The sequence below is a fragment of the Blastococcus sp. SYSU DS0510 genome (assembly GCF_054050835.1).
The window spans coordinates 1-57671 of record NZ_JBJHAC010000010.1 but is presented as its reverse complement, the minus strand read 5'-3'; the positions used below and the strand labels follow the sequence as shown (position 1 = coordinate 57671).

The following is a 57671-nucleotide window of genomic DNA, read 5'->3' as shown; positions in this document are numbered from 1 at the left end:
CGCTCCACCGGCGCGGAGGAGACCTTCGCCACCGACGTCGACGACCCGCGCGTGGTCCACCGGGAGCTGCTGCGCCTGGCGGAGCGGACGGCCGGCCGGCTGCGCTCGATCGGCTGCCTGGCCCGCACGGTGAGCATCAAGGTCCGCTTCGCCGACTTCACCACGATCACCCGCAGCCGCACCCTCGGAGCGCCCACCGACGTGGGGCAGGAGCTCTACGACACGGCCCGCGCGCTCTACGACGCCCTGGGGCTGGACCGGACCCGCATCCGGCTGGTCGGCGTCCGGGCCGAACGCCTCGTCGAGGCCGGTTCGGCCCCCCGGCAGCTCGAACTGGGGGCCCGCGAGCACGGTCGCCGGGAGGCGGAGCTGGCCGCCGACCGCGCCGCCCGGCGTTTCGGTGCCGGCGCGGTGCGCCCGGCCACGCTCCTGGGTTCCTCGGGCAGGGTCGGGCGGCCGGGTCGTTGACCTGCCCGGACGCGCCGGGGGACGCACCCGGAGGAGTGATCGGCCGACGCGCTCGGCGGCTCGCCGTGGCGTCGCCTTTCGCCGCGTGCAATCGGCTCGTATCCTCGAAGACACCGTCGGCGGGAGCCTCCGACGGAACTGGCTCCGCCCATTTGGAGGTCGACGTGCCGCTCTCCGAGCACGAGCAGCGTCTGCTGGAGCAGATCGAGCGCGCCCTCGTCGATGACGATCCGAAGTTCGCATCCTCGGTCCGCACCGGCGATCGCCGTCAGAAGGCTCGCCGCAGACTGCAACTCGGCGGGTTGCTGGTCCTGGTCGGCCTCGCCGTCCTGGTGGCCGGCGCCGTCGCCGAATCCGTTCCGCTGGGGGTCCTCGGGTTCCTGGTGGCCTTCGGTGGTGCCGCCCTCGGGGTGCTGCACTACCGCGCGGCCACCGGTGCCGTCGAGGCCACCGGTCCCGCCGGGTCGCGCGGCTCGACCGCGGCCGGCCGCGGCGGCCGGAAGGGCAAGCAGCCGATGAAGAACCGGCTCGAGGAACGTTTCCGCCGCCGCTACGACCAGTAGCCCCACGCACCCGCCCGGCCGCCGTCCCGCCCGGACGGCGGCCGGGCGCGTCCCGGGCGGCCAGGGCAGAGGCCCTGGGTCCCGGCGCCGCTAGGACCAGGAGCCCTCGCGCACCGACCCGCCGGCCGCCCTCCGCCCGGCACGGTCGAACCTGTCCCGGGTCCACCGTGCGACCCGCGCCCGCGTGCCGGCGACGAGCGAGGCCGGCCACAGGAGCGCGCGCAGCCGCGCCGTCCGGGGGCGGGACGCGAGGAGCCCCCGGCGGGCCGTCCGCAGCGCCGTCCGCAGCTCCGCGGGCGGCGGTGCGCTGCCCGGACGCCCGTAGCTGGCCGCCTCCTCCGCCTGCGCCAGCCGGCGCACCGCCGCCATCGACGACTCCGCCGCCGGGCCACCCGGCCCACGGCTGACCGCCCGCACGAGGGCCTCGGCCACCCGGCGCGGTGTCCACGACGGCTGCAGGTGCACGCCGAGGTCCGTGGCGGTGGCGCACAACTCCGCCCAGGAGCCGGTGGCGGCGTCCCCCGCCAGCCGGCGGCGGCGCTGCAGCGTGCGCACCACGGCCGGCGCGGCCACCGCGGCCCCGCCGAGCGCCAGCAGCCCGGCGCCGACCAGCAGCGGGCCCCGGTCGGTCGCGGTCCCCGCCGCCGGGGTGGCCTGGGGCACCGCCCCCGGCAGCCGGTCCGTCCGGGGGAGCGCCGGCGGCGGGGTCGTCGGCGCCGCGGGGACGGCGGGTGCGGCGTCGACCCGTTCCTCGGCCGTGGTCCGCGGCGACCAGGGGAGCTCGACCTGGCGGTCGGCGGCCAGCGGCGTGGGGTCGAAGGGCACCCAGCCCACCCCCTGGAAGTACACCTCCACCCAGGCGTGCGCGTCGTCGCTGGTGACCAGCCGGGTCCCGTCGGGCTGGACCTCGCCCGGCGTGTACCCCAGCGCGACCCGGGCGGGGAGACCGGTCTGCCGGACCAGCACGGCCATGGCGCCGGCGTACTGCTCGCAGTAGCCGCGCTTGAGCCGCAGGAAGTCCACCAGGTCGTCGCCGCTCGTGCCGGGAGCGGTGGAGAGGCTGTAGACGAACCCGTTGGCTCGGTCGGTGAGGTAGCGCTGGATGCGCAGCACCTGCTCGTAGGGCGTCGACGCGCCGGCGGTCAGCCCGGCGGTGAGCTCGGCGATGGCGGGGTCGAGCTGGGGCAGCACGCCGAAGCGCTCCTGCACCGGGTCGTCCGCCGGCAGGGGGAGGGCGCCGGAGAGGAGCTCCTCGGAGGGGCGCGGCTCCACCGCGGTCACCCGGTAGGCCAGCCCGGCGCTGGTGACGTCGCGGCCGAACACCGTTCCGGTCGCGTCGTCGAAGCGCCAGGCGGCCTCCTCGCCGGCCACGCGGATCGACAGCGGGGAGGTCGGCACCGGGAGGAACCGGTCGTCGTGCTCCAGGACCTGGACCTCGGCGGACACCTGCCGCGTCGGCTGGCCGTCGGGCAGCGGCGCCAGGAAGCCGTCGTCGGCCACCGAGGTCTCGCCGTCGAGGTTGCTCAGCGACCACCCCGTCGCCGGCTCGTACTCGTCGAGCGCGACGGCGCGCAGGTAGCCGGGGTCCTCGACCGAGCTGCCCAGGCGGAGCAGCGGGACGGGCTCGGGCAGGGTCAGCTGCCCGCGCAGCTCCGCCGCCGGGTCGAGCGAGGTGCCCGTGGCCGACCCCGTCCCACCGCCCAGCCCGGTGGCGAACGAGCCCTCGGGCAGGGTGGGCACCGCGGTGCCGACGACGGCCCCGGCCGCCACCGCGACCACGCCGATGCGCACGGCCGTCCCCGCGCCGCCCGCGGAGCCCTGCAGCATCCGGCGCTGGTCGGCCCACAGCAGGACGGCGAACCCGGCCGCCGGCCCGACCAGCGCGACCAGCCCGATGCCGCCGGTCACCGTGGCCACGGGCACGCACACGAGGGGGAGCAGGGCCGCACCCGCGACCGCCGCCTGCCGGCCGGTGACCGCCAGCAGGTCGACGACGACGGCGACGAGCCCCACGAAGAGGGTGGTGAGCGCGAGCAGGCCGGTCAGCGGCAGGGCGGGGGTGGCCTGCTCGCGGATCTCGGCCGTGCCGGCGGTGAAGACCTCCCCGAGCCGGGTCAGCGTCGCCGGCGTGGGGACCAGGCCGGCCAGCGCGGTGTCGGGCACGAAGACCGCCGCCAGCACGCAGGTGACGAGGGCCAGCTGACCGACCGGCACCGCCAGCGCGCCCAGCAGCCCGAGCGGCCGGTCGCCGGTGAGCCGGGCCACCGCGGCGCGCAGGGCCAGGCCACCGGCGAGGACGGCGACGACGACGGTCACCACCGGGGGAACCCACGCCCGGCTGGTGAACACGGGGGAGAGCGCCAGGGCGCCGAGCAGGGTGGCCGCGGCGGCGGCCACCGGGGTCCGGACGTCGGCGCCGTTCATGCCGGCGCCCCCGCGGGCGTCCCGGTGAGCGCGGCCCACACCTCGCCGACGTCCTGACCGGCCGACGCGGTGGCGACCCGCCAGCCCGCCGCGGCGAGGACGGTGGCGGCCTGCTCGCGCTGCGCCGAGAGGGTGGCCGGCGCGGTACCGGTCGTGCCCCGACGGCCGCGGCCGGGGTCGCCCCACGTCGCGACGTCGAGCAGCACGGCGAGCCCGGGCACCGGCCCCTGGCGCAGCCGGGACAGGTCGGCGACGTCGTCGGGCCCGACCGCACCGAGCAGGCAGACCAGGGGCCCGTCGCCGGCGGCGCGGCACGCCGCCGAGACGGGGTCGGCCAGGCTGCTCGCGCGCGAGGGCCCCAGCACGGCCAGCCGGTCCAGGAGGTCCTCGGCGCCGAGGACGGCGCCGCCGGGCTCGGGCGCCAGCTCCCCGGCGCCGGTCAGCACCCGCAGCCGCGCCCCCCGCTGGGCGAGGGCCACCCCGATGCTGGCCGCGGCCTCGACCAGCCACTCGAAGCTGTCGGCGGGCGGCGAGTCGTCACCCGGGGGCCCGGCGATCCGTCGGGTGGCGTCCCAGCTGGGCGCCACCAGGTGCGCGCGGGCCCGGGTGTCCAGCAGCAGCGTGCCCTGCGCGCGCCAGGGGTGCTCCTCCAGCCGGACCATCAGCTCGCCGGTGCGCGCGCTGGCCCGCCAGTGCACCTTGCGCATGTCGTCGCCGCGCCGGTACTCGCGGACGCTGACGTCGTCCTCCCCGTGGACGGCGAACGCGCGGTGGGCGCCGTCGCCCCCGCCGCTGCCGCCGCCGGGACCACCGCGTCCCAGGGGGCGCACGCGGGGCACCACGACCAGCGGGGCGGTGTCCGAACCCACCGCGGTGCGCTCGACCAGGCCGAAGGGATCGAGGACCCGCAGCCGCAGCGGCCCGAGCTGGTAGCGGCCGCGGTGCCGGCCGACGAGCCCGTACCGCACGGTGGTCGCGGCGCCGGGGGCCAGGCCCGACACGGTGAACCGGTGCGGGCGGCCCAGCGTCGGGGGCAGCTGCTCGGACAGCAGCCACAGCCCGCCGCGGCGGGCGTCGACGTTCTCCAGCCGCAGCTCGACGTGGGCCCGCGCGCCGCGCGGCACCCGCTGCGGCGTGACGCTGCGCCGGGTGGTCACCCGGAACCGCCCCCGCGCCACGGTGCCGCCGGCGAGCAGGGGGAGGGCCAGGACGAAGGCGGCCAGCTGGACGAGCGCCCGCTCGCCGAGGAGGGCACCCACCAGGCCCAGGCCGACGCCGCCGGCGAGCAGCGATCGGCCGCGGGACGTGAGGGCGCCCAGCGCCCGGAAGGGACCGCCGGGCACGCTCAGCGCCCGCGGGGGACCGGTACGGAGGCCACCAGGGAGGCCACCACCTGCTCGGCGCTGCGCCGGGCGACCACCGCCTCGCCCCCGAGCAGCAGCCGGTGGGCGAGCACGGGCACGGCGAGCGCCTGCACGTCGTCGGGCAGCACGTGCTCGCGGCCGTCGAGGGCGGCGGAGGCGCGGGCGGCCCGCAGCAGCTGCAGGCCCGCGCGCGGCGAGGCGCCCAGCCGCAGCTCCGGTGAGCGGCGGGTGGCCTCGACCAGCGCCACCACGTAGCGGCGGACGGCCTCGGCGACGTGGACCCGGCCCACGGCGGTGACGAGGGACCGGACGAGCGCGGCGTCGGCCACCGGGCGCAGGGCGGTCAGCGGATCGGCGGTGGAGCGGTCGTCCAGCATCGCGAGCTCCGCGGCCGGGTCGGGGTACCCCATCGAGACCCGGGCGGTGAAGCGGTCGCGCTGGGCCTCGGGCAGCGGGTAGGTGCCCTCCATCTCCAGCGGGTTCTGCGTGGCCATGACCAGGAAGGGCCGCGCCAGCTCGTAGCTGACGCCGTCGACGGTGACCTGCCGCTCCTCCATGCACTCCAGCAACGCCGACTGGGTCTTGGGGGAGGCCCGGTTGATCTCGTCGGCGACGACGACGTTGGCGAAGATCGCGCCGGGCTTGAACTCGAAGGCCCGGGTCTCCTGGTCGTAGACCGCCACGCCGGTCACGTCGCTGGGGAGCAGGTCGGGCGTGAACTGGATGCGCCGCACGCTCGCGTCGATCGAGCCGGCGAGCGCCTTGGCCAGCGTCGTCTTGCCGACCCCGGGCACGTCCTCGATCAGCAGGTGCCCCTCGGCCAGCAGCACCACCAGCGCCAGCCGGACGGCGTGGTCCTTGCCCTGCACGACCCGGCCCATCGCGGCCGCGATGCGTGCGCACTCCGCGGCGACGTCGACCGACGCGTCGGCCGTCCCGTCGGCGGACCGTGTCGCCTCCGTCACCGCTCCACCGTACGTGCCGGGCGACGCCCCGTCCCGGTCGCTGATCACGCTGCCCGCGCACCCACCGGCGGGAGGCCGGGCCGCCGGTGGGGGCGGCGGGTCACGACACGGCCTCAGGTGGTGTCCAGTGGGGGCTGGTGGGTTACTGTGTCGGCCGGTGGAGAGGCAGGGTTTCGCCAGGGGACCTGCAGAGCCATGGGAGGACCGATGCGGGAGGTGATCCGGTGTTCGTCGGCAGCTACCAGTTGCGGCTCGACGAGAAGGGCCGGCTCGCGCTCCCCGTCCGCTTCCGCGACCAGGTGGCCGACGGCATGGTGATCAAGAAGGGCCAGGACCGCTGCATCTACGGGCTGACCATGGCCCGGGTCGCCGAGCAGAGCGCCGCGATGGCCGCCATGGCGCCCTCCGACACGGCCGCCGCCCGCATGCGGGCCCGCATGAGCTTCGGCTCGATGGTCGAGCTCGAGCCGGACAAGACCGGCCGCATCACCATCCCCGCGAGCCTGCGGGAGTACGCCCACCTGGACCGCGACGTGGTCGTGGTGGGCGTCGACACCCGTTTCGAGATCTGGGACTCCGCGACCTGGGACGCCTACGTGGCCGAGCAGGAAGCCGCCTTCGCCGACATGGAGAGCGAGGGGATGCCGACGCTGTCGTGATCCCGGGAACGCCCCACCCGCCCCCACCGGCCTCCGTGCCACGCCGAACGAGCCGCCTTCCCCGCGGCTCGACCGGCCCGGGCCCCAGCCGCCTTCCCCGCGGCTCGGTCCCACGACGGAGGACCGCACGGATCAGCGGAGGGGCCTCCCGCCGGCGGGGGTGACCCACCGGCCCCGCGGGAACCCACCTGACGCTCTTCCCCGACGCCAGGCGGAGCCGCGGGGCCGGACGCCCCCGGGATCCCACGTCCCGCCGCCCCACCGGCCCCACCGCGCCCCACCCCGGGCACCGCGTCCCACCCACCCCCCGCGCCCCACCCGCCCGAGCCCGCACGCCCCCGCTGCCGCCTCCCCCCGCGGCCCGGCACGGCGCGGCACCATCGCGGGAGCCGCCAGGACCAGTCGAGAGGCAGCAGACGATGAGCAGCACCGGACCTGCCGCGGCCCCCGGGCCGTCGCAGCCCCCGGTGCACGTCCCGGTGCTGCTGGACCGGGTCGTCGAGCTGATCGGGCCGGCCTGCGCCGCAGAGGGCGCGGTCATGGTCGACGCCACGCTGGGCCTCGCCGGCCACACCCTGGCCATGCTGGAGGCGCACCCCGGCCTGCGCGTCGTGGGGCTGGACCGCGACCCCGACGCGCGCGCCGAGGCGACCCGCCGGATCGAGGCCGCCGGTCACGCCGGGCGGGTGACGGTCGTGCCCGCGGTGTTCGACGAGCTCCCCGAGGTGCTCGACCGGCTGGGCATCGACGAGGTCCAGGGCGTGCTGTTCGACCTGGGTGTCTCCTCGCTGCAGCTCGACCGTCCCGACCGGGGGTTCAGCTACTCGGTCGACGCCCCGCTGGACATGCGGATGGACCCGGGCGCGCCCCGGACCGCCGCCGACGTCGTCAACACCTACCCGCCCCGCGAGCTGGCGAGGGTGCTGCGCGTCTACGGCGAGGAGCGGTTCGCCTCCCGCATCGCCGCCGCCATCGACCGGGAGCGGGCCCGGGAGCCGTTCTCCGGCACCGCGCGGCTGGCCGAGCTCGTCCGCGAGTCCATCCCCGCCGCCACCCGGAGGACCGGTGGCCACCCCGCGAAGCGGACCTTCCAGGCGCTGCGCATCGAGGTCAACGACGAGCTCGGCGCGCTGGAGCGCGCCCTCCCCGCGGCGATCGAGGCCCTCGCCGTCGGCGGGCGCGTCGCCATCATCACCTTCCACTCCTTGGAGGACCGGATCGTGAAGCAGACCTTGGCCGCGGGAGCGGCGGACCGCACCCCGCCGGACCTGCCGGTGCCCCTGCCCGAGCACGGTCCGGTGCTGCGGCTGCTCACCCGCGGCGGCGAGGCCCCTGGCGCCGCGGAGACGGCCGGCAACCCCCGCGCGGCGTCGGCCCGTGTCCGGGCCGCCGAGCGCATCCGGCGGGCGGCGTGACGCGCGCCGCGGCCGTGCGCCCGGCCCCCCCGCGCGCCACGCCCTCCCGCCACACGACCACCCGGGCCACCGGCCCGGCGCCCCGCACCTCCCCGTCCGGCGCGCGCGGCACCGGCCGGGCGACGCCGCGGCCCGAGCTGCGCCTGGTCCCCACCGGTGCCGCCGCGCGGCCGCGCCGGCAGGCCCGTGGCGCCGAGCGCTCCCGCAAGGCGCCGTTCGTCGTCCTGGTCGTGGCGCTCCTGGCGCTGACCACGCTCGGGCTCCTGGTGCTGAACACCGCCATCGCGGTGGACTCCCTCAAGGCATCCCAGCTGCGCGCCGACAACGCCGCGCGGGCCCAGGAGGTGCAGCGCCTCGAGCAGCTCGTCGTCGCCGGTGACACCCCGGCCGACGTCGCGCGGGCCGCCGAGGCCGCGGGGCTCGTCCCGGCCGGCGTCGCCGGCTACCTGGTGCTCGGCGGCGACGGGTCGACGACGATGCGCGGCACCCCCGAGCCCGCACCCGCGCCGGAGCCCGCGCCCGCACCCGCGCCTGCACCTGCACCTGCACCTGCACCGGAGCCCGCGCCCGCAGCCGCGCCCGAGCCGGGCCCCGCCGCCGAGCCTGCCGCCGAGCCCGCCCCCGCGGGCGGGAACTGACCCGTGCCGAGCAGCGTCCGCGGTCCCGGCGCCCGCACCCCGCGCCCGACGGCGACCGGACGGGGGGACAGCGGGCCGTTCGTCTCCCGCCGTGCCCCCGGGACCCGCCGCAGCAGCGGGGCCGGGCTGTCGGTCGAGCAGCGCGGCCGCCGCAACCGGTGGGGGCTGATCGTCCTCGTCAGCCTGCTCGTGCTCGTCGTCGGGCGGCTCGTGGTGCTGCAGGGCATCGACGGCGCCGCGTACGCCAGCGCGGCGGAGCAGGACCGGCTGCGCACCATCCCGCTGGCGGCGATCCGCGGGCAGATCCTCGACCGCGACGGCAACCCGCTGGCCTACACGGTCGACGCGTCGCGGGTGGTCGCCGACCCGACGATGGTCCGCGACCCGGCCCGCACGGCGCTCGCCCTCACCACCCTCCTCGACGTCCCCGTGCCCGAGCTCACCCAGAAGCTCTCCCAGGACAGCCGCTACGAGGTGCTGGCCACCCAGGTGGTGCCGGAGACGGCCGACGCGGTCGACGGGCTCGAGCTCGCGGGCGTCTACCTCCGGGACGACCCGGTGCGGCTCTACCCGGTCGGCGCGGTGGGCGGCCAGGTCGTCGGCTTCGTGGGCAGGGAGGGCACCGGGCTGGCCGGCATCGAGCAGACCTTCGAGGAGGAGCTGTCGGGCACGGCGGGCCAGCGGACCGTCGAGGTCGGCAGCGGCGGCCACCCGATCCCCTCGGGCATCGACGAGGTCACCGAGGCCGTCGCCGGCCGCGACGTCACCCTCACCCTCGACGAGGACCTGCAGTTCGTCACCGAGGAGCGGCTGGCGGAGGCGTGCGCCGACGGCGCCACCACCCGGGCCTCGGCGGTGGTCCTCGAGGTGGCCACCGGGCGCGTCGCCGCCATGGGGTCGTGCCCGGGCTACGACCCCGGCAGCTACTCCACGACCGACCCCGAGCGGCTGGGCAACCCCGTGGTGTCCGACGTCTTCGAGCCGGGCTCGGTCATGAAGGCGGTGACCCTGGCCGCCGCCGTCGAGGAGGGGTACGCGACCCCGGACCGGGTGATGACGGTCGACGGGCACATCCAGGCCGGCGACCGGGTGGTCACCGACGCGCACGACCACGAGCCGGTCGACTGGACGGTCACCGGCATCCTCGCCAAGTCCAGCAACGTGGGGACGATCATGCTGGCCCGGGAGGTCGGCGACGAGAAGCTCGAGGAGTACCTGCGGGCCTTCGGCATCGGCGAGAAGACCGGCATCGAGCTGCCGGGCGAGAGCCGCGGCATCCTCCAGGACTCGGCGGAGTGGAGCGAGGTGCGCGCGGCCAACGTCGCCATCGGCCAGGGCGTCTCGGTCACCACCCTGCAGATGGCGTCGGTCTACCAGGCGATCGCCAACGGGGGAGTGCGGGTGGAGCCCCGCATCGTGTCGTCGGTGACCGGCGCCGACGGCCGCCCCGAGGAGACCCCCGAGCCCGCCCGTACCCGGGTGGTCAGCGAGTCCACCGCCGAGCAGATGGCCTACATGCTCGAGGCCGTGGTCGGCAAGGGCGGCACCGCGCCCCTGGCCCAGGTCGAGGGCTTCCGCGTCGCCGGCAAGACCGGCACCGCGCAGCGCGCCAACCCGGAGTGCAACTGCTACGCCGGCGGCGGCTACGTGACCACCTTCGTCGGCTTCGCTCCGGCGGACGACCCGCAGTATGTCGTCGCCGTCGACCTGGAGCGGCCCACCAGCTCCGCCGAGGGCGGGCAGGTCGCCGCACCGGTGTTCGCCGACGTCATGCGGGCGGCGCTCATGGCCGACGGCGTCGTGCCCTCCGGCACCGGGCGCCCCGAGTTCGTCCTCACCGGCGCCCCCTGAGCGAGGACCCCCCTGCCCCGCCGCTCGCGTGTGCGGCGGGGCCCCGCCGCGGCGCCTGGGCGCGGTGACGTCGTGCGGACATCCACCGCCGGTAGATTGGAGCCCCGTGACCCCGACCGACCCCGGGACGGCCCCGCGGCCGACGGGGAACCGCCCGCTGCCCCTCGCCGCGCTGGCCGACCTCATCGGCCCGGCCGAGGGCCCCGGCACCGACGTCGCCGTCTCCGGGGTCACCCTCGCCTCCGGTGAGGTGGGGCCGGGCTTCCTCTACGCCGCCCTCCCCGGCGCCCGGACTCATGGCGTCCGCTTCGCGGCCGACGCGGCGGCCCGCGGGGCGGTCGCCCTGCTGACCGACCCCACCGGCCGGGCCGACGCGCTGGCCACGGGGCTGCCGGTCTGCGTCGTCGAGGAGCCCCGGCAGGTGCTCGGGGCGGTCGCCGACCGGGTCTACGGGGAGCCGAGCCGCCGGCTCACCGTCCTGGGGATCACCGGCACCAACGGCAAGACGACGACGAGCTACCTGGTCGAGGCCGGGCTGGCCGCCGCCGGCCGCAGCACCGGCCTGATCGGCACGGTCCAGACCCGCACGCGCGCCGCGGACGGCACCGTCACCGCCCTGCCCAGCGTCCGCACCACCCCGGAGGCGCCCGCGCTGCACGCGCTGCTCGCGGGCATGGCCGACGCCGGGGTCGGTGCCGTCGTCATGGAGGTCTCCAGCCACGCCCTGGTGATGGGCCGGGTGGGCGGCGTGCGCTTCGCCGCGGCCGGCTTCACCAACCTGGGCCGGGACCACCTGGACTTCCACCGCGACATGGAGGACTACTTCCAGGCCAAGGCGCTGCTCTTCGACGGCCGCGCCGCGGTCGAGGTCGTCGACGTCGACGACGCGCACGGCCGCCGGCTCGCCGGGCGGCCCGGCCGCCCCCGCCCGGTCACCGTCGCCGGCAGCGAGGGCGCGGCGGCCGACTGGACCGTCTCGGACGTCGCGACGGCGCCCGGTGGCGGCTCGACCTTCACGCTGCACGGGCCGGGCGGGCGCACCTGGCCGGCGCGCGTCCGGCTGCCCGGGCGGTTCAACGTGGCCAACGCCGTCCTGGCCGTGGCGCTGCTGGACGCCGTCGGCGTCACCGTCGAGGACGCCGTCGCCGGTCTGGCCGAGACCGTCGTCCCGGGGCGCATGGAGCCCGTGGACACGGGGCAGCCGTTCGTCGCCGTCGTGGACTACGCGCACACCCCCGACGCCGTGCGGACGGCGCTCGCCGCCCTGCGCGAGGCCACCCCCGGACGGCTGATCACCGTCCTCGGGTGCGGCGGTGACCGGGACCCCGGCAAGCGCCCCGAGATGGGCCGGGTGGCCGCCGAGGGCAGCGACGTGCTCGTCGTCACCGACGACAACCCCCGCTCCGAGGACCCCGCCGCCATCCGGGCCGCGGTGCTCGCCGGCGCCCGGGACGTGCCGGGCGACCGGCGTGCCCAGGTGCTCGAGGTCGGGGACCGCCGCGCCGCGCTGGCCGCCGCCGTGGAGCTCGCCCGCGCCGGGGACACCCTCCTGGTGGCCGGCAAGGGGCACGAGACGGGCCAGGAGGTGGCCGGCACGGTGCACCCCTTCGACGACCGGGCGCAGCTGCGCGAGGTGCTCGCCGCGTCGGGGACACGGGCATGATCCGCCTGTCGCTGACCGAGGTCGCCGCGCTGGCCGGGGGCCGGCTCGCCGGCGCGCCCGAGGGCGCGGTCACCGGGAAGGTCACCCTCGACTCGCGGGCGGTCGCCGCCGGGGACCTCTTCGTCGCCGTGGCGGGGGAGCGGGTCGACGGCCACGACTTCCTCGGGGCGGCAGCGGGCGCCGGCGCGGTGGCCGCGCTCGCCACCCGACCCGACCCGGCGCTGCCGTGCGTCGTCGTCGACGACCCGGTGGCCGCGCTGGGCCGGCTGGCCGCCGGGGTCCACGCGCGGCTGACCGCCGCGGGCGTGCGCACCCTGGCGATCACCGGCTCCTCGGGTAAGACCTCGACCAAGGACCTCCTGGGGCAGGTGCTCGCCGCGCACGGGCCCACGGTCAGCCCGCCGGGGTCCTACAACAACGACATCGGCCTGCCGCTGACCGTGCTCTCCGCCGACGCCGGCACCCGGTTCCTCGTCCTGGAGATGGGCGCCCGCGGGCCGGGGCACATCGCCCGCCTGTGCCGGGTGGCCCGCCCCGAGGTCGGCGTCGTCCTCAACGTGGGCTCGGCCCACCTGGGCGAGTTCGGCAGTGCCGACGGCATCGCCCGGGCCAAGGGCGAGCTCGTGGAGGCGCTGCCCGCCGACGGCACCGCCGTGCTCAACGCCGACGACGCCCGGGTGCTGGGCATGGCGGGCCGCACGGGCGCCCGGGTGCTCACCACGGGGCGCTCGGAGCAGGCCGCCGTCCGGGCCGTCGACGTCGCGATGGACGAGGGCGCCCGCGCGTGCTTCACCCTCGTCGCCGGCGGTGAGCGCCACCCGGTGGCGCTGCGGGTCGTCGGCGAGCACCAGGTGGCCAACGCGCTGTCGGCCGCCGGCGCCGCGCTGGCGGTCGGCCTGGGCGCGGGCGCCGTCGCCGCGGCGCTCTCGGAGGCCGGGCCCCGCAGCCGCTGGCGCATGGAGATCGACCGGCGCGCCGACGGGGTGACCGTCGTCAACGACGCCTACAACGCCAACCCCGAGTCGATGCGGGCCGCGCTCGCCGCGCTCGCCGGGCTGGCCGGGACCCGGCGCATCGCCGTGCTCGGCGGCATGGCCGAGCTCGGCCCCGACGCCGCCGCGGAGCACGAGCGGCTGGGCCGCGACGCGGTCGCCGCCGGGGTCGACCTGGTCGTGGCCGTCGGCGCCGATGCGGTAGGCATAGCGGGAGGTGCGACCGCCGCGGGGCGGCGCGCAGGAGAGGAGTCGGTGCACGTGCCGGACCGGGCCGCTGCCCTTGCGCTGCTGTCGGAGGTGCTGCGACCGGGTGACGTCGTCCTGGTGAAGGCCAGCCGGGCCCACGGCCTGGAACTCCTCGCGGCCGACCTGCTGGGCGGTGCCGCGCAGTGAGGAGCGTCCTGATCGCCGCGGCGGTCGGCCTGATCGTCTCGATCCTGCTCACCCCGCTGGCCATCCGCGCGTTCCGCCGGCAGGGCCTGGGCCAGGAGATCCGCGACGACGGCCCCGAGAGCCACCTCTCGAAGAAGGGCACGCCCACGATGGGCGGCACCGTCATCGTCGGCGCCACCGTGCTCGGCTACCTGGCCGCGCACCTGGTGTTCGTCGGCGAGTCCGGGTGGGGGTTCAGCGCCACAGGCCTGCTGCTGCTGTTCCTCATGGTCGGCATGGGCACGGTCGGCTTCCTCGACGACTACCTCAAGATCCGGCACCGCCGCAGCCTGGGCCTGAACAAGACCGCGAAGCTGGTCGGCCAGCTCGTCGTGGGCGTCACCTTCGCCGTCCTGGCGATCAACTTCCCGAACGCCGACGGCGTGGAGCCCGCTTCCACCGTCGTCTCCTACGTCCGCGACATCGCGCCGATGACCCTCGGCCCGATCGCCTTCGTGATCCTCGCCTACCTGTTCATCGCCGGGTTCTCCAACGCGGTGAACCTCACCGACGGCCTGGACGGGCTGGCCGCCGGCGCGTCGGCGATGGTGCTCGCCTCCTACATCGTCATCTCCTTCTGGCAGTTCACCCACGACTGCGCCAACGAGCTGATCGAGGGCTGCTACACCGTCCGCGACCCGCTCGATGTCACCCTCGTGGCCGCGGCGGGCATGGGCGCGTGCCTGGGCTTCCTCTGGTGGAACACCAGCCCGGCGCGGATCTTCATGGGCGACACCGGGTCGCTCGCGCTCGGCGGCCTGCTCTCGGGTCTGGCGATCGTGACCCGCACCGAGCTGCTGCTGGTGGTCCTGGGCGGCCTGTTCGTGGCGGTGACGCTGTCGGTGATCATCCAGGTGGCGTTCTTCCGCGCGACCCGCCGCCGGGTGTTCCGCATGGCGCCGCTGCACCACCACTTCGAGCTCGCCGGCTGGACGGAGAACACCGTCATCGTGCGGTTCTGGCTGGTCACCGGGATGGCGGTGGCGTTCGGTCTCGGCCTGTTCTACGCCGACTGGCTCAGCTTCGTGGGCCTGTGAGCGCCCCGTCCTCGCCCGTCGCCGGCCGCACCGTGCTCGTCGCCGGGCTCGGGATCTCGGGGGCGGCCGCCGCCCGGGTCCTGCTGGCCTCCGGCGCCCGGGTCCTGCTCGCCGACGCCGCCCGGCCGGGGGCGGTCGACGAGCTCACCGGCGCGGGGGCGGAGTGGCTGGGGGCCACCGAGGCGCTGCCCGAGGGCGTCGACCTCGTCGTCACCTCCCCGGGCTGGCGCCCCGACGCGCCGCTGCTGGTCGACGCCGCGGCCCGCGGGGTGGAGGTGGTCGGCGAGCCCGAGCTGGCGTGGCGGCTGCGCATCCCCGGCCCGGACGGCGTCCCCGCACCCTGGCTGGCGGTCACGGGGACCAACGGCAAGACGACGACGGTCACGATGCTCGAGGCCATCCTGCGGGCGGCCGGCCGCCGCGCGGTCGCCGCCGGCAACGTCGGCCGGCCCCTCGTCGAGGTGGTCACCGCCCGGGAGGAGGACGGCACCCCGTCCTACGACGTCGTCGCGGTCGAGCTCTCCAGCTTCCAGCTGCACTGGTCCTCCTCGCTCGCGCCGGCAGCCGCGGCGGTGCTGAACGTCGCCGACGACCACACCGACTGGCACGGCTCCTTCACCGCCTACCGCGACGCGAAGGCCCGCATCCTCGAGCGCGCCCCGGTCGCCGTCGGGGATGCGGGAGACCCGGTCGCCGCCGCGCTCGTCGCGGCGCACCCGCGGCCGGTGACGGTCACCCTCGGCGAGCCCGCCCCCGGCCAGCTCGGCGTGCGCGCCGGCGCGCTGGTCGACCGTGCGTTCGCCGACGACCCGGCGGGGGAGCCGCTCCTGGAGCGCTCGGCGCTGCCGGTCCCGGGGCCGCACAACACCGTCAACGCCCTGGCCGCCGCGGCCCTCGCCCGCGCCGCCGGGGTGCCGGCGGAGGCGATCGCCCGGGGACTGGCCGCGTTCACCGGTGGGGCCCACCGCAACGCCCTCGTCGCCACGGTCGACGGCGTGGACTACGTCGACGACAGCAAGGCGACCAACCCGCACGCGGCCGGGGCCTCGCTCGCGGCGTACCCGCGGGTGATCTGGATCGCCGGCGGGCTGCTCAAGGGCGCCGACGTGGATCCCCTCGTCGCCGCGGTCGCCCCCCGGCTCGCCGGCGTCGTCCTGCTCGGCCGCGACCGCGCCGTCGTGGCCCGTTCGCTGGCGCGACACGCCCCGTCGGTGCGGGTCGTGGAGGTCCCGAGCGGCCACGATGGCGGGATGGACGGGACTGGTGTGACGGGAGAGGAGACGATGACCCGGGTCGTCGCCGCCGCCGCCGGGCTCGCGCAGCCGGGGGACACGGTGCTGCTGGCCCCGGCCGCCGCCTCGATGGACGTCTTCCGGGACTACGGCCACCGCGGCCGCGCGTTCGCCGACGCGGTGCGGGCGCTGGGGGCCCGGCGGTGACCACCACCGAGCGACCACTGCGCGAGGCACGCCCCACCCGCGGCCGCACCCGCCCGACGGCTCCCCGCACCCCGCCGCCGCGCCGGTGGGCCGGTCCCGCGTGGCTCGACGGCCCGCTGACCAGCTGCCACCTGGTGCTGGGCGCCGCCGGCCTGCTGCTGCTCATCGGGCTGGTCATGGTCTTCTCCGCCTCCTCGATCGAGGCGGCGCTGGCCGACGAACCGGCGTGGGCCCCCGGCGTCAAGCAGCTGGTCCTGGCCTGCATCGGCCTGGGCGCGATGGTGCTCGCGATGCGGCTGCCGGTGGGCCTGGTGCGGCGCTGGTCGCCCATCGCGCTGCTCGTGGTGATCGGCCTGCTGGTGCTGGTGCTCGTCCCGGGCATCGGCCTGGAGCGGAACGGGGCCCGGCAGTGGATCCCGCTGGGCGTCACCGACTTCCAGCCCTCCGAGGCGGGGAAGCTGGTCTTCGCGCTCTGGGGCGCGCACGTCATCGCCCTGCGCGAGCGCTACCTGACGACGAAGTCGCTGCTGGTCCCGGTGCTCCCGGTCTTCGCCCTGCTGTCCTTCCTGCTCATCCTCGAGCCCGACTTCGGCGGGGTGGTGAGCCTGGGCCTGGTGCTCGTCGGCCTGCTGTGGGCCGGCGGGATGCCGATGCGCTGGTTCGGCGCGTTCGCGGCCGTCGCGATCGCGGCGATGGTCGCCATGGTGTGGGCGGCCCCGTACCGGATGGCGCGGATCACCGCGTTCCTCGACCCGTTCGCCGACCCCGACCACACCGGGTTCCAGGCGATCCGCGGCATGTACGCCCTGGCGACGGGCGGCCTCTGGGGGGTCGGCCTGGGCAACAGCAAGATGAAGTGGAACATTCTGCCGGAGGCGGAGTCCGACTACATCTTCGCGATCATCGGCGAGGAGCTGGGCTTCCTCGGCTGCCTGGTGGTCGTCACCCTCTACGGCGTCCTGGCCTACGCCGGCTTCCGCATCGCCCGGCGCTCGGCCGACCGGTTCGTCCAGCTCGCCTGCGTCGCGATCACCGTGTGGCTCATCGGCCAGGCGACCATGAACATGGGGTACGTGGTGGGCCTGCTCCCGGTGACCGGCGTGACCCTCCCGCTGATCTCGGCGGGGGGTACCTCGCTGGTCCTCACCCTCTTCATCGTCGGGCTGCTGGCCCGGTTCGCCCGCTCCGAGCCCGCCGCCATCGAGGCGTTGCGGACCGCCGAGCGCGGCCGCCTCGCCCGGCTGCTCGCCCCCGCCCCGACCGTCGCCGTCGACCAGGTGCGGCCCCGGCGGTCCCCGGCCGACGACGCCCCCGAGCGCCCCGTGGTCGGGGGTGCCCGCACCCTGCTGCACGCCCGCGGCGCCCAGCCCCGCCGGTCCCCGGCGCCCACCCCGGCGACGCGTGGCGCGGCCCCCGCGCGGCCCCGGCCGGTCTCCCGTGCCGCCACGCCCCTCCGCGAGCCGGCCCGCACCGCCGCTCCCCGGCAGCGGCCGGTCGTCCCGCGCGGTCGTCCGGAGGGTGGGCGATGAGCGCGGTCCGGTCGGTCGTGCTGGCCGGTGGCGGAACCGGTGGGCACATCGAGCCGATGCTCGCCCTGGCTGACGCGCTCCGCCGCCGCGACCCCGCGCTGCGGCTGACCTGCCTGGGCACCGCCCGCGGCATGGAGACCCGGCTCGTCCCCGCCCGCGGCTACGACCTGCGGCTCATCCCGCCCGTGCCGCTGCCCCGCACGCCCACCCCCGACCTGCTCCGGGTGCCCGGCCGGGTCCGCCGGTCGGTGTCGGAGACCCGCGCGGTGCTCGACGACGTCGCCGCCGACGTGGTGGTGGGCTTCGGTGGCTACGTCGCGCTGCCGGCCTACCTCGCCGCGCGGCGGGCGGGGATCCCGACCGTCGTGCACGAGCAGAACGCGCTGCCGGGGCTGGCCAACCGCATCGGCGCCCGCCTCGCCGCCCGCGTGGCGGTCACCTCGCCCGGCACGCCCCTGCACCGCGGCGAGCACGTCGGCATGCCCCTGCGCCGGGCCATCTCCACCCTGGACCGGGCCGCCCGCCGGGCCGAGGCCCGGGCGGAGTTCGGGCTGGACCCCGACCGGCCGACCCTGCTGGTCTTCGGCGGGTCCCAGGGGGCGGCCTCCCTGAACCGCGCCGCCGTCGCCGCCGCCGGCGCGCTGACCGAGGCGGGAGTGCAGGTGCTGCACGCCCGGGGGCCGAAGAACACCGACGTCGCCGTCCCCGCCCGCACGGCCGGGCAGGCGCCGTACGTCGTCGTCGACTACCTGGAGCGGATGGACCTCGCCTACGCCGCCGCCGACCTGGCGCTGTGCCGGTCGGGCGCGGTGACCGTGGCCGAGCTCTCGGCCGTGGGCCTGCCGGCCGCGTTCGTCCCGCTGCCGATCGGCAACGGCGAGCAGCGGCGGAACGCCCTGCCGGTGATCGAGGCGGGCGGAGGGCTCCTGGTGGAGGACGCCGACCTCGACGCCGCCTGGATCAGCGCCACCCTCCTGCCGCTGCTCACCGACCCCGCGGCGCTGGCCGGCCTCGCCCGGCACGCCGCCGCGGCCGGCGTCCCGGACGCCGACGAACGGCTGGCCGACATCGTCTGCGAGGTGGCGGGCTCGTGAGCGCGCAGGCGGTCGCCGACTGGACCGGTCCGGTGCCCTCCCTGCCGGAGTTGGGAGCCGTGCACTTCATCGGCATCGGTGGGGCGGGCATGAGCGGGATCGCGCGCATCCTGCTCGCCCGCGGCGTGCCGGTGTCGGGCTCGGACCGGCGGGACGGGCCCACGCTGCTGGCGCTGCGCGCCCTGGGTGCGCGGGTCGAGGTCGGCCACGACGGCGCGCACGTGGGGGGGGCCGACACCGTGGTGGTCTCCACGGCGATCCGGGCCGACAACCCCGAGCTCGTCGCCGCCCGGGAGCGCGGGCTGCGCGTGCTGCCGCGCGCCGTCGCCCTGGCCGCGGTGATGGCCGGGCGGCGCAGCATCGCGGTGGCGGGCACGCACGGGAAGACCTCGACCACCTCGATGCTCACCGTCGCCGTCCAGGCGTGCGGCGTCGACGCCTCGTTCGCCATCGGCGGCAACCTCAACGAGTCCGGCAGCAACGCGCATGCGGGGGAGGGCGACGTCTTCGTCGCCGAGGCCGACGAGAGCGACCGCTCCTTCCTCCTGCTCTCGCCCTTCGCCGGCATCGTCACCAACGTCGAGGCCGACCACCTCGACAACTACGGCGACCTGGCGGCCGTGGAGGCGGCGTTCGACCGGTTCCTGCAGACCGTGGACCCCGCCGGCTTCGTGGTCCTCTGCGCCGACGACCCGGGCGCCGCGCGGCTCGCGTCGGTCCCCGGCCCCGCACGGGTGCGCACCTACGGCACCGCCGCGGACGCCGACCTGCGGCTGCTCGACCTCGAGGTGGGCCGCGAGCACACGGTCTACACGGCGGTGCTGGACGGCGCCGTGCTGGGCCGGGTGCAGATCCGGGTGCCGGGTGAGCACATGGCGCGCAACAGCGCGGCGGCGCTGCTCGCCGGGCTGGAGCTCGGGCTGCCCGCGCGCGGTCTGGTGGACGGGCTGGCGCGGTTCGGCGGGGTGCACCGGCGGTTCGAGCTCAAGGGGACCGCCGGCGGGGTGCGGGTCTACGACGACTACGCCCACCACCCCACCGAGGTCGCCGCGCAGCTGCGCGCCGCCCGTGCGGTGGCGGGCGACGGTCGGCTCGTCGTCGCCTTCCAGCCGCACCTCTACAGCCGGACCCAGGAGTTCGCCGAGGGGTTCGGCGCGGCGCTGGGCCTCGCCGACGAGGTCGTGGTCATGGACGTCTACGGCGCCCGGGAGGACCCCGTGCCCGGGGTCACCGGCGCGATGGTGGCCGACGCCGTCCCGCTGCCCGCCGAGCACGTGCACTTCGAGCCGTCCTGGTCGGCCGCCGGGCCGGCGCTGGCCGCCCGCGCCCGTCCGGGCGACCTGGTGATGACGATGGGGGCCGGCGACGTCTCCATGGTGGGTCCCGAGGTGCTCGACGCGCTGCGCGCCGCGGAGGGTCCGGCCGGGAGGGACGACGCGGCGGACGCCGGACGGTGAACCGCACCGGCAGCACCACGAGCGACCGCACCCGCCGCACCCGCGGTCCGGCCGAGCGCCGCGCCGCCGACCGCCGGAATGCCCGGGTCGCCCCCCTGCCCGACCGCCGCCCGCCCCGGCGCCGCAGCCGCCACCGGCGCGTCCTCCAGGCCGCGGCGGCGCTGACCGTCGTCGCGGGGATCTCCTGGTTGCTCTGGCTCGGCCCGTGGCTCGCCGTCCGCACCGTGCAGGTCGACGGGACGGCGACCCTGACGCCCGACGGGGTGCTGGAGGTCGCGCAGGTGCCCGAGAGGGTGCCCCTGCTGCGCGTCGACCTCGGGGCGGTGGAGCAGCGGGTGGCCCGGCTGCCGCAGGTCCGCGACGTGCAGGCGGCCCGGGGCTGGCCCGACCGGATCGTGATCACCGTCGCCGAGCGCGTGCCCGTCGCGGTCGTCGGCCCGCCCGGCCGGCGGTCGCTGGTCGACGCCGAGGGGATCCTGTTCGACACCGTCACCGGCAGCGCGCCGCGTGGCGTGGTGCCGCTGACCGTCGACGACCCGGCGCCGGACGACCCGGCCACCCTGGCCGGGCTCGCCGCCATCCGCGCCCTGCCCGGGCCGCTGCGCGAGGACGTCGTCGAGGTCGCCGCGCCCGGACCGCAGTCGATCACGCTCACCATGGCCGACGGGACCGGGGTGGTGTGGGGCGGCGCCGAGGAGTCGGCCACCAAGGGCGAGGTGCTCGTCGCCCTGCTCGACCGGATCGCCGGCGGGGAGCTGGAGCCGGCCGGGCTCATCGACGTCAGCGCACCCGACGCCGTCGTCCTGCGCTGACCCCGGCGCACCCCCCACGGTGGCGGACCGTGGCCGCACGCGTGCGCACCGGCTCGGGGGAGTGGTCGCCCGGACACGCCGGTCGCCGCGACACGCCCGACACGCACTCCGGCCGCAGATCTTTCTTCTCACCCACCGCGGCCGTCCCTGCATCACGGGATGAGACACTTCCGAGGCGAGTCGTCACGGTCAGTGGTGCGGATGTGACCAAAGGGTCGTCCGGGTCTGGTGCGATCCGGGCCCACCGACACGCCGACCCCGTGAGGGTGCTTGTAGCGCCTCTCGGCGCGCACCTAACTTCATCCACGTCGACCGAGTTGACATAACTGTAAGGCTGAACTTGAGGATGAGGGTCCAGTTGGGGAGCGCCGCATGACACCTCCGCACAACTATCTAGCGGTCATCAAGGTCGTCGGCATCGGCGGCGGCGGGGTGAACGCGGTCAACCGCATGATCGAAGTCGGCCTCAAGGGGGTCGAGTTCATCGCGATCAACACCGATGCCCAGGCGCTGCTGATGAGCGACGCCGACGTCAAGCTCGACGTCGGCCGCGAGCTCACGCGCGGGCTCGGTGCCGGCGCGCAGCCCGACGTCGGCCGGCAGGCCGCCGAGGACCACCGCGAGGAGATCGAGGAGGTGCTCAAGGGCGCCGACATGGTCTTCGTGACCGCGGGCGAGGGTGGTGGCACCGGTACCGGCGGCGCCCCCGTCGTGGCCTCGATCGCCCGCAAGCTGGGCGCGCTGACCATCGGCGTCGTCACCCGTCCTTTCTCCTTCGAGGGCAAGCGGCGCGCGGTGCAGGCCGAGTCGGGCATCGAGGAGCTGCGCAACGAGTGCGACACGCTCATCGTCATCCCGAACGACCGGCTGCTGCAGCTGGGCGACCGGAACGTCAGCGTCATGGATGCCTTCCGCACCGCCGACCAGGTGCTGCTGAGCGGTGTCCAGGGCATCACCGACCTGATCACCACGCCCGGCCTGATCAACCTGGACTTCGCCGACGTCAAGTCGGTCATGTCCGGGGCGGGGTCGGCGCTGATGGGCATCGGCAGCGCGCGCGGCGACAACCGCGCGCTGCTCGCCGCCGAGCAGGCGATCGCGAGCCCGCTGCTGGAGGCCTCGATGGAGGGCGCCCACGGCGTGCTGCTGTCGATCTCCGGTGGGTCGGACCTGGGGCTGTTCGAGATCAACGAGGCCGCCTCGCTGGTCTCGGACGCGGCGCACCCCGACGCCAACATCATCTTCGGTGCCGTCATCGACGACGCCCTGGGTGACGAGGTGCGGGTGACCGTCATCGCCGCCGGCTTCGACGGCGGACGGCCCAACACGCGCAAGGACGGCGCCGCGACGACCGGTTCGCCGCAGCCGCCGGTCTCCACCGGGGCCGCCTCGCCGTTCGCCGCGCACCGGCGTCCGGTGGCCGCACCCCCGGTCGCCACCACGCCGCCGCCGGCGGCCGCACCGGCTCCCGCCCCGGCGCCGGCGGCTCAGCCGGTGACGGGGGAGCGGCTCGCGCAGCAGGCCCCGTCGGCCTCGGGTGGGCGACCGGGCACCGGGGGCGGTCTCACCGTGCCCCCGCTGCCGCCCATCCAGGGCTCGTCGGCCAACGGCCGCCGGCCCCTGTCGAACGAGGACTTCGAGGAAGAGCTGGACATCCCCGAGTTCCTCAAGGGCTGAAGGACCCTGCTGCCCCCCGCCCCCTTCGCAGGCTCGGGGCGGGGCGTGCAGCAGGGCCGTTCCGCGGGTTCGCCAGGCCGTAGTCTGGCGCCCGATGCATACGAATCCGGCCGCTCCGTCGGCGGTGCGACCTCGCAGGGTCGTCACCGACCGGCGGGGCGGCCGTTCCCGTTCCCCCTACGACTCCTTCAACCTGGGCTCCCACGTCGGTGACGACCCCGCCGACGTCGCCGCGAACCGGGCCCGCGTGGCGCGGGAGCTCGGCGTGGGGGAGGACCGCCTGGTCTGGATGGACCAGGTGCACGGCACCGGCGTCGCGGTCGTCGACGGGCCGCAGGCCGGGCCCGTCCCCGGGACCGACGCGCTGGTCACCGCGACGCCGGGCCTGGTGCTTGCCGTGCTGGCCGCCGACTGCGTGCCCGTCCTGCTGGCCGACCACGAGACCGGCGTCGTCGCCGCCGTCCACGCCGGCCGCGAAGGAGTCCGCCAGGGCGTGCTGCCGGCGGCGCTGTCGGCCATGGCGAGCCTGGGCGCCCGCGCGCGGAACGTGACCGCGTTGCTGGGCCCCGCCGTCTGCGGAGCCTGCTACGAGGTCCCCGGGGAGATGCAGCGCGAGGTGGCGCGGGAGGCGCCGGCCGCCGCGGTGACCACCCGGGCCGGCACGCCGGGCCTGGACCTGCGGGCCGGTGTCGAGGACATCCTCCGTCGCGCCGGCATCCCGGAGGTCGTCCAGGACCCGCGCTGCACCGTCGAGGACCGCACCCTCTTCTCCCACCGCCGCGACGGCGTCACCGGCCGTCAGGCGGGCCTCGTCTGGCTCGAGTGAGGGCCACCCTTCCCCCGGCGCCTCGCAGGCCCGGCGCGGGGGCCTGGAGGGTGGTTGTTCCAGCCCGTCACCAGGGGGGACGATCCAGGCCGTGAGCCCGCTCGCCGAGAACCTGCGCGCCGTCCGCGCCCGCATCGACCGGGCCGCGCGGGCCGCCGGGCGCGACCCCGCGACGGTGCAGCTGCTCGCGGTCAGCAAGACCTGGCCCGCCGCCGATGTCCGCGCGCTCGCCGCGCTGGGGCAGCGCGACTTCGGTGAGAACCGGGTCCAGGAGCTCCTGGGCAAGGCGGCGGACCTCGCCGACGCCGGCGTGCGCTGGCACTTCGTCGGCCAGCTGCAGCGGAACAAGGCCGCCGCCGTGGCCCGCACCGGCGCCGTCGTGCACTCCCTGGACCGCGCGCCCCTCGCCGCCACGCTGGACCGCGCCGGCCAGGAGGCGGGCCGCCCGGTCGACGTGCTCGTCCAGGTCGACCTGGGCGGGCCCGAGGGGGAGGCCGCCGCGCGCGGCGGGGCGATACCGGAGGAGGTCCCCGCGCTCGCCGACGTGGTGGCCGCGGCGGCCGGGCTGCGGCTGCGCGGCGTCATGGCCGTCGCGCCGCGGGGCGAGCAGCCGGGGCCCGCCTTCGACCGGCTGGCGCGGGTGGCCGAGCGGCTGCGTGCCGACCACCCCGGGGCGGTCGAGATCTCCGCGGGCATGAGCGGGGACCTCGAGGAGGCAGTCGCGGCGGGCGCCACGATCGTGCGTGTCGGAACCGCGTTGTTCGGCGCGCGCCCCCTACCCTGCGGTGAGTTCGAGGAACACCAGCCACGCGAGTCACAGCAGTCGCACGAGCCGCGCGAGCACCGGGCGGACGGGGACGATGTGACGACGACCGTGCAGACGCGACGCTGAGGACACCGGCAGAGGGGGAGGTCCGATGGCTGGAGCCATGCGGAGGATGGGGATCTACCTGGGGCTCGTCGAGGACGACGATCTCCGTGGCTACGGCCGGTACGACGCCCGCCCGTCGGACGAGCTCGGGCACGACCGTCGCTACGGCCGCTACGACGAGGACCGCTACGGCGAGAACTTCGCCGACCGCGGCTACGCCGACGACTACGCCGACGAGTACGCCGACGACGAGGTCGCCGAGGTGCCCGCCGCCCGTGACCCCGAGCCCCTGTCGGTGCGCCGGGTCCAGGCCCGCCCGCTCGGCCTCGCGCCGACCGGCGCGGCTGCCGGGTCGACCGGCTCCCGTGTCCTGAGCACCACCAGCGGCCCCGTCGCCGCGGCCGGCCTGGCCGTGCGCGAGCCGGTCGTGGCCCCCGAACCCGAGCCAGAGGCGGCACCCGCACCCGTGGCCAAGAGCTACCAGGTCGTCACGCTCCACCCGCGCACCTACAACGAGGCGCGCACCATCGGTGAGCGGTTCCGCGACGGCATGCCGGTCATCATGAACCTGACCGAGATGGACGACGCCGACGCCAAGCGCCTCGTCGACTTCGCTGCGGGACTGAGCTTCGGACTGCGCGGTAGTATCGAGCGCGTCACGGCGAAGGTGTTCCTGCTCAGTCCGCAGGACGTCGCCGTCACCGCTGAGGACAAGGCGAAGATCCGCGAGGGCGGGTTCTCCCAGAAGTCCTGAGCGGCGCGCAGTGGAGTCGGCACCCGGTGGTGCCCTGATCGAGCGGGGCCCGTGTCTCTTTTCTGGCAGATCGTCTCGTCGGTGCTGCTCGTCTTCCTCGTGCTGCTCTTCGCGCGGTTCGTCGTCGACTGGGTGATGGTGCTGGCGCGCAGCTGGCGTCCCTCGGGCGCGGTCGCGGCCGGTCTCGAGATCGTCTACTCGACCACCGATCCACCGCTGAAGGCCGTGCGCAAGGTCATCCCGCCGTTGAACCTGGGGTCCATCCGACTGGACCTCGGGTTTATGGTGCTGCTGATCGCCGTGGTGGTCCTCCGGAACATCACGCTCGCACTCGCATGACCGCTGAAGCCCCCGGGGTCCAGAGCCGTGGGACGGTGGCGTTCCGTCGCCGCCCCACGACGCCCCTGTTCCCGCCGTCCGACCTGAGGTGACCTGAAGATGCCACTCACGCCTGCCGACGTGCACAACGTCGTCTTCAAGAAGCCGCCCATCGGCAAGCGGGGCTACGACGAGGACGAGGTCGACGCCTTCCTCGACGTGGTGGAGGCCGAGCTGGCCCGCCTGATCGAGGAGAACAACGAGCTGCGCTCCAGCGTCGGCCGCGCCGGCGCGCGTGCCGAGGAGCGGCCCGAGCCGCCGGCCCCCGCCCCGGCACCGGCGCCGCAGGCCGCGCCTGCCCCGCCGGTCCAGTCCCGGGAGGACGACAGCGCCCGTGCCTCCCGGATGCTGGCGCTGGCCACCGAGACGGCCGACCGGTACGTCAACGAGGCGAAGACGCAGTCCGAGCAGATGCTCTCCGGCGCCAAGACCAACAGCGAGCGCCTGATGTCCGAGGCGCGGGCCAAGAGCGAGCAGATGGTCGCCGAGGCCAAGCACCGCGCGGACTCCATGATCGGTGACGCGCGGACGCGCGCCGAGACCATGGAGCGCGAGGCCCGCGCCAAGGCCGCCGCGCTCGACCAGGACGCCGAGCGCCGGCACGTCGAGGTCATGGGCGGCCTGGAGGAGAAGCGCACCAGCCTGGAGCGGAAGATCGAGGAGCTGCGCACGTTCGAGCGCGAGTACCGGACCCGGCTGCGGTCCTACCTCGAGTCGCACCTGCGCGACCTGGACAGCCGCGGCTCGGCCGAGCCCGCCGCCGCCGGCCGGCAGAACCAGCACGCCAGCGCCTGAGCCAGCGCACCACGAAGGCCCCGGACCTCTCGGTCCGGGGCCTTCGTGGTGGACCGGCCTCGTTCAGGGGCCCGGTGCGAGCGTGCGTGTGCCGGGGAGCGGGAGGTCCTTCAGCCCTTGACGCTCCCGGCGAGCAGGCCGCGCACGAAGTAGCGCTGCAGCGCCAGGAACACGATCAGCGGCAGGATGATCGAGACGAACGCGCCCGCCGCGAGCAGGTACCAGTCCGACCCGCGGGTGCCCACCATGTCGGCCAGCCGCACGGTGAGCGGGGCGACGTCCTGTGCCCCACCGGCGAAGGTGAGGGCGACGAGCAGGTCGTTCCACACCCACAGGAACTGGAAGACGGCGAACGCCGCGATGGCCGGGGTGAGCAGCGGCAGCAGCACCTGGAAGAAGATCTTCACGTGCCCTGCGCCGTCCATGCGGGCGGCCTCGACGAGCGAGGGCGGGATCTCCTTCATGAAGTTGTGCAGCAGGAAGATCGCCAGGGGCAGGGCGAAGATCGCGTGCGACAGCCAGATGGTCCAGAACGACCCGGCCAGCCCGCCGTCGACGTACAGGCTCAGCAGCGGGATCAGGGTCACCTGGATCGGGACGACCTGGAGCGAGAAGACGGCGACGAACAGGATGTTGCGGCCCTTGAACTGCACCCAGGCGAACGCGTAGGCCGCCAGCAGGGCCAGGGTGATCGGGATGACCACCGCCGGCAGGGTGATGACCAGCGAGTTGACGAACAGCGACGCGAAGTCGGTGCCGCCGTAGAGGACCTGGTTGTAGTTGTCGAGGGTGAACTCCGGGTTCGTGAACGCCGTCCACCAGCCGGAGCGGCGGATGTCGAGCTCCGGCCGGAAGGAGGTGACCAGCAGGCCCAGGATCGGCACGGTCCAGAGGACGGCGATGACGATCGCGATGACCGACGCGGCCGGGGAGGTGAGCCGCTTCTTGACCCGTGCCGCTCGGGTGTGCGTCCGCCCGCGGGTGTCCACCTCCCCGGGTACCGGGGCCATGACAGGGGTCGTGGTGGTCATCGGACCTCCTCGGCCAGGCGCAGCTGGCGGACGTTGTAGGCGATGATCGGGATGACCAGCAGGAAGAGCAGCACCGCCAGGGCGGCGCCGAGGCCGAAGTTGAACTGGCGGAAGGCCTGCGTGTAGAACTCGTTGGCCACGACGCTGGTGCCGAAGTTGCCGCCGGTCATCGTCCGCACGACGTCGAAGACCTTGAGCGTGACGATCGCGATCGTGGTGAGCACGACCACCAGGGCCGGGCGGATGCTGGGCACGGTGACGTAGCGGAACATCTGTAGGCCGCTCACGCCGTCGAGCCGCGCCGCCTCGACGATGTCGTCGGGGATCGCCTTGATCGCCGCGGAGAGCACCGTCATGGCGAACCCGGCCTGGATCCAGATCATCACGACGATGAGGAAGAAGGTGTTCGCGGGCGCGGTCAGCAGGAACTGCTGGGGCTCGAGGCCCAGCGAGACCAGCAGCTGGTTCAGCAGGCCGATCTGGTTCACCCCCGGCTGGTCGGGGCGGAACTCGTAGACGAACTTCCAGATGACGCCGGCCGCCACCATGGAGATCGCCATGGGCAGGAAGATCAGCGCCTTGGCCAGGGACTCGAAGCGGGTGCGGTCGACCAGGTAGGCGTAGACCAGCCCGAGGGTGGTGGTGACGACGGGGACCACCAGCACCCAGAGCACGGTGTTGACCAGGACGGTCTGGAAGTTGTCCTCGGTGAAGACCGTCGCGTAGTTCTCCAGGCCGACGAACTCCGAGCCGTCCCGGTTGTAGAACGAGCCCCGCACGGTCTCCAGCGCGGGGTACACCAGGCCGACCAGCAGCAGGATGAACGTGGGGCCGAGGAAACCGGCGACGACCACCCAGGTGGGTACCCGCTTGGGCCGGTCCACGGCGAACAGGATCGCGCCCATCACGACGGCGAACAGCAGGATGGCGACCACCATCAACGCGATCTTGTGCCCTGCGGTGTTCGCCTCCAGGAACCACTCCACCGGTGGCAACCTCCTTCCGACGGTGGATGCCGGGGGACGGCCGCAGCCGTCCCCCGGCATCCGGGGTGGTGGGCGCCCGGTCAGCCGTGCGGCTGCCGGGCGCCCGGTGTCACGACCGCGAGGTCAGGACGCCGGCCAGGCCTGCTCGACGTCGGTGAGGACGGCCTCGGTGGGCTTGTCGTTGGCGATCCAGTTGGTCAGCTCGGTCCACAGGCGACCGGCGCCGATCTCGGCCGGCATGAGGTCCGAGCCGTCGAACCGGAACACCGACTCCGGGTCCTGGAACAGCTCGGCGGAGAGCTGGTCCACCGGGGACTCCAGGTTCTCGACATCCAGACCGGTGTTGGCGCTGACCCAGCCCGGGCCGGAGACCTGGGCCTTGATGTTGGCCCACTCCGGGGACGAGAGGTAGGTCTGGAACGCCTGGGTGGCCGGGTCGTCGTTGAACGCCGCGGTGAACTCGCCGCCCCCGAGGACGGGGGCGGACTCGCCCTCGATGGGCGGCAGCGGGAAGGCGAAGACGTCGCCGTCCGGGCCGACCTCGGTGCCCTCCGGCCAGTTGGCCTGGTAGAAGGACGCCTGGCGGTGCATCCAGCAGCTGCCGTCGAGGATGGGCAGACCGGCGTCGCCGAACTCGGTGGACGCGATCGACTGCACCTCGCCGAGGCCACCGTTGACGAACTCGGGGTTCTTGAGGATCTCGCCGACGGTGTTCAGCGCCTCGACGATCTGCGGGTCGTTGAACGGGATCTCGTGGTTGACCCACTGGTCGTAGACCTCGGGGCCGGCGGTGCGGAGGACGACGTCCTCGAGCCAGTCGGTGGCCGGCCAGCCGGTGGCGTCACCGGAGCCGATGCCCGCGCACCACGGCTTGGCGCCGGTGGCGGCGATCTCCTCGGAGAGGGCGATCATCTCGTCCCAGGTCTGCGGGACCTCGTAGCCGGCCTCCTCGAACGCCGCGGGCGAGTACCAGACGAAGGACTTGGCGTTGGCGCCCAGCGGCGCGGCGTAGAACTCGCCGTCGACGCTGCCGTACTCCTTCCAGCTCTCGTCCCAGTACTCGTCGACGTTCGCCTCGGTCTGCTCCGGGGCGGCCACGACGTCGCCGGAGCGGACGAGGTTGGCCAGCAGACCCGGCTGCGGGATGAAGGCGATGTCGGGGGCGTTCCCGCTCTGGGTGCGGACGACGAGCTGCGCCTCGAACTCGCGGGAGCCCTCGTACTGGACGTCGACGCCGGTGCACTCCTCGAAGGGCACGTAGGAGTCGATGTGCGGCTGGTCCTCGGGGTCGACGATCGAGGTGTAGACGGAGACGGTCTCGCCCTCCAGGTCGCCGAACTCCTCGTAGGGCGCGCAGTCGATCTCCGTGTCGGCGGCCGCCGCGCCGCCGCCACCGCCGTCGACCTGGTCCGCGCCGCACCCGGTGAGCAGGAGCGTCAGCCCCAGCCCGCCGGCCACTGCCGCTGCCCCGCGGCCTCTCGCGCGCTTGCTCATGTGGTCCCTCCAAAGTCCTGCGGCTCCGTCGCCGCATCGTGTGACTGCGAGCTCGGCACCCGGTCCAGGGCCCGGCCCGTCACATCCGTGCGGCGAGGTTAGCCGCGCGGGAGACCCCCTGCGGCAACGTTGCCGTAACAGTTGTGCAGGATCCGAGCGGTTGGTGCACGTCCGGGTGACTGCGCGCCGCGGAGCATATGGGAGCGCTCCCACGGCGGCTCGCCGCCAACCCACGATCGGGGGACGTCCCGCTCGCCGCCCGGTGACCCGGTCGGGGACGTCGTCGGCGCCGTGGTGGTCCAGGCGGCCCCCGCCGTGCCACAGTGACGGCACCGTTCGGCGCAGGAAGGGACCCATGGCCGCCATCACGTTCGACCACGCCACGCTCGTCTACCCGGGGGCGACCCGCCCGTCGGTCGACGCGCTGGACCTGCAGATCGCCGACGGCGAGTTCCTCGTGCTGGTCGGCCCGTCCGGCTGCGGCAAGTCGACGTCGCTGCGGATGCTCGCCGGCCTGGAAGAGGTCACCGACGGCCGGATCTGCGTGGGCGAGCGGGACGTGACCCACCTGCCGCCGAAGGACAGGGACATCGCCATGGTGTTCCAGAACTACGCGCTCTACCCGCACATGACGGTCGCCGAGAACATGGGGTTCGCCCTCAAGATCGCCGGCGTCTCCAAGGAGGAGCGGGCGACCCGCGTCCAGGAGGCCGCCCGCATCCTCGACCTCGAGCCCTACCTCGACCGCAAGCCCAAGGCGCTCTCCGGCGGCCAGCGGCAGCGGGTCGCGATGGGCCGGGCCATCGTGCGCCAGCCCCAGGTCTTCCTGATGGACGAGCCGCTGTCGAACCTCGACGCCAAGCTGCGCGTGCAGACCCGCACGGAGATCGCCGCCCTGCAGCGCCGGCTCGGGGTGACGACGGTGTACGTCACCCACGACCAGGTCGAGGCCATGACGATGGGCGACCGGGTCGCCGTGCTCAGCGAGGGCGTGCTGCAGCAGGTCGACACGCCCCGCAACCTCTACGACAAGCCGGCGAACGTGTTCGTCGCCGGCTTCATCGGCTCGCCGGCGATGAACCTCGTCCCGGTGACGCTGACCGAGGGTGGGGCGCAGGTCGGCGGGCAGGCGGTCCCGCTGCCGCGCGAGGCGCTCGCCACCATCGCCCGCGAGGGCGGCACCACCGCCACCCTGGGGTTCCGGCCGGAGTCGGTCGAGTTCGTCGCCGCCGGTCAGGGCATCCCCGTCGAGGTGCTCATCGTGGAGGAGCTCGGGTCCGACGCGTTCGCCTACGGCCGGCTGGCCACCGCGGTGGAGGGGCTCGTCGACCAGAAGCAGATCGTGCTGCGCGCCGACCCCCGTCGCCCACCGGCGAAGGGCGAGATCGTGCACGCGGCCATCCGGCCGGGGGAGGCCCACCTCTTCTCCGCGGAGACGGGGCTGCGGGTCACCGAGACCCCGGTCTGACCCCCGCGCCGCTCCGGAGCGGCGCGGGCGTCCGAGGGGCGGGTGCGGCGCGGCGCGCCCTACAGTCCCCCTGTGATCGTGATCGCCGCGCTGCTCGTGCTGCTGGGCCTCGGTCTCTTCGTGGGCGGGCTGCTCACCGGCACGACGGCGCTGTACTGGGCCTGCGTCGGGGCGTGCGTGGTCGCCGCGGCCGTCCTGGTCGTGGCCCGCCGGCAGATCGCGGCGCGCGCCGGGGAGCCGGCGGGCGCCGCGGCCGCGGGGGCCACCGCCTCGGCGGCGGCCACGGGTGCGCCCGCCGCCCCGGCGACCCCCGCGACCACGCCCGACGCCGGGCCGGCGGCGACCGGGCCGGACCTGGCGACCGGCGCGACCGCCGTCCCACCGGCGACCCCGCCGGCCGCCGAGCCGGCCCCGCCGACCGTCGAGCCGGTCCCGTCGTCCGCCGAGCCGGCCCCGCCGTCCGCCGAGCCGGTCCCGGCGCCGCCGGTCGAGCACCCGGCCGCGCCGGCTGGGCCTCTGACGGGCGGTCACGCCGCGGTGGGTCGGCCGCGGGAGCAGCGGGAGCGGGGGGAGCCCCCGGTCGAGGAGGTCGAGGTCACCGACCTGCTGATCATCGTGGACCTCACCGACGAGGTGCTGGTGGTCGACGAGCACCCGCGCTACCACGTGCCCGGCTGCGTGCACCTGCAGGGCCACGAGGCGATCCCCCTGCCGCTGGACGAGGCGCGCACCGACGGGTTCACCCCGTGCGGCGTGTGCCGGCCCGACCGGCAGCTCGCCGACCGGGCCCGCGCCCGCAAGGCCCGGGGCGCCTGAGCCCCCGGGCGCCCTACGCGGAGGCCTTGGCCACCCAGAAGCGCGAGCCCTCCGGGCCCTCGACGCCGTCCCCGGCCCCCGAGGTGCCCGCGTGGACGGTGACGGCCAGCACCTCGCCGGCCAGCTGCTCGGCGTGCTCGGTGAGCGCCTGCGCCATGACGCCGTCGGCGGTCCAGGAGAGCTCGATCCGGTCGCTGACCTCCAGGCCGCTGCCCTTGCGGGCCTCCTGGACCAGGCGGACCGCCTCCCGCACCAGGCCGGCCCGCTCCAGCGCCGGGGTGAGCGCGAGGTCCAGCGCCACGGTGAGGCCGCCGGTGCTCGCCACGGTCCACCCCTCGCGCGGGGTCTCGGTCACGATGAGGTCGCCCTCGGCCAGCGCGACGTCCACGCCGTCGACCTCGACGCTCGCGGTGCCGGACCGGTAGGCGGCCACCAGCGCCGGGGCGTCGGCCGCCGCGACGGCCTTGGCCACCGCCTGCACCTGCTTGCCCAGCCGGCGGCCCACCGCGCGGAAGTCGATCTTCACGCTGACGTCGACCAGGTCACCGCCGACCGCGGCGAGCTCGAGCACCTTGGCGACGTTGAGCTCGTCGGCCACCTCGGCCACCAGGTCGCGGGGGAGCGAGGCCCACCCGGGCGCCGCCACGACGGCGCGTGCCAGCGGCTGCCGGGTGCGCACCTTGGCCGACGTGCGGGCGGAGCGGCCCAGCTCCACCAGCCGGCGGACCAGTGCCATCTGCTCCACGAGGGCGTCGTCCAGCGCCGTCTCGTCCACCTGCGGCCAGGAGGCCAGGTGCACCGAGTCCTCCGCGCCGTCGAGTCCGGGCACGACCGCACGCGCCCACACCTCGTCGGTGACGAAGGGCGTGAAGGGGGCCATGAGCCGGGTCAGCCCGTCGAGCACCTCGTGCAGGGTCCCCAGCGCCGAGGGGTCGCCGTCCCAGAACCGGCGCCGCGACCGCCGCACGTACCAGTTGGAGAGGTCGTCGACGAACTGGGCCAGCAGCCGCCCGGCGCCCTGGGTGTCGAAGTCCTCCAGCGCCGCGGTCACGTCGCGGGTGACCGCGGCGAGCTCCGCCAGCGCCCAGCGGTCCAGCAGCGGCCGCTCCTCGCGCGCCGGCACGGGCGCGGCTCCGTCTCCACCCGGCCCACCCCAGCCGTTGGTCTCGGCGTAGAGGGTGAAGAAGCTGGCGGTGTTCCAGTAGGTGAGCAGCACCTTCCGGACGACCTCGGACAGCGTCTCGTGCCCCACCCGCCGGGCCGACCAGGGCGAGCCGCCGGCGAGCATGAACCAGCGCACGGCGTCGGCGCCGTGCCGGTCCATCAGCGGGATCGGCTCCAGGATGTTGCCCAGGTGCTTGCTCATCTTCCGGCCGTCCTCGGCCAGGATGTGGCCCAGGCAGAGCACGTTCTCGTAGGAGCTCCGCTCGAACACCAGGGTGCCGACGGCCATCAGCGTGTAGAACCAGCCGCGGGTCTGGTCGATCGCCTCGCAGATGAACTGCGCCGGGTAGGCGGCTTCGAACTCCTCCCGGTTGCGGTGCGGGGCGCCCCACTGGGCGAAGGGCATCGACCCGGAGTCGTACCAGGCGTCGATCACCTGGCGGACCCGGCGGTACGTGCCCTCCTCACCGGGCAGCGTGAACGTGACCTCGTCGATGAACGGCCGGTGCGGGTCGAGGTCGGACAGGTCGCGGCCGGTCAGCTCGGAGAGCTCGGCCAGCGAGCCGACGGCGACCATCCGGCTCGGGTCGGCGTCGTTGCGCCAGATCGGCAGCGGCGTGCCCCAGTACCGGTCGCGGGACAGCGCCCAGTCGACGTTGTTGTGCAGCCAGTCGCCGTAGCGGCCGGTCTTGATGCTCTCGGGGTACCAGTTGGTCTTCGCGTTCTCGGCGAGCAGCTGGTCCTTGATCTGGCTGGTGCGGATGTACCAGGACGGCTGCGCGTAGTACATGAGCGGCGTGTGGCACCGCCAGCAGTGCGGGTAGGTGTGCTCGTACCGGATCTCGCGGAAGAGCACGCCGCGGCTCGTCAGGTCCTCGACCAGGGCGGGGTCGGCGGCCTTGAAGAAGTGGCCCCCCACGAGCGGCACCTCGGCCAGGAAGTGCCCGGTCGCGTCGATCGGGTTGACCACGGGCAGGCCGTAGCCGCGGCAGACGGCGAGGTCGTCGGCGCCGAAGGCGGGGGACTGGTGCACCAGGCCGGTGCCGTCGTCGGTGGTCACGTAGTCGGCCAGGACGACGAAGTGGGCGTCGCCCTCGGGGAACTCGACCAGCTCGAACGGCCGCTGGTAGTGGGTGCGCTCCCAGTCCCGGCCCGGCGCCCGGCCGAGCACCTCGGCGTCCTCACCGAGGACGGCGGCCAGCAGCGGCTCGGCCAGCACCACCGGGACGTCGTCGCTCCCGGCGGCGCGGGCGACGACGTAGGCGACGTCGGGGTGCACGGCGACGGCGGTGTTGCTGGGCAGCGTCCACGGTGTCGTCGTCCAGACGAGCAGGTCGGCCTTGCCGGCCCACGCGCCGTCGGTGATGGGCAGCCGCACGTACACCGAGGGGTCGGTGATGGTCTCGTACCCCTGGGCGACCTCGTGGTCGGAGAGGCCGGTGCCGCAGCGCGGGCAGTAGGGGGCGACCCGGTGGTCCTCGACCAGCAGGCCCTTCTCGAAGACCTGCTTGAGCGACCACCAGACGCTCTCGATGTAGGCCGGGTCCATCGTCCAGTAGGCGGTGGACATGTCGACCCAGTAGCCCATGCGGTGGGTCAGCTCGGTGAAGGCGTCGACGTGGCGCTCCACCGAGGCGCGGCAGCGGGCGTTGAACTCGGCGATGCCGAAGCGCTCGATGTCGGGCTTGCCGGCGAAGCCGAGCTCCTGCTCGACGGCGATCTCGACCGGCAGGCCGTGGCAGTCCCAGCCGGCGCGGCGGGGCACGTGCCACCCCTGCATCGTCTTGAACCGGGGGAAGACGTCCTTGAACGCGCGCGCCTCGATGTGGTGGGTGCCGGGGCGGCCGTTCGCGGTCGGCGGCCCCTCGTAGAAGTTCCACTGCGGGCGGCCCTGCGAGGCCTCCAGCGACCGGTCGAAGACCTTCTCGCTCTCCCAGCGTTCGAGGATGCGGTGCTCGAGGGCGGGGAGGTCGACCTGCGGGGGCAGCGCGGCGAAGGGACCGGTGGGAGCACTCACGGCAGCCATTCTCCCCGAACCCGCAAACACACCTCCGGTGGGGAACCCGACGCCTCCGGCGGCGCAAGACAGACACACCTCCGGTGGGGAACCCGACGCCTCCGGCGGCGCAAGACAGACACACCTCCGGTGGGGAACCCGACGCCTCCGGCGGCGCCCGGGCCGACCGGTCCGGGGGCGCATCCGCGGGCGCCCCCGACCCGCCGTCCGGCCTGCACCCGCGAGGGCCGGCACGGCGGTGCGGAAGACTGCCCCCATGGGGCGGGCGCGGTGAACACCACGGTCACCGTCGCCCTCGCCCTCGGCGCCGGGGTCGTGCTCCTCGCGGCCGTGGCGCTGCGCCTGGCCGACCGGATCGGGCTGCCCAGCCTGCTGCTGTACCTGGCCATCGGCGTGGTGCTCGGGGAGAGCGGGCTCGGCATCCAGTTCGACGACGCCGAGCTGACCCAGACCCTCGGCGTCGCGGCGCTGGTCGTCATCCTGGCCGAGGGCGGCCTGACCACCCGGTGGGCCGACGTCCGCCGCGCGATCGGCCCGGGGCTGAGCCTCGCCACCGTCGGCGTCGCGGTGAGCGTGGTGGTCACGGCCGGGATCACGGTGTGGCTGCTGGACGCGTCCTGGGGCTTCGCGCTCCTGCTGGCCGCGGTCATCGGCTCGACGGACGCCGCCGCCGTCTTCGCGGCGCTGCGCCGGCTGCCGCTGCCCCGCCGGCTCGCCGCCGCCCTCGAGGCGGAGAGCGGCCTCAACGACGCCCCGGCGATCCTCCTGGTGACGACGCTGGCCGCCGTCCTCACCGACACCGGCGCGGGCGCCTGGTGGCTGATCCTCCTGCAGGTGGTGGGCCAGCTCGTCGGCGGCGCCGTGCTCGGCGTGGCCACCGGGCTCCTGGGGGCCGAGCTGCTGCGGCGGGTGGCGCTCCCGCTGGCCGGCTTCTACCCGCTCGCGACGCTCTCGCTCTGCGTGCTCGCCTACGCGACCGCGACGCTGGCGTGGACCTCCGGCATCGTCGCGGTGTACCTGTGCGGCGTCGTGCTGGGCAACGTCGCGCTGCCGCACCGGACCGCGAGCATCGGCTTCGCCGAAGGCATGGCGTCCCTGGCCCAGATCGGGCTCTTCGTCCTGCTGGGGCTGCTGGTCTCGCCGCCCCGGCTGCTCGACGCCCTGGTCCCGGCCCTCGTCGTCGGAGGCGCCCTGCTGCTGGTCGCCCGGCCCCTCTCGGTGCTGCTGTCGCTGGTGTGGTTCCGGTGGCCGTTGTCCCAGCAGGCCTTCGTGTCGTGGGCCGGGCTCCGGGGGGCCGTGCCCATCGTCCTCGCGACCTTCCCCGTGACGGCGGGGGTGCCGGGCGCGGCGCGGATCTTCGACACCGTGTTCGTGCTGGTCGTCGTCTTCACGCTCGTGCAGGGCTGGTCGCTGCCCTGGGTGGCCCGGCGGTTGCGCATCGGTGCGCCGATCGCGCCGCGGGAGATCCAGGTGGAGGCGGCGCCCCTGGAGGAGCTCGACGCCGAGCTGATGCAGATGCGGGTACCGGAGGGGTCCCGCCTGCACGGCGTCTACCTGCCCGAGCTGCGGCTGCCCGAGGACGCCGCCGTGGTGCTCATCGTGCGGGACGGTCGGGCCTTCGTGCCGGACAGCACGACACGGCTGATGCGCGGCGACCAGGCGCTGCTGGTGTCGGCCCGCGCCTCGCGGGCCGAGGCCGAGCGGCGGTTGCGGGCGGTCAGCCGCGCCGGCCGGCTGGCGATGTGGCGTGGGGAGGACGGCCGCCCCGACGTCACCGACTGACGCACGACCGCCCTTCCCCTGCGACGCACGCCCCCGCGCGGGTGGCCGTTCCAGCACGTCACCGGGTCTCCGGCGTGGGATCGTGGCGACAGCACCCTGACGTCCCTCCCGGAGCGCCCCATGCGGTACCTGTTCCGACCACCGGCCACCGATGCGGCCGGGTTGCTGTCGCTGCCGTGGGAACAGCCGCTGGAGGAGTGGGACGAGGACCTGCTGCTCGACGTCCCCTCGCGCGGCATCTCCCGGCACGTGGTCCGCTTCGTCGCCGTCGAGGACCGGGTCTACGCGCTGAAGGAGATCGACGAGCGGCTGGCCCGGCACGAGTACGCGCTGCTCGCCCAGTTCGAGAGCGAGGGGTTGCCGACGGTCTCCGTGCTCGGCATCTGCATCGACCGGCCCGACGAGCAGCCGGCGATCCTGGTCACCCGGTACCTCGAGTACTCGATGTCCTACCGGTGGCTGTTCTCCGGCCGGCGCGGCGGCCAGTCGGCCGAGCAGCTGCTCGACACGATGGTCGTGCTGCTGGTGCGGCTCCACCTGGCCGGCGTCTTCTGGGGCGACTGCTCGCTCTCCAACACCCTCTTCCGCCTCGACGCCGGCGCCTTCGCCGCCTACCTGGTGGACGCGGAGACCGCCGAGCGCCACCCGCGGCTCTCGCCGGGGCAGCGCCGCTACGACGTCGACCTCGCCCGGGAGCGCGTCGGCGCCGAGCTGCTCGACCTGCAGTTCGGCGGCCTGCTGCCCGAGGGCATCGACCCGATCGAGGTCGCCGAGAGCCTGTCCCCCCGGTACGAGCTGCTCTGGGAGGAGGTCACGCGCGAGGAGGTCTTCCGCACCGACGAGCAGCGCTACCGCGTCGCCGAGCGCCTGCAGCGGCTCAACGAGCTCGGTTTCGACGCCGGTGAGGTGGAGCTCCGCACGACCGACGAGGGCACCCGGCTCCGCGTGCAGACCCGGGTCGCCGAGCCCGGGCACAACCGCCGGGAGCTGTTCCGCCTCACCGGGCTGGAGGTCCAGGAGCGGCAGGCCCAGCGGCTGCTGAACGACGTCCGGGCCTTCCGCGCCTACCTGGAGCAGAAGTCGGGTCAGCCGGTGCCCGAGACGATCGCCGGCCACCGCTGGCTGGCCGAGGTGTACCAGCCGGTCGTCGACGCCATCCCCGACCACCTGCGCGGCCGGCTCGAGCCGGCCGAGGTCTTCCACGAGGTCCTCGAGCACCGGTGGTTCCTGTCGGAGAAGGCCGGCCGCGACGTCGGGACGACGAAGGCCGCGCGCTCCTACTTCGAGAACGTCCTGCCGGGCATGCCGCAGGAGCTCACCACGCCCTCGGTCATCGCCGGCCGCGGATAGCCGGGCACGCGCAGCGGCCCGCCGGGGTCTCGGTCCGATCGCGATCGCTGCCTCGGGAGCCGTTCGAATTGACACCCTCTGTGAGCTGTATCACGCTCCGATGACCGTCGTGATCTCGGTCGGGCACATGCCAATGGAGACGAGGACTCATGCCGAACGCTCCCGGTAAGAAGCGCCGGAGAAGGAGGGCAGCGGGTGCCGCGGCATCGCTGGTCGCGGTCACCGCGTTGGCGGCCTGTGGCGGCGACTCGGGCGACGACAGGACGCTCACCTGGTACACGAACCCCGACTCGGGTGGGCAGGCGGAGATAGCCGCGCGCTGCACGGAGGCGGCGGGCGGCGCCTACACCATCGAGACGGCGCAGCTGCCCCGGGAATCCTCCCAGCAGCGGGAGCAGCTCATCCGGCGGCTCGCGGCGGAGGACGACTCCATCGACCTGATGAGCCTGGACCCGCCCTACATCCCGGAGTTCGCCGAGGCCGGCTTCCTGGCCCCGGTTCCCGAGGACGTCGCCGAACGGGTGACCGAAGGCGTGGTGCAGAGCGCCATCGAGGGGTCGACCTGGGACGACGAGCTCGTCGCGGTCCCGTTCTGGGCCAACACCCAGCTGCTCTGGTACAAGCAGTCGGTGGCCGAGGCCGCCGGGCTGGACATGGAGGAGCCGGTCACCTGGGAGCAGCTCGCGGCAGTGGCCGAGGAGGAAGGCACCCAGATCGCCGCCCAGGGCATCCGCGCCGAGGCGCTCACCGTCTGGGTCAACGCGCTGATCGAGGGGGCGGGCGGCTCGATCATCGAGGAGACCGCCGAGGCCCCCGAGGACATCGTGCTCGGCCTCGACTCCGAGGCCGCCGCGGAGGCGGCCCGGGTGATGCAGGCGGTGGCCCCCGTCGGTGGCCCGGCCTTCTCCACCGCCGGCGAGGACGCCAACGTGACGGACTTCGAGGAGGGCGACGCGGCCTTCATGGTCAACTGGCCGTTCGTCTGGCCCCGGGCCCTGGGCGCCGTCGAGGCGGGCACGCTCGAGCCGTCGGTGCCCGAGGACTACGGGTGGGCGCGCTACCCGCAGACCGTCGAGGGCGAGGAGAGCAGGCCTCCCTACGGCGGGATCAACATCGGCGTCGGTGCCTTCAGCCAGAACACGGACCTGGCCTACGAGGCCGCCGAGTGCATCGTCTCCGAGGAGAACCAGACCTACTACTTCCTCACCAACGGGAACCCGGCGGCCCTGGCGTCGGTGTACGACGACCCCGAGGTGCTCGAGGAGTTCCCGCAGGCCCCGCTCATCCGGGAGTCGCTGGAGGCGGCCGCACCCCGGCCGCAGACCGTCTACTACAGCGAGGTCTCCGGGGCCCTCCAGCGCGTCTACCACCCGGCGAGCTCCGTCGAGCCGGGCGTCACCGGCCCGACGGCCGCCGAACTCATCAGCGCCGTCCTGGCAGGGGAGGAACTGCTGTGACCCAGACCACGCTCCCCCCGGTCAAGAAGACGGAACCGGTCTCGGCACCCAAACGGGGGCTGAGCGACCGGTCGCGCAGCGAGCGGAAGCTCGGCTGGCTGCTGGCCGGCCCGGCGTTCGTGGTGATGCTGGCGGTCACCGCCTACCCGATCGCCCAGGCCATCTACGAGTCCCTGTACTCCTACCGGCTGACCGACCCGGCCAACCGGGAGTTCACCGGGCTGACCAACTACTGGGTGATCCTCACGGACCCCATCTGGTGGCAGGCCATCTGGGTCACCGTCTTCATCACGGTGGTCACGGTGGCGGTGGAGCTGGTGCTCGGCTTCGCGCTCGCCATGGTCATGGCCAAGGCGCTCAGCAACATCCGGCCGGTGGTGCGGGCGGCGATCCTCATCCCGTACGCGGTGATCACCGTGGTCTCCGCCTTCGCCTGGCAGTTCGCCTTCGACATCAACACCGGCTTCGTCAACTCCTGGTTCGCCTGGATCCCCGGGGTCACCGAGAACACCGACTGGTTCGGCGACAGGTGGCAGTCGTTGCTGGTCATCTGCCTGGCCGAGATCTGGAAGACCACCCCGTTCATCTCGCTCCTGCTGCTGGCCGGTCTGGCGCAGGTCCCCGAGGTGCTGCAGGAGGCGGCGAAGGTCGACGGCGCCACGTGGTGGCAGCGCCTGTGGCGGGTGACGATCCCGAACATGAAGGCGGCGATCATGGTCGCCCTGCTGTTCCGCAGCCTGGACGCGTTCCGGGTCTTCGACAGCATCTTCATCATGACCGGCGGCGCCAACGGCACGGAATCGGTGTCGTTCCTCGCCTACCGGCAGACGATCGCCCGGTTGGAGATCGGTCTCGGGTCCGCGGTCTCGGTGCTGCTCTTCCTCGTGGTGGTGCTGATCGCTTTCAGCTTCATCAAGGCATTCAAGGTCGACCTGGCCTCGACGCGGGGGGAGTGACGGTGTCCACTCGAAGAAAAGTCATGTGGTGGATCGGTGGCGCGATCATCGTCGTCTACGCGCTGTTCCCGATCGCCTGGATCATCTCCATCTCGCTGAAGGCCCCGTCGGACATCGCCAACGGCCAGTTCCTGCCGACCGACGTCTCCTGGGAGAACTACCAGACGATCCTGACCGGGAACGCCAGCGAGCTGTTCCTGCCGGCGCTCCGCAACTCGTTCGGCATCTGCCTCATCGCCACAGCCATCTCCTGCCTGCTGGCGATGTTCGCCGCGTACGCCATCGCCCGCCTGGACTTCCCGGGCAAGAAGGTCATCCTCTCGACGGCGCTGGCGGTGGCGATCTTCCCGGTCATCTCGATCGTGACGCCGCTGTTCAACGTGTGGCGGCAGATCGGTCTCTACGACACCTGGCCCGGCCTGATCCTCCCGTACCTGTCGCTGACCCTGCCGATCTCCATCTGGACGATGTCGGCGTTCTTCCGGGAGATCCCGTGGGAGATGGAGCAGGCCGCCCAGGTCGACGGGGCGACCACCTGGCAGGCGTTCCGCAAGGTGATCGTCCCGCTGGCCGCTCCCGGCGTCTTCACCACGGCGATCATCGCGTTCTTCATCGCCTGGAACGACTTCGTCTACGGCATCGTCCTGACCTCCACGGAGGCGGCCCGACCTGTGCCCGCGGCGCTCGGGCTGTTCAGCGGCGCATCCCAGTTCGAGGACCCGACCGGCGCGATCGCGGCGGCGGCCCTGATCGTGACGGTCCCCGTCGTCGTCCTCGTGCTCCTCTTCCAGCGGCGCATCGTCGCCGGCCTGACCAACGGTGCGGTCAAGGGCTGACCGTCATGACCCCCACCAGCCGCACCTCATCGACCCACCGAGGGGACGAACACTGATGGCCTCCATCGAGATGAAGAACATCGTCAAGAAGTACGACGACGGGTTCCCGGCGGTCAACGACGTGAGCCTGGACATCGCCGACGGGGAGTTCATGATCCTCGTCGGCCCGTCCGGCTGCGGGAAGTCGACGCTGCTACGGATGATCGTCGGCCTCGAGGACATCACCAGCGGCGACATGATCATCGGCGGCAAGCGGGTCAACGACCTCGCACCCCGAGACCGCAACCTCTCGATGGTGTTCCAGAACTACGCGTTGTACCCGCACATGACGGTGTACGAGAACATCGCGTTCCCGCTGCGGCTGGCCAAGACCCCCGACGAGGAGGTCCGCCGGAAGGTGGAGGCGGCGTCCGACGTGCTGGAGCTCAAGGAGCACCTGGACCGCAAGCCGGCCAACCTCTCCGGTGGTCAGCGGCAGCGGGTGGCCATGGGCCGGGCCATCGTCCGTGACGCCGAGGCGTTCCTCTTCGACGAGCCGCTGTCCAACCTCGACGCCAAGCTCCGCGGGCAGATGCGCACCGAGATCTCCCGACTGCAGCGCCGTCTGGGCATCACGACCGTCTACGTCACCCACGACCAGACCGAGGCCATGACCCTCGGCGACCGGGTCTGCGTGCTCCGCCAGGGGAAGATCCAGCAGGTCGCGTCGCCGCGCGAGCTGTACGAGCAGCCGGTCAACCTCTTCGTCGCCGGGTTCATCGGCTCCCCGCCGATGAACTTCCTGCCGGCGACCCCGGAGGGGAACCGGCTGCGGACGCCCTTCGGCGACATCGAGCTCGACGAGAAGCGCATGGCGGCCGTCGCCGGGCACGACCTGCTGCTGGTGGGCATCCGACCGGAGTACTTCGAGGACGCGTCCCTGGTCGACGAGGCCAAGCGCCCGGTGGGCTCGATCTTCCGGGCGCGGGTGGACGTCACCGAGTGGCTGGGCGACTCGCAGTACGCCTACATCCCCTACGACGCCCCCGACTCGATCAAGGTCCAGCTGCGCGAGCTGTCCAGGGAGCTCGACAGCGAGGAGCTGCGCACCCAGGCGATCGTGTCGATCGACGCGACCAGCCGGATCCGGGAGGGCCGCGAGGCGGAGTTCTGGCTGGACAGCCGCAAGGTGCACGTGTTCGACCCGGAGTCGGGGGAGAACCTCACCCGCGACGCCGAGGCCGGCGCCGAGCTGACCCGCATGGCGACACAGGACCGGGTCGAGCAGCTCGAGGACTCGCATGCGGGGGGTGCCCGTGCGGATGGTGCACCCGCACGCGGGGCCCAGGTCGGTGGGGCCACGGCGGCCTCGGCCTGAAGAAGGACCGCCCTTCGGCACCGATGGCGCGGGACGGGTGGTGGCGGGACGCCGTCGTCTACGAGGTGTACCTGCGGAGTTTCGCCGACTCCGACGGGGACGGGGTCGGCGACCTCGGCGGCCTGCGCCGTCGGCTGCCCTACCTGGCGGAGCTCGGCGTCGACGCCCTCTGGATCACCCCCTGGTACCCCTCGCCCATGGCCGACGGGGGGTACGACGTGGCCGACTACTGCGACATCGATCCTCGGTTCGGCACGCTGGCGGACGCCGACGCGCTGCTCACCGAGGCGCACGCATGCGGCCTGCGCGTGATCACCGACCTGGTCGCCAACCACACCTCCGACCAGCACCCGTGGTTCCGTGCGGCCCTGGCCGCCGGGCCGGCATCGCCCGAGCGGAGCCGCTACTTCTTCCGCGACGGCCGGGACGGCGGATCGGCGCCGCCCAACGACTGGATCAGCGCGTTCGGCGGCCCGGCCTGGACGCGGGTGCGCGAGCCGGACGGCTCGCCGGGGCAGTGGTACCTGCACCTGTTCGCCCCGGAGCAGCCCGATCTCGACTGGGACCACCCTGGGGTCCGGGAGGATTTCGATGCGATCCTGAGGTTCTGGTTCGACCGGGGGATCGACGGCATCCGGGTCGACGCCGCCCCCGCGATGGCGAAGGCCGAGGGCCTCCCCGACGCCGGTCACGGCCCCGGGGCACTGTTCGAGTCCCGCAGCTGGGTGGGCAACCCGCACTGGGACGTCGACGGCGTGCACGAGATCTTCCGGCGCTGGCGGCGCATCGGGGACAGCTACGAGGGTGGGCGGCTGTTCGTCACCGAGGCGGTGGTGAACGGACCCGAGCGGCTCAGCCGCTACGTGCGGCCGGACGAGATGCACACCAGCTTCAACTTCGACTACCTGGCCGCACCGTGGGACGCCCGGCACCTGCGCACGGTCATCGACGCCAGCCTCGCCGCCCTGGAGCCCGTCGGCGCCCCGGCGACCTGGGTGTTGTCCAGCCACGACGAGACCCGGCACGTCACACGCTTCGGGCGGGCCGAGAGCGCCGCCGCGACGATGGGCTTCGACGCCGGGGCGACCGGCACCGACCTCGCGCTCGGGCTGCGCCGCGCCCGTGCCGCCGCGCTGCTCACTCTCGCGTTGCCCGGGTCCGCCTACGTCTACCAGGGCGAGGAGCTGGGGCTGCCCGAGGTGGAGGACCTGCCGGTGGACGTGCTGCAGGACCCGACCTGGGAGCGCTCCGGCCGCACCGCCCGGGGCCGCGACGGCTGCCGCGTACCGCTGCCCTGGGAGGGGAGCCACCCTCCGTTCGGCTTCGCCGTGGACGGGGTCGAGCCCTGGCTGCCGCAACCTCCGGGGTGGGCGTCCCTGACGGTGGCCGCCCAGTGGGCCGACCCCACCTCCACCCTGTCGCTGTACCGCGCCGCCCTGGGGCTCCGCCGGCGCACACCCGGCCTGCGTGGCGCGAGCTTCTCCTGGCGGACGACGGCCGACGACGTCCTCGCCTTCGACCGCGGGCCGTCCTTCCGGTGCGTGGTCAACCTCTCGGGCGAGCCGCTGGACCTGCGCGGCGCGGGCCGTCGGCTCCTGTCCAGCGGGCCCGGTGCGGAGCTGCTGGCGCCCGACACGGCGGTCTGGCTGGACCCCGGCGCGTCCTAGCCGCTCCGGCCAGCCGGGGCCGGCGGCCGGCCCGCGCGCGGCTATCGTCGTCGGCACCGCCGGGTCAGCCGGCCGGAGCCCATCCAGCGAGGAGCCCGACCTGTCCGAGCACGCCGATCCGGCCGACGGCGCGACCGGCGGCTCCTCCGCCGTGGAGCCGGCCGGCCGCCCCCGCACCCGGTTGCTGCTCTCCCTGGCCGCCGTCGTCCTGGTGCTCGACCTGGTCACCAAGGTCGTCGTCGTGGCCACCATCGAGCCGGGGGAGGACATCCGCGTCCTCGGCGGGGCCCTCTACCTCACCAACCTGCGCAACACCGGGGCCGCGTTCTCCTTCGCGGAGGGCGCCACGGTGGTGTTCAGCCTGATCGCGGTCGTCGCCGCCGTGGTGATCGTGCGGGTCGCCCGCCGCCTGCGGTCGGCCGGCTGGGCGGTGGCGCTGGGGCTGGTCCTCGGCGGGGCCGTGGGCAACCTCGTCGACCGGGTGTTCCGCGACCCGGGGTTCCTGCGCGGCGGCGTCGTCGACTTCCTCTCGGTGTTCGGTCCCGACGGGCGCGTGTTCCCGGTGTTCAACGTCGCCGACTCGGCCATCGTCTGCGGCGGCATCCTCGGCGTCCTCCTGGCGCTGCGCGGCATCGAGTTCGACGGCACCCGCAGCGGCGCGGGCGACCGGCCCGGCGCCGCCTGAGGGAGAGCCGTTCCGGTCCCTCTCCCCGGTCGGCAGTCACAATGGGGGACGTGACCAGCACTCCCGGCCTGCACCGGGCCCTCCCGGTGCCCGACGGCCTGGAGGGCCAGCGGGTGGACCAGGCCCTGTCCCGGCTCTTCGGCCTGACCCGCACGGCGGCGGCCGACCTCGCCGACGAAGGCCGCGTCGTCGTCGACGGCCGGGTCCGCGGCAAGGGGGACCGGCTCGCCGGCGGCAGCTGGCTGGAGGTCGAGCTGCCGCCGCCACCCGGCGAGCCCGCGCCCCCGCAGCGGGTCGAGGGGATGACGGTCCTGCACGACGACGACGACCTCGTGGTCGTCGACAAGCCGGTCGGGGTCGCCGCCCACCCGAGCCCCGGCTGGGAGGGGCCCACGGTCATCGGGGGTCTGGCCGCCGCCGGCTACCGCGTCTCCACCTCCGGCGCCGCCGAGCGCCAGGGCGTGGTGCACCGCCTGGACGCCGCCACGACCGGCGTCATGGTGGTCGCGAAGAGCGAGCGGGCCTACACCGCGCTCAAGGCGGCCTTCAAGGAGCGCACGGTCGAGAAGGGCTACCACGCCCTCGTGCAGGGCCACCCCGACCCGTCGCGCGGCACCATCGACGCGCCGATCGACCGGCACCCGCGGCACGACTGGAAGTTCGCCGTCGTCAGCGGGGGGCGGCCGTCGGTGACGCACTACGAGGTCGTGGAGGCGTTCGCCGCCGCCAGCCTGGTCGACATCCGGCTGGAGACCGGCCGCACCCACCAGATCCGCGTGCACTTCTCCGCGCTCCGGCACCCTTGCGTGGGCGACACGACCTACGGGGCGGACCCCACGCTCGCCGCCCGGCTCGGCGTGGCCCGCCAGTGGCTGCACGCGGTGCGGCTGGGCTTCCCCCACCCGGCCGACGGGCAGTGGGTCGAGTTCACCAGCGAGTACCCGCCCGACCTCGCCGGCGCGCTGGCCCTGCTGCGCGCCGAGGCCTGACCTCCTGCCGGTGACGAGCCTGCCGGTCGCCCTCGACGCCTTCGGCCCGGCGGCGCTGGCCGCGGTGGTCGTGGCGGCCTACCTGGTGGTGGGCGAGCCCGTCGTCGGGCACGTGCTGCACCGTCGGTTCGAGGGGCGGTTGCGCACCGACGCCGGGGCGCGCCGGTCGTTCTACCGGCGGCTGCTGGTGCTCGAGTGGGGCCTCGCCGTCGTCGCCTTCGTCGTCTGGCTGGCCTCGCCCGGGGTCGACGCCGCCGCCGTGGGGTTGGTCTGGCCGCGGGAGCGGCCCGGTCCCGTGTCCGCGGTGGTGGTCCTCGCCGTGCTGCTGCTCGTCGTCGCCTCCACCCGACAGTTGCGGGCCGGCGCCCTGCTGGAGGCGGCGCGGCCGGCCCGGCGCCCCGGCGAAGGGCGCCACGCCGAGCCACCCGGTCAGTCCACCCTCGCGCTGCTGCCCCGGACAGAGGGGGAGCGGCGGCTGTTCACCCTCGTCGGCGTCACCGCCGGGGTGTGCGAGGAGTGGCTGTACCGGGGGTTCTTCCTGGCGGTGGTCGCGGCCATGGCCGGCGGTCCGCCCACCTGGTCGCTGGTGGTCGTCGCCGCGGTGGCCTTCGGACTCGCGCACGCCTACCAGGGGCGGGCAGGGATCGTCCTGACGGGCGTGCTGGGCGGGGTGATGGCGCTGCTGTACCTGGACACCGGCTCGCTGCTGCTGCCGGTGCTGCTGCACGCGGTCATCGACCTGCGCTTCCTGCTGGTCCCCGCCAGCGCGCTCCCGGCGTCGGTGCACGAGGCGGGCGGGCCGCCGGGCCGCTGACCGGCCCCGGCCGGGAGGACGCCACAATGGGTGCCGTGCCCAGCCCCGCCGCGCAGGTCGCCACCCCCGCGGACCGGGCGGAGGTCGTGGCCCTGCGCACCCGCGTCTTCGTGGACGAGCAGGGCGTCCCGCCGGAGATCGAGCAGGACGACGCCGACGCCACGGCCCTGCACGTGCTGAGCCGCGACGACTCGGGACGGGTGGTGGCGACGGGGCGGCTGCTGCTCGACGGCGTCACCGCGCGGATCGGCCGGATGGCCGCCGACGCCGCGGTGCGGGGCCGCGGCCACGGGGCCGCCGTCCTGGCCGAGCTGCACCGCCAGGCGCTCGCCGCGGGCGCCACCGAGGTGGTCCTGCACGCCCAGCTGCCGGCCCGCCGGTTCTACGAGCGCGCGGGCTACGCGGCCGTCGGCGCGGTGTACGAGGAGGCAGGTATCGCGCACGTGACCATGCGTCGTGGGTTGCCGTGACGGACCCGTCCCGAGGTTCGTCCCGAGCCTGCGAGGGATGAGGAGGACGGGTCCTTTCTGTGAGAAGACACGTTCTGTCAGACCCTCGAAGTAGACACCTCCCAGTGCGAGGATCGACGCACCGGCCCGCCGGTGCCTGCCGCCCCCCGCACGCACCGCCGGTCTTCCCCGCCGGTCGCCCGCCGCGTGACGCCGGCCGGGCACGCACGACCCGTGAGGAGCCAGACCCCCTGTGAGCAGCCCGTCCGATTCGTTCGTGCACCTGCACGTGCACACCGAGTACTCGATGCTGGACGGTGCGGCGAAGCTGCCGGAGGTCACCAAGGCCGCGGCCGAGCACGGGATGCCGGCGCTGGCCATGACCGACCACGGCAACGTCTTCGGCGCCTACGACTTCTACAAGCAGGCCAACGCGGCCGGTGTGAAGCCGATCATCGGCATGGAGGGCTACTACACGCCGGGCTCGCGCTTCGACCGGGCGCCGTTCGACTTCGGCGACAACCTCATCGACGAGGAGGGTGACGGCGGGTCCAACCGGGGCAAGGCCGCCTACACCCACATGACGCTGCTGGCCCGCACCACCGAGGGCATGCACAACCTGTTCCGCATCTCCTCGCTGGCCAGCCTGGAGGGGCAGTACCGCAAGCCGCGGTTCGACCGCGACCTGCTGGAGCGCTACGGCAAGGGCCTGATCGCCACCACCGGCTGCCCGTCGGGCGAGGTCAACATGTGGCTGCGCGCGGGCAAGGAGGAGAAGGCCCGCCAGGCGGCCGCCGACTTCCAGGACATCTTCGGCCGGGAGAACTTCTACGCCGAGCTCATGGACCACGGCCTGTCCATCGAGAAGAAGACCCGCCCGGCGCTGCTGGCGATCGCCAAGGACCTCGGCATCCCGCTGCTGGCCACCAACGACCTCCACTACACGCACAAGGAGGACGCCGAGGCCCACGACGCCCTGCTGTGCATCCAGACCGGCTCGCGGCTCAACGAGCCCAACCGCTTCAAGTTCAACGGTGACGGCTACTACCTGAAGTCCGCCGCCGAGATGCGCGCGCTGTTCACCGGCGACCTCCGCGAGGCCTGCGACAACACCCTGCTGGTCGCCGAGCAGTGCGAGGTGAGCTTCACCGAGGGCGCCGACCTCATGCCCCGCTTCCCCCTGCCCCCGGGGGAGGACGAGACCTCCTGGTTCGTCAAGGAGGTCGAGCGCGGCCTGCACAAGCGCTACCCGAACGGCATCCCCGACCACGTGCGCAAGCAGGCCGACTACGAGGTCGGGATCATCACCCAGATGGGCTTCCCGGGGTACTTCCTCGTGGTCGCCGACTTCATCAACTGGGCGAAGGACAACGGCATCCGCGTGGGGCCCGGCCGTGGATCCGCCGCGGGCTCGCTGGCCGCCTACGCCATGGGCATCACCGACCTCGACCCGCTGCAGCACGGGCTGATCTTCGAGCGGTTCCTCAACCCCGAGCGCGTCTCCATGCCCGACGTCGACATCGACTTCGACGACCGCCGGCGCGGCGAGGTCATCCAGTACGTCTCGAAGAAGTACGGCGAGGAGCGGGTCAGCCAGATCGTCACCTACGGGACGATCAAGGCCAAGGCCGCGATCAAGGACGCCGCCCGGGTGCTCGACCGGCCCTACTCCGTGGGCGACGAGCTGACCAAGCTCATGCCGCCGGACGTGATGGGCAAGGGCATCCCGCTCTCGGGGGTCTTCGACCCGGCCCACCCGCGCTACAAGGAGGCCGCGGAGTTCCGCGCCCGCTACGAGTCCGACCCGGGCGCCGCCGAGGTGGTCGACCAGGCCCGCAAGCTCGAGGGGCTGAAGCGCCAGTGGGGCGTGCACGCGGCCGGCGTCATCATCGGCCGCTACCCGCTCATCGACTCGATCCCGATCATGCGGCGCGAGGCCGACGGCGCGGTGATCACGCAGTTCGACTACCCGACCTGCGAGACGCTCGGCCTGCTCAAGATGGACTTTCTGGGCCTGCGCAACCTCACGGTCATCGACGACGCGCTGCGCAACATCGTGATCAACGGCAAGGAGCCGGTCGACCTCGACGAGATCAGCAAGGACCTCACCGACCCGAACACCTACGCGCTGCTCAGCCGCGGTGACACCCTCGGGGTCTTCCAGTTCGACGGCGGGCCGATGCGCTCGCTGCTGCGGCTCATGCGGCCGGACAACTTCGAGGACATCTCGGCCGTCGGCGCCCTCTACCGTCCGGGTCCGATGGGCGCGAACTCGCACACCAACTACGCGCTGCGCAAGAACGGCCAGCAGGAGATCACGCCGATCCACCCGGAGCTGGCCGAGCCCCTGGAGGAGATCCTGGGCCAGACCTACGGCCTGATCGTCTACCAGGAGCAGGTCATGGCCATCGCGCAGAAGGTCGCCGGGTACTCGCTCGGCAAGGCTGACCTGCTGCGCCGCGCGATGGGCAAGAAGAAGAAGTCGGTCCTGGACGCCGAGTTCGTCGGCTTCGAGGCGGGGATGAAGGCCAACGGCTTCTCCGGCGCCGCGATCAAGACGCTGTGGGACATCCTCGTCCCGTTCGCCGACTACGCGTTCAACAAGGCCCACTCGGCCGCCTACGGCCTGGTCTCGTACTGGACGGCCTACCTCAAGGCGAACTACCCGGCCGAGTACATGGCCGGGCTGCTCACCAGCGTCCAGGACGACAAGGACCGCCGGCCGATCTACCTGGCCGAGTGCCGTCGGATGGGCATCAAGGTCCTCCCGCCGGACGTCAACGAGTCGTCGTGGGACTTCACCGCCGTCGGCACCGACATCCGCTTCGGGCTGGCGTCGGTCCGCAACGTCGGCACCAACGTCGTGGAGTCGATCGTCAAGGCGCGCGAGGAGAAGGGCGCGTTCAAGGACTTCGCCGACTTCATGCGCAAGATCGACACCGTGGCCTGCAACAAGAAGGTCATCGAGTCCCTGGCCAAGGCCGGTGCCTTCGACTCGCTGGGCCACTCGCGCCAGGGCATCGTCGCGATCCACGCGCAGGCCGTCGACTCCGCGATGGGGCTCAAGCGCAAGGAGGCCGAGGGCCAGTTCGACCTCTTCGGCAGCTTCGGCGAGGGGGACGCGGCCGACGACCCCTTCGGCAACGCGCTCGACATCACCATCCCGACCGCCGACTGGTCCAAGAGCGAGCGGCTGATGTTCGAGCGCGACATGCTCGGCCTCTACGTCTCCGACCACCCGCTCCACGGGGTCGAGCACGTGCTGGCGGCCAACGCCGACACACCCATCGCCGAGATCAACGCCGGCGGGGTCGAGGACGGCGCCAACGTGACCATCGCCGGCATCCTCACCTCGGTCTCCCCGCGGACCAACAAGCAGGGCGCCCCGTGGGCGATCGCGACGCTGGAGGACCTCGAATCGGGCATCGAGGTCCTGTTCTTCCCCAAGACCTGGGCCGAGGTCTCGGAGAAGGTGGTCCGCGACCAGATCATCGTGGTCAAGGGCCGGATCAGCCGGCGCGACGAGCAGCCGTCGCTGTTCGGGTCGGAGGTGAGCATCCCGGAGCTCACCGAGGGCGCGCGCGGCCCCGTGCTCGTCTCGATGGCGGCGGCGCGCTGCACCCCACCGGTGGTCGAGCGGCTCCGCGAGGTGCTCGGCAGCCACCCGGGCACCACGGAGGTGCAGCTCAAGCTGGTCAACGGCGGCCGGGAGACCGTGCTGCGGCTCGACCAGGGGCTGCGGGTGCGCCCCAGCCCCGCCCTGATGGGGGACATCAAGGCACTCCTCGGGCCGACGAGCGTGGCGCTGCTCTGAACCAGGCCCCCCGCGGGAGGGCCGGGTGCGGTCCCCGGCGGGGCCGTTGTTCACTGGGACGGTGACCACCCCACCGCTGCCCCTCCAGCCCGCCCCGGGGGTGCCCCTGCACGCCTACTGGCGGGGCTGGACGGAGGTGCGGCAGGACCTGCACGCCGCCCGGACGCTGGTGGTGGGGGTGGCGCTCGCGGGCCTGCCCGTGGGGGCGCTCTGGTGGCTGCTGGCGCCCCGCGCCGAACTCCGGGTCACCGAGACCGGGCCGGTCGTCGTCGGGCCACCCGCGGCGGAGGTCCGCGTCGCCGACGACGCCGTCCTCGTGCTCCTGCTCCTCGGGCTCGGCCTGCTGGCCGGGGCGGCGGCGTGGCGGGTGCGCCGCGCTCGCGGGGTGGGGATGCTGGTCGCCCTCTCGGTCGGGGGGTCGGTCGCCGCCGTCCTCGCCTGGCAGACCGGTGAGCTGCTCGCCCCCTCGCCGACCGAGGCGCAGCTGTCCGAGGTCGGTGCCCAGGTCACCACGGGGCTGGTGCTGAGCTCGCTGCCCGGCCTGGCCGCCGCGCCGTTCGCCGCGCTGCTGGTCTACCTGGGCTGCGCGCTCCTGGCCGCCGACGACGGCCTCGGGCGGTCATGACGGCCCTGTCCAGAGGCTCGGCCCGAGCTTGCGAGGGCTGAGGAGGACGGGGTCCTTCGTCAGTTCACCGTCATCGGGGAGGCGAACTGCTGCAGCGGCGCCGGTACCGCGCCCAGCGTCTGCAGGAGGGTGAGCTCCCGGCGCAGCAGCCGGGACTCCGCGGCCAGCCGCCGGCGGGTCGCGGACTCGGCGAGCAGCGACTGCCGGTCCTCGGTGGTGAGCAGCGCCGAGGAGGCGACCAGCCAGGACAGCGCCGCCGGGTCGTCCGCGGCCGCGGCGAGCCGCACCGCCGCCTCCACGCCGTCCCCGGTCGCGCCGGCGCCCAGGGCCGACACCTCGGCCACGTAGCGGGTGAACAGGTCACCCACCCCCCGGGCCAGGAGATCCAGCGACCCCCGGGCGACCGAGGTGGCCACCTCGTCCGCGGGCGGCACCAGCGAGCGGTCGCCGTCGGTCACCGACTCGGCGTCCCCGGCGGCCTCTTCGGCGGCCTCCTCCTCGGCGAGCCACTCGACCTCGGCCTGCAGGTAGGGCGGGTCCTCGCCGACGACGACGTCCAGGAGCCGGAACCGCTCACCGCCGACGGTGACGATGCGGAAGCCGCCGTCGGACTGGGGCTGCACCCGCTGCAGGCGCGCGGTGCACCCGATGTCGTAGAGCGCCGCCGCCGGGGCCACCCGCTCGACCTCCCAGCCCTGCCGGATCGCGACCACGCCGAAGAAGCGGCGGTCGCCGTGCTCGGGGCGATCCATGAGGTCGCGCATGAGGCGGCGATACCGGGGCTCGAAGATCTGCAGCGGGAGGACGACCCCCGGGAACAGGGGGCGGCCCAGCGGGAACAGCGGGATCAGCTCGCCCATCCCGGCAAGCCTACGGGCCACGCGCGCCTCGCCTTTGCGGGCGCTCCGGGGACGCCGGACTGCGCTGGATACCCTGGGACCCGCGTCGCACCACCCGATCCGACTCCGGAGGCCTCCGTGCTGGCACGCATCGACCTGCGTGGGAACGCGCTGCCCGGCGTGCGAGAGCTCGCCGGACTGCTGCCGCGGGCCGCCACCGACATCGACTCGGTGCTCGCCACCGTCCGCCCGCTGTGCGAGGACGTGCGACTGCGGGGGGCCCAGGCGGTGCGCGAGATCACCGCCCGGCTCGACGGCGTGGACGCCGAGGACTTCGCCGTCCCGCAGGAGGCGCTGACCCGCGCGCTCGCCGAGTGCGACCCGACGCTGCGCGAGGCCCTGGAAGAGTCGATCGCCCGGGTGCGGAAGGTGCACTCCGACCAGCGGCGCAGCGACGTCACCACGGAGGTCGTCCCCGGCGGGACGGTGACCGAGCGCTGGCTCCCCGTCCGGCGGGTGGGGCTCTACGTGCCCGGAGGGCTGGCGCCGCTGCTGTCCAGCGTCGTCATGAACGTGGTGCCCGCGCAGATCGCCGGCGTCGAGTCGATCGCGGTGGCCTCCCCGCCGCAGCGGGACAACGGCGGCCTGCCCGACCCCGGGGTGCTCGCCGCCTGCGCGCTGCTGGGCGTCACCGAGGTCTACGCCGTCGGCGGGGCGCAGGCCATCGCCGTCTTCGGGTACGGCGCCGGCTCGTGCGAGCCGGTCGACATGGTGACCGGCCCCGGCAACGTCTACGTGACCGCGGCCAAGCGGCTGCTGCGCGGGCTGATCGGCATCGACTCCGAGGCCGGGCCCACCGAGGTCGCGATCCTCGCCGACGACACCGCCGACCCGGCGCACGTGGCGGCCGACCTGATCAGCCAGGCGGAGCACGACCCCCTGGCCGGGGCGGTCCTCGTGACGCCGAGCGAGGAGCTGGCCGACGCCGTCCTCGCCCTGGTGCCCGGGCAGGTCACCGCCACCAAGCACTCCGACCGGATCGCCACCGCTCTGGACGGCACCCAGTCGGGCGTCGTGCTGGTCGACGACCTCGAGGCGGGGCTGCGGGTCGTCGACGCCTACGCCGCCGAGCACCTGGAGATCCAGACCCGCGACGCGCGCGACGTCGCGATGCGGGTGCGCAACGCCGGGGCGATCTTCGTCGGCGCCTGGTCGCCGGTCTCGCTCGGTGACTACATCGCCGGCTCCAACCACGTGCTGCCCACCGGTGGGTGCGCGCGGCACTCCAGCGGCCTGTCGGTGCAGTCCTTCCTGCGCGGCATCCACCTGGTCGAGTACGGCGAGCAGGCGCTGGCCGACGTCGCCGGGCACGTCGACGCCCTCGCCGGCGCCGAGGACCTCCCGGCGCACGCGGCCGCGGTGCGGGTCCGGCAGCGGTCGTGACGTCGCTCGACGAGCTCCCGCTGCGGCCGGAGCTGCGCGGCCGCACGCCCTACGGCGCCCCGCAGCTGCCGGCCACCCACCGGCTCAACACCAACGAGAACCCGCACCCGCTGCCGGCCGAGCTGCTGGCCGACCTCGGCGCGGCGCTGGGGCACGCGGCGCTGGAGCTGAACCGGTACCCCGACCGGGACGCCGTCGCGCTGCGCGCCGACCTCGCCGCCTACCTCACCCGGACCGGCGGCCTGGCGGTCGACCCCGCGCAGGTGTGGGCGGCCAACGGCTCCAACGAGGTGCTGCAGCAGGTCCTGCAGGCGTTCGGGGGCGCGGGCCGCACGGCCCTGGGGTTCACGCCGTCGTACTCGATGCACCCGATCATCGCCGCGGGCACCGGCACGGCGTGGGTCGACGGCCACCGGGCGGCCGACTTCACGATCGACACCGCGGCCGCCGTCGCCCAGGTGCGCGAGGTGCGGCCGGACGTCGTCTTCGTCACCAGCCCGAACAACCCGACCGGCACGGCCGTGGACCTGGCGACGGTCGCCGCCCTGTACGAGGCGACCGAGGGGGTGCTCGTCGTCGACGAGGCCTACGCGGAGTTCGCCCGGGCGGGGACGCCGTCGGCGCTCACGCTGCTCCCCGGCCGGCCGCGGCTGATCGTGAGCCGCACGATGAGCAAGGCGTTCGGCATGGCCGGCCTGCGGCTGGGCTACCTGGCTGCCGACCCCGCCGTCGTCGACGCCCTCCAGCTGGTGCGGCTGCCGTACCACCTGAGCTCGCTCACCCAGGCCGCCGCGCGGGCGGCGCTGGCGCACACCGACGCCCTGCTGGCGACCGTGGACGCGGTCAAGGCCCAGCGCGACCGCATCGTGGCGGCGCTGCCGGCCCTGGGGCTGACCAGCGTGGCCAGCGACGCGAACTTCGTGCTCTTCGGCCACTTCGCCGACGCACCGGCCGCGTGGCGCGCGCTGCTGGACCGGGGGGTGCTCGTGCGGGACGTCGGGCTGCCGGGGTGGCTGCGGGTGACCGCCGGCACCGCCGAGGAGACCGACGCGTTCCTCACCGCCCTGGGTGAGGTCGCGCCGGACCACCGCACGACTCTGGGAGACTGACCCCCATGACCCGCACCGCACGCGTCGAGCGCCAGACCAACGAGACCAAGCTCGTGGTGGAGCTCGACCTCGACGGCACCGGCAGCAGCTCCGTCAGCACGGGCGTGGGCTTCTACGACCACATGCTCACCGCGCTGTCCAAGCACAGCGGCATCGACCTCACCGTGCGGGCCGACGGCGACCTGCACATCGACGCGCACCACACGGTCGAGGACGTCGCCATCGCGCTGGGGCAGGCGTTCGCCGAGGCGCTGGGGGACAAGCGCGGGATCACTCGCTACGGCGACGCGACCATCCCGATGGACGAGGTGCTCGCCCAGGCCGCCGTCGACCTCTCCGGGCGGCCGTACTTCGTGCACGCCGAGCCCGAGAACATGACGCCGATGATCGGGCCGGACTACCCGACGTCGCTGACCAGGCACGTGCTCGAGTCGTTCGCGTTCAACGCGCGGATCAGCCTGCACGTGCGGGTGCTCTACGCCGGCCGGGACGCGCACCACATCGTCGAAGCCCAGTTCAAGGCGCTGGCGCGGGCGCTGCGCGCGGCCGTGGCGATCGACCCCCGGGTCACGGACGTGCCCTCGACCAAGGGCGCGCTGTGATCCCGCGCGGCCGGCGGTGAACGCGGGCCTGCCCCTGCTCCTGCTGGGTGGGTTCCTGCTCGGTGGGGCGTGGAGCATCTGGCGGGCGGACGACGACCGCGTCGGGCGCACCGGCCCCCAGATCGTCTTCGCGGTCATCCTGCTCCTCGCCGCCGTGCTGGCCAGCGCGGCGGGCATCCTGCGCCTGATCTGAGCCGGGCGTGCGCCCGGCCGACGAGGAGCGGTTCCTCGGGATCGTGACGGCCGACCCGACGGTGCGGGTCGTGCTCGAGCGAGCCCCGGTCCTCGGCGTGGGCGAGTGGTGGCTCACCGCCGGGGTGCTGTTCCAGACGGTGTGGAACGACCTGACCGGCCGGCCGCCGGGCAGCGGCATCCGGGACGCCGACTTCTTCTACTTCGACCCCGACACCTCCTGGGAGTCGGAGGACGCGGTGATCCGCGCGGGCGCCGAGCTCTTCGGCGACCTGCCCGTGCCGGTGGAGATCCGCAACGAGGCCCGGGTGCACCTCTGGTACGAGGCCCGGTTCGGGGTGCCGGCGGCGCCGTTCCGCGACTGCGCCGACGCCATCGACCACTTCGCGGCCGTGTGCTGCTGCTACGGCATCCGGGTCGACGGCGCCGGCGGCCTGCAGGTTTACGCGCCGTACGGCTACGCCGACCTGTTCGACCTGGTGGTGCGACCCAACCGGCGGCTGGCGCCCCGGCACGTCTACGAGGCCAAGGCCGCGCGGTGGCAGCAGCAGTGGCCGGAGCTCACCGTCGTCCCGTGGAGCGGGACCGGTTCTGACTGACCCGCCCCGGTGAGAGCACGGTCCCGTGGAGATCGAGCGGGCGTGACCGGTCAGCCGGCGCGGGAGTCGGCCGGCTCTGCGCTGATGCGGGGGAGGATCAGGATCTCGGTGCCGTCGGGCCGGTAGGTGCGCCATCGGCCGTCGGGTTGTCGTTCGATCCTGAAGCCGTGGTGCACCTTGGTGTGGTGCCGTTCGCAGAGCAGGGCTGAGTTCTCCAGCGAGGTGTCTCCGCCGTCGGCCCAGTGCACGACGTGGTGGACGTCGCACCAGTGGGTGGGGGCGTGGCAGCCGGTGAAGACGCAGTGCCCGTCGCGGGCCTCCACCGCGCGGCGCAGGTGCCGGGGGACGACGCGGTGGGCCCGGCCGACGTCGAGGGGCTGGCCTTCGGGGCCGATGACGATGCGGGTGACGGTGCCGTCGCAGGCCAGCCAACGGGCGCGGGCCGCGGAGATCGTCGCCCCGAAGCCGAGGGTGGCCGCGCCGGGGCCGGCGTCCGGGTCGATGAGGTCCTCCAGGTCCACCCGGACCACCACCTGGGGTTTGTGGGTGCGCAGCACCGGCAGGGTGCCCGCGGCGAGGGCGTTGTCGGCGAGCTGGACCAGGGCGTCGCCCAGCTGCTGGGCGCGGGTGCGCATGTCCCCGGCGGGCCGGGCGGCCTGCAGCAGGGACTCGACCGCGGCCTGGAACTTCTCCCCGCCCACGGCGTCGAGCTCGAACCGGCCGCTGACGCTGCCATCAGCGTGCTTGGTCAGCGACAGGGACCGCTGGTCGGTGGGGTCGGGCTCGGGCCCATCGGGATCCAGCCGCGCCAGGTAGTGCGCCACCACCTGGCGCAGTTCGGCGTGCGGCCGGCTCGCGGCCACCTCGGCCAGCGCGGCATCGACCCCGGCGAGGTCGACGTCCTGGGCCGCGGCGGCGGCCAGGTTCCCCGGGGTGGCCACCGCGGCGATCACCACCACCGCCTCGGCGGTGATCGCCCCCGCGGCGAAGGCCGCGGCCACCGCCGGCAGCTCCGGCAGCGCCC

49 protein-coding genes (1 of these 49 running past the window's edge) are annotated in these 57671 nt (G+C 74.5%); 40 read left to right on the top strand and 9 right to left on the bottom strand.

All coding sequences use genetic code 11. The annotated features are described in order from the left end of the window. On the top strand, window positions 1–468 hold the end of the coding sequence (dinB, locus tag ACI79P_RS10025) for a DNA polymerase IV (protein WP_456580899.1). Its footprint begins 711 nt before the window's first position; 468 of the gene's 1179 nt are visible here — the last part of the coding sequence; its start codon lies beyond the left edge, outside the window; the stop codon is at window positions 466–468. A gap of 164 nt (window positions 469–632) precedes the next feature. Further along, window positions 633–1031 (top strand): DUF3040 domain-containing protein, encoded by a 399-nt coding sequence (locus ACI79P_RS10020; RefSeq protein ID WP_456580898.1) that lies wholly within the window; start codon window positions 633–635, stop codon window positions 1029–1031. 90 nt (window positions 1032–1121) lie between these two features. Here ACI79P_RS10020 and ACI79P_RS10015 read toward each other — a convergent pair whose 3' ends face one another. The 3 genes from ACI79P_RS10015 to ACI79P_RS10005 are packed head-to-tail and all read right to left on the bottom strand — an operon-like array spanning window position 1122 to window position 5784. Next, complete coding sequence (locus ACI79P_RS10015; protein ID WP_456580897.1) at window positions 1122–3455, bottom strand: transglutaminase family protein; 2334 nt, start codon at window positions 3453–3455, stop codon at window positions 1122–1124. Then, window positions 3452–4798 carry a DUF58 domain-containing protein gene (locus tag ACI79P_RS10010; RefSeq protein WP_456580896.1) on the bottom strand — a complete coding sequence of 449 codons (1347 nt, stop codon included), beginning with the start codon at window positions 4796–4798 and terminating at the stop codon, window positions 3452–3454. The genes ACI79P_RS10015 and ACI79P_RS10010 overlap by 4 nt, the downstream gene beginning before the upstream one ends. 2 nt (window positions 4799–4800) lie before the next feature. Continuing rightward, window positions 4801–5784, bottom strand: coding sequence for an AAA family ATPase (locus ACI79P_RS10005; RefSeq protein ID WP_456580895.1), 984 nt, complete (start codon window positions 5782–5784; stop codon window positions 4801–4803). Between the two features lie 224 nt (window positions 5785–6008). On the opposite strand from ACI79P_RS10005, the gene mraZ reads away from it, so the two are divergent. From mraZ to wag31, 18 genes are all read left to right on the top strand, one after another. After that, the gene (gene mraZ, locus ACI79P_RS10000; protein ID WP_456580894.1) at window positions 6009–6443 is read left to right on the top strand and encodes a division/cell wall cluster transcriptional repressor MraZ; all 435 of its coding nucleotides are present in this window, start codon (window positions 6009–6011) and stop codon (window positions 6441–6443) included. A 419-nt stretch (window positions 6444–6862) separates the two neighbouring features. Next, a complete protein-coding gene (rsmH, locus tag ACI79P_RS09995; RefSeq protein ID WP_456580893.1) occupies window positions 6863–7858 on the top strand; it encodes a 16S rRNA (cytosine(1402)-N(4))-methyltransferase RsmH in 996 nt (331 codons plus the stop codon). Beyond that, the gene (locus ACI79P_RS09990; protein ID WP_456580892.1) at window positions 7855–8496 is read left to right on the top strand and encodes a hypothetical protein; all 642 of its coding nucleotides are present in this window, start codon (window positions 7855–7857) and stop codon (window positions 8494–8496) included. The genes rsmH and ACI79P_RS09990 overlap by 4 nt, the downstream gene beginning before the upstream one ends. Before the next feature lie 3 nt (window positions 8497–8499). Continuing rightward, the gene (locus ACI79P_RS09985; RefSeq protein ID WP_456580891.1) at window positions 8500–10347 is read left to right on the top strand and encodes a peptidoglycan D,D-transpeptidase FtsI family protein; all 1848 of its coding nucleotides are present in this window, start codon (window positions 8500–8502) and stop codon (window positions 10345–10347) included. A 106-nt stretch (window positions 10348–10453) separates the two neighbouring features. After that, window positions 10454–12010, top strand: coding sequence for a UDP-N-acetylmuramoyl-L-alanyl-D-glutamate--2,6-diaminopimelate ligase (locus ACI79P_RS09980; RefSeq protein WP_456580890.1), 1557 nt, complete (start codon window positions 10454–10456; stop codon window positions 12008–12010). After that, window positions 12007–13398, top strand: a complete 1392-nt coding sequence (locus ACI79P_RS09975; protein WP_456580889.1) for a UDP-N-acetylmuramoyl-tripeptide--D-alanyl-D-alanine ligase — start codon at window positions 12007–12009, stop codon at window positions 13396–13398. Before ACI79P_RS09980 ends, ACI79P_RS09975 begins: the two co-directional genes overlap by 4 nt. Next, window positions 13395–14474, top strand: a complete 1080-nt coding sequence (mraY, locus tag ACI79P_RS09970; protein ID WP_456580888.1) for a phospho-N-acetylmuramoyl-pentapeptide-transferase — start codon at window positions 13395–13397, stop codon at window positions 14472–14474. Before ACI79P_RS09975 ends, mraY begins: the two co-directional genes overlap by 4 nt. After that, window positions 14471–15913, top strand: a complete 1443-nt coding sequence (gene murD / locus ACI79P_RS09965) for a UDP-N-acetylmuramoyl-L-alanine--D-glutamate ligase (protein WP_456580887.1) — start codon at window positions 14471–14473, stop codon at window positions 15911–15913. The genes mraY and murD overlap by 4 nt, the downstream gene beginning before the upstream one ends. Beyond that, window positions 15910–17442 (top strand): putative lipid II flippase FtsW, encoded by a 1533-nt coding sequence (gene ftsW, locus ACI79P_RS09960; RefSeq protein WP_456580886.1) that lies wholly within the window; start codon window positions 15910–15912, stop codon window positions 17440–17442. Before murD ends, ftsW begins: the two co-directional genes overlap by 4 nt. Further along, the gene (gene murG, locus ACI79P_RS09955) at window positions 17439–18536 is read left to right on the top strand and encodes an undecaprenyldiphospho-muramoylpentapeptide beta-N-acetylglucosaminyltransferase (RefSeq protein ID WP_456580885.1); all 1098 of its coding nucleotides are present in this window, start codon (window positions 17439–17441) and stop codon (window positions 18534–18536) included. The genes ftsW and murG overlap by 4 nt, the downstream gene beginning before the upstream one ends. Further along, window positions 18533–19993, top strand: a complete 1461-nt coding sequence (murC, locus tag ACI79P_RS09950; RefSeq protein ID WP_456580884.1) for a UDP-N-acetylmuramate--L-alanine ligase — start codon at window positions 18533–18535, stop codon at window positions 19991–19993. Before murG ends, murC begins: the two co-directional genes overlap by 4 nt. Then, the gene (locus tag ACI79P_RS09945; RefSeq protein WP_456580883.1) at window positions 19990–20805 is read left to right on the top strand and encodes a cell division protein FtsQ/DivIB; all 816 of its coding nucleotides are present in this window, start codon (window positions 19990–19992) and stop codon (window positions 20803–20805) included. Before murC ends, ACI79P_RS09945 begins: the two co-directional genes overlap by 4 nt. Before the next feature lie 372 nt (window positions 20806–21177). Continuing rightward, window positions 21178–22482 (top strand): cell division protein FtsZ, encoded by a 1305-nt coding sequence (gene ftsZ, locus ACI79P_RS09940; protein WP_456580882.1) that lies wholly within the window; start codon window positions 21178–21180, stop codon window positions 22480–22482. Between the two features lie 124 nt (window positions 22483–22606). After that, window positions 22607–23308, top strand: a complete 702-nt coding sequence (pgeF, locus tag ACI79P_RS09935) for a peptidoglycan editing factor PgeF (RefSeq protein WP_456580881.1) — start codon at window positions 22607–22609, stop codon at window positions 23306–23308. Window positions 23309–23399: 91 nt separating this feature from the next. Then, on the top strand, window positions 23400–24200 hold the full coding sequence (locus ACI79P_RS09930) for a YggS family pyridoxal phosphate-dependent enzyme (RefSeq protein ID WP_456580880.1): 801 nt from the start codon (window positions 23400–23402) through the stop codon (window positions 24198–24200). Window positions 24201–24225: 25 nt separating this feature from the next. Beyond that, window positions 24226–24933 carry a cell division protein SepF gene (locus ACI79P_RS09925; RefSeq protein WP_456580879.1) on the top strand — a complete coding sequence of 236 codons (708 nt, stop codon included), beginning with the start codon at window positions 24226–24228 and terminating at the stop codon, window positions 24931–24933. A gap of 51 nt (window positions 24934–24984) precedes the next feature. Next, the gene (locus tag ACI79P_RS09920) at window positions 24985–25272 is read left to right on the top strand and encodes a YggT family protein (protein WP_456580878.1); all 288 of its coding nucleotides are present in this window, start codon (window positions 24985–24987) and stop codon (window positions 25270–25272) included. Between the two features lie 99 nt (window positions 25273–25371). Beyond that, complete coding sequence (gene wag31 / locus ACI79P_RS09915; RefSeq protein WP_456580877.1) at window positions 25372–26106, top strand: DivIVA-like cell division protein Wag31; 735 nt, start codon at window positions 25372–25374, stop codon at window positions 26104–26106. 110 nt (window positions 26107–26216) lie between these two features. Here wag31 and ACI79P_RS09910 read toward each other — a convergent pair whose 3' ends face one another. The 3 genes from ACI79P_RS09910 to ACI79P_RS09900 all read right to left on the bottom strand — a co-directional run bounded on the left by ACI79P_RS09910 (window position 26217) and on the right by ACI79P_RS09900 (window position 29617). Next, on the bottom strand, window positions 26217–27137 hold the full coding sequence (locus ACI79P_RS09910; protein ID WP_456580876.1) for a carbohydrate ABC transporter permease: 921 nt from the start codon (window positions 27135–27137) through the stop codon (window positions 26217–26219). Next, window positions 27134–28123, bottom strand: coding sequence for a carbohydrate ABC transporter permease (locus ACI79P_RS09905; protein ID WP_456580875.1), 990 nt, complete (start codon window positions 28121–28123; stop codon window positions 27134–27136). Before ACI79P_RS09905 ends, ACI79P_RS09910 begins: the two co-directional genes overlap by 4 nt. 123 nt (window positions 28124–28246) lie before the next feature. Further along, the gene (locus ACI79P_RS09900; RefSeq protein ID WP_456580874.1) at window positions 28247–29617 is read right to left on the bottom strand and encodes an ABC transporter substrate-binding protein; all 1371 of its coding nucleotides are present in this window, start codon (window positions 29615–29617) and stop codon (window positions 28247–28249) included. A gap of 355 nt (window positions 29618–29972) precedes the next feature. Here ACI79P_RS09900 and ACI79P_RS09895 point away from each other — a divergent pair, with 355 nt between their 5' ends. Then, window positions 29973–31085 carry an ABC transporter ATP-binding protein gene (locus ACI79P_RS09895; RefSeq protein WP_456580873.1) on the top strand — a complete coding sequence of 371 codons (1113 nt, stop codon included), beginning with the start codon at window positions 29973–29975 and terminating at the stop codon, window positions 31083–31085. A gap of 72 nt (window positions 31086–31157) precedes the next feature. After that, on the top strand, window positions 31158–31901 hold the full coding sequence (locus ACI79P_RS09890) for a hypothetical protein (RefSeq protein ID WP_456580872.1): 744 nt from the start codon (window positions 31158–31160) through the stop codon (window positions 31899–31901). A gap of 13 nt (window positions 31902–31914) precedes the next feature. Here ACI79P_RS09890 and ileS read toward each other — a convergent pair whose 3' ends face one another. Beyond that, entirely contained in the window at window positions 31915–35082 is a 3168-nt protein-coding gene (gene ileS / locus ACI79P_RS09885) for an isoleucine--tRNA ligase (protein ID WP_456580871.1), read from the bottom strand. A 270-nt stretch (window positions 35083–35352) separates the two neighbouring features. Between ileS and ACI79P_RS09880 the strand changes: the two genes are divergently transcribed. The 13 genes from ACI79P_RS09880 to ACI79P_RS09820 all read left to right on the top strand — a co-directional run bounded on the left by ACI79P_RS09880 (window position 35353) and on the right by ACI79P_RS09820 (window position 51863). Continuing rightward, a complete protein-coding gene (locus ACI79P_RS09880; RefSeq protein ID WP_456580870.1) occupies window positions 35353–36864 on the top strand; it encodes a potassium/proton antiporter in 1512 nt (503 codons plus the stop codon). A gap of 120 nt (window positions 36865–36984) precedes the next feature. Then, a complete protein-coding gene (locus ACI79P_RS09875; RefSeq protein WP_456580869.1) occupies window positions 36985–38214 on the top strand; it encodes a DUF4032 domain-containing protein in 1230 nt (409 codons plus the stop codon). A gap of 149 nt (window positions 38215–38363) precedes the next feature. Next, window positions 38364–39671: an extracellular solute-binding protein gene (locus ACI79P_RS09870; RefSeq protein WP_456580868.1), complete on the top strand. Its 1308-nt coding sequence runs from the start codon at window positions 38364–38366 to the stop codon at window positions 39669–39671. After that, the gene (locus ACI79P_RS09865) at window positions 39668–40627 is read left to right on the top strand and encodes a carbohydrate ABC transporter permease (RefSeq protein WP_456580867.1); all 960 of its coding nucleotides are present in this window, start codon (window positions 39668–39670) and stop codon (window positions 40625–40627) included. Before ACI79P_RS09870 ends, ACI79P_RS09865 begins: the two co-directional genes overlap by 4 nt. Beyond that, complete coding sequence (locus ACI79P_RS09860; protein WP_456580866.1) at window positions 40624–41463, top strand: carbohydrate ABC transporter permease; 840 nt, start codon at window positions 40624–40626, stop codon at window positions 41461–41463. Before ACI79P_RS09865 ends, ACI79P_RS09860 begins: the two co-directional genes overlap by 4 nt. Window positions 41464–41518: 55 nt before the next feature. Further along, window positions 41519–42820, top strand: a complete 1302-nt coding sequence (locus tag ACI79P_RS09855) for an ABC transporter ATP-binding protein (protein WP_456580865.1) — start codon at window positions 41519–41521, stop codon at window positions 42818–42820. Window positions 42821–42843: 23 nt separating this feature from the next. Next, the gene (locus tag ACI79P_RS09850; protein ID WP_456580864.1) at window positions 42844–44487 is read left to right on the top strand and encodes a glycoside hydrolase family 13 protein; all 1644 of its coding nucleotides are present in this window, start codon (window positions 42844–42846) and stop codon (window positions 44485–44487) included. Between the two features lie 151 nt (window positions 44488–44638). Next, window positions 44639–45172: a signal peptidase II gene (gene lspA / locus ACI79P_RS09845; protein WP_456580863.1), complete on the top strand. Its 534-nt coding sequence runs from the start codon at window positions 44639–44641 to the stop codon at window positions 45170–45172. A 41-nt stretch (window positions 45173–45213) separates the two neighbouring features. Beyond that, entirely contained in the window at window positions 45214–46161 is a 948-nt protein-coding gene (locus tag ACI79P_RS09840; RefSeq protein WP_456580862.1) for an RluA family pseudouridine synthase, read from the top strand. A gap of 10 nt (window positions 46162–46171) precedes the next feature. Then, entirely contained in the window at window positions 46172–46975 is an 804-nt protein-coding gene (locus tag ACI79P_RS09835) for a CPBP family intramembrane glutamic endopeptidase (RefSeq protein ID WP_456580861.1), read from the top strand. Between the two features lie 26 nt (window positions 46976–47001). Next, the gene (locus ACI79P_RS09830; protein WP_456580860.1) at window positions 47002–47445 is read left to right on the top strand and encodes a GNAT family N-acetyltransferase; all 444 of its coding nucleotides are present in this window, start codon (window positions 47002–47004) and stop codon (window positions 47443–47445) included. Between the two features lie 232 nt (window positions 47446–47677). Continuing rightward, the gene (gene dnaE / locus ACI79P_RS09825) at window positions 47678–51238 is read left to right on the top strand and encodes a DNA polymerase III subunit alpha (protein ID WP_456580859.1); all 3561 of its coding nucleotides are present in this window, start codon (window positions 47678–47680) and stop codon (window positions 51236–51238) included. Between the two features lie 61 nt (window positions 51239–51299). Continuing rightward, entirely contained in the window at window positions 51300–51863 is a 564-nt protein-coding gene (locus tag ACI79P_RS09820; protein ID WP_456580858.1) for a hypothetical protein, read from the top strand. Window positions 51864–51922: 59 nt separating this feature from the next. Here ACI79P_RS09820 and ACI79P_RS09815 read toward each other — a convergent pair whose 3' ends face one another. After that, window positions 51923–52723 (bottom strand): LON peptidase substrate-binding domain-containing protein, encoded by an 801-nt coding sequence (locus tag ACI79P_RS09815; RefSeq protein ID WP_456580857.1) that lies wholly within the window; start codon window positions 52721–52723, stop codon window positions 51923–51925. Between the two features lie 117 nt (window positions 52724–52840). On the opposite strand from ACI79P_RS09815, the gene hisD reads away from it, so the two are divergent. Genes hisD through ACI79P_RS09790 form a run of 5 tightly spaced genes read left to right on the top strand, consistent with a single transcriptional unit; the run spans window position 52841 to window position 56647 of the window. Continuing rightward, entirely contained in the window at window positions 52841–54145 is a 1305-nt protein-coding gene (hisD, locus tag ACI79P_RS09810) for a histidinol dehydrogenase (RefSeq protein ID WP_456580856.1), read from the top strand. Beyond that, the gene (locus tag ACI79P_RS09805; protein WP_456580855.1) at window positions 54142–55254 is read left to right on the top strand and encodes a histidinol-phosphate transaminase; all 1113 of its coding nucleotides are present in this window, start codon (window positions 54142–54144) and stop codon (window positions 55252–55254) included. The genes hisD and ACI79P_RS09805 overlap by 4 nt, the downstream gene beginning before the upstream one ends. A 5-nt stretch (window positions 55255–55259) precedes the next feature. Then, window positions 55260–55856, top strand: coding sequence for an imidazoleglycerol-phosphate dehydratase HisB (gene hisB, locus ACI79P_RS09800; RefSeq protein WP_456580854.1), 597 nt, complete (start codon window positions 55260–55262; stop codon window positions 55854–55856). Window positions 55857–55872: 16 nt separating this feature from the next. Further along, window positions 55873–56049 carry a hypothetical protein gene (locus ACI79P_RS09795; protein ID WP_456580853.1) on the top strand — a complete coding sequence of 59 codons (177 nt, stop codon included), beginning with the start codon at window positions 55873–55875 and terminating at the stop codon, window positions 56047–56049. 7 nt (window positions 56050–56056) lie between these two features. Next, window positions 56057–56647, top strand: coding sequence for a nucleotidyltransferase family protein (locus ACI79P_RS09790; protein WP_456580852.1), 591 nt, complete (start codon window positions 56057–56059; stop codon window positions 56645–56647). 50 nt (window positions 56648–56697) lie between these two features. Here the strand turns inward: ACI79P_RS09790 and ACI79P_RS09785 are convergent. Beyond that, window positions 56698–57671: DUF222 domain-containing protein (locus ACI79P_RS09785; protein ID WP_456580851.1), on the bottom strand; the 974-nt coding region annotated here is incomplete at its 5' end.

Bases quoted from the DNA above. Each gene is read 5' to 3' on its own strand.
- ACI79P_RS09870 (WP_456580868.1), top strand. From the start codon at position 38,364: ATGCCGAACGCTCCCGGTAAGAAGCGCCGGAGAAGGAGGGCAGCGGGT.
- ACI79P_RS09895 (WP_456580873.1), top strand. From the start codon at position 29,973: ATGGCCGCCATCACGTTCGACCACGCCACGCTCGTCTACCCGGGGGCG.
- ACI79P_RS09925 (WP_456580879.1), top strand. From the start codon at position 24,226: ATGGCTGGAGCCATGCGGAGGATGGGGATCTACCTGGGGCTCGTCGAG.
- ACI79P_RS09975 (WP_456580889.1), top strand. From the start codon at position 12,007: ATGATCCGCCTGTCGCTGACCGAGGTCGCCGCGCTGGCCGGGGGCCGG.
- ACI79P_RS09830 (WP_456580860.1), top strand. From the start codon at position 47,002: ATGGGTGCCGTGCCCAGCCCCGCCGCGCAGGTCGCCACCCCCGCGGAC.
- rsmH (WP_456580893.1), top strand. From the start codon at position 6,863: ATGAGCAGCACCGGACCTGCCGCGGCCCCCGGGCCGTCGCAGCCCCCG.
- ACI79P_RS09855 (WP_456580865.1), top strand. From the start codon at position 41,519: ATGGCCTCCATCGAGATGAAGAACATCGTCAAGAAGTACGACGACGGG.
- ACI79P_RS09840 (WP_456580862.1), top strand. From the start codon at position 45,214: ATGGGGGACGTGACCAGCACTCCCGGCCTGCACCGGGCCCTCCCGGTG.
- ACI79P_RS09875 (WP_456580869.1), top strand. From the start codon at position 36,985: ATGCGGTACCTGTTCCGACCACCGGCCACCGATGCGGCCGGGTTGCTG.
- ftsZ (WP_456580882.1), top strand. From the start codon at position 21,178: ATGACACCTCCGCACAACTATCTAGCGGTCATCAAGGTCGTCGGCATC.
- ACI79P_RS10015 (WP_456580897.1), bottom strand. From the start codon at position 3,455: ATGAACGGCGCCGACGTCCGGACCCCGGTGGCCGCCGCCGCGGCCACC.
- wag31 (WP_456580877.1), top strand. From the start codon at position 25,372: ATGCCACTCACGCCTGCCGACGTGCACAACGTCGTCTTCAAGAAGCCG.
- ACI79P_RS09850 (WP_456580864.1), top strand. From the start codon at position 42,844: ATGGCGCGGGACGGGTGGTGGCGGGACGCCGTCGTCTACGAGGTGTAC.
- ACI79P_RS09910 (WP_456580876.1), bottom strand. From the start codon at position 27,137: ATGACCACCACGACCCCTGTCATGGCCCCGGTACCCGGGGAGGTGGAC.
- hisB (WP_456580854.1), top strand. From the start codon at position 55,260: ATGACCCGCACCGCACGCGTCGAGCGCCAGACCAACGAGACCAAGCTC.
- ACI79P_RS09900 (WP_456580874.1), bottom strand. From the start codon at position 29,617: ATGAGCAAGCGCGCGAGAGGCCGCGGGGCAGCGGCAGTGGCCGGCGGG.
- murG (WP_456580885.1), top strand. From the start codon at position 17,439: ATGAGCGCGGTCCGGTCGGTCGTGCTGGCCGGTGGCGGAACCGGTGGG.
- ACI79P_RS09815 (WP_456580857.1), bottom strand. From the start codon at position 52,723: ATGGGCGAGCTGATCCCGCTGTTCCCGCTGGGCCGCCCCCTGTTCCCG.